Genomic DNA, 57,671 nt, shown 5'->3' with positions numbered 1-57,671 from the left:
ATTGTATATTTTTTATAGCTCTTTTGATTAAGATCTATACGCATAACCCCTTCTTCCCCTAAGGCAAGCCAAAGATTATGCATTTCATCCTCCTTAATATCATAAACACTCGACAGCGGAGGAACTTCTGCGCAATGAAGCCACTCAGAAAGAGTATAAAGTTCGTTAGTTGTATCAAAAATATAAAGCCCATTACGAGTTCCTATCCAAAGATTATTATCAGAATCTTCCAACAATACATAAACACAATTATCACCTAATTTCTCATTAACTAATTGGTTGAGCATCGTTACTTTATGTTTGTCTTCATCGTAAAAAAAGACACCGGCACACCAAGTTCCAAAACATATTTCATTTTTATTTCTGCGCTTGATAATACTATTAACTGTAGATGGATAAGGAAGATGGTTAAGTTCGGGAACATCTACATAATTCACTCCTGTCTGACTTCGCTGATTATATTTTACAAGCCCCCTACCCATAATCCCCATCCATAATTCGTTTTTTCCCACCTGACAAATACTTCGTACAGAATTGGTCTTGTATTTTTTCTTGATATAATCTAAACGGTCCACCTCATATTTTACCTGTGAACTTTGCACCTTACATATTCCTCCTCCTAACATGCCTATCCACATTAAACCGTCCTTAGTATGAAGAATAGAATTTACTTCATTATAAGGCAGATTACCATAATTACCGTCAGGAGTATAGTTTTCAAATTTATTTCCATCTAATGAAAGGATACTCAGCCCACTACGTCCTCCTATCCAAAGCTGGGATAATTCATCCTCGTTTATGTCGTAGATTATATCATCAACTAACGAGGTTACCATGCTCTCATTATGCAAAAATTGTGTATACTCCATAGAATGAACCGTATAAGGAACGGATAATTTTAGAAGTCCCCTTCCCCATGTCCCCACCCAAAAGGTATGACGACTATCTTCATACACTACATAAGCAGTTTTTAATATTGGATCAATATAAGAAAAAAGTTGTCCGGTTTTTGTATCGTATCTATATAGCCCTTGTTCCCAGGCCGTAATCCAAAGATTGTGATTCGAATCTTCCATAATGGAATTAATGTGCAAAATCTCATTACCCACAGAATCCCGCAATTTCAACTGCTCAAAATCACCTCCTCTTTTTTTTCGGAAAAGCCCCTTGTTACCTCCCACCCAAAGTGTTTTATTACTATCAAAAACAATGGCTACAGCATTTAAGTTTTTCAAGGTACTATCAGTATGGCTAAAAACTTCCCCCGTCATCTTATTCAGTTTGAACACCCCATTCTCTGCTGCAATCCAAAGTCCTTTTTCATCATCTTCCACCACTGCATTTAAATATGAATTGAATGATTTGTTTGTGACATTATTAAAACCATAGTTTACCACATTATGACCATCATAACGAGCTAAGCCATTATAGGTTGGAATCCAAATATATCCTTCTGAATCTTGATATAATTTTCTCACTTCATTAGAAGGTAACTGCCTGTTTGGAAAAGGAGTAAACCGTAAATTAGCTTGCATCATACATGTAAATAATAACAAATATATGATACAGATATAAAATCGAATAAGCATCATATGTTCATAGTATTTATTGCAAATAAATAAAACATTGTAAATTTAATAATAAATACATCTAAAAAAGTACAAATTATTCACATAAATTAACTCATTGCAATATAATAATTTATTTTTTTTAATCTAATTTTATCCATTTATTCTTTTGTATTAAAAAAATACAAAAAGGAAATATCACTAATATAAAATTATCCTCCTTCAATTTTGTAGAAACATAATTTAAAACAAGATGATATTTTTATTTTCTTCTTAACTTGCAAAAAGTTATAAACAAATTTACCTTTTAGCGACTTTAAAGACACCACATCATTAAGATGTTACAATATAACAAGACATATCTACAACTTTTCATAGGATTAAGGAAGACGAGGAACACCGTCTCAATAAAAAAGAGATTACCACCTAATTTGAAGAAAAACCTTTTATATTTTATGGTTCAGGACATGAAAACTACACATATATAATATTCTACACATCAATTAATTAGGTAAGGGAAGCATTGCTCTACGAGTATGATTTAATTTCAAACCTTTTTCATAGGCCTCGGCACCATACAATTCCTTGATATCCATTTCGCCTAGATTTACAAGTATACCACGTGCCATAAATCCTGCATCTTCATTCTCAACATGTGGTAGAGTTTCCGCCGCTTCTTTTAGCTCCGGTATGAAAGGACGAATATATTCACGCATTTCTGGATCCAAAGACAGACATTCCAACGACGAATAACCTATTTTTCGGTTCTTTTCTAAAGTAGGAGTAAGCAGACGGGTAATACCTTCCTGATATCTTCCCAAATAAGATATGGCATAAGCAGCCTCCGAAGCTATATATGGGTTAGTATCATAAATTAATGCCAACAAAGCTTGAGGACAAGTTCTAATTCGTTTTTCTTTGGCTAGTTTGGCATACCCTACTATGCCCCAAAATCGCATTTCTGGCAAAGAACTAGTAATTGCTTCTTCTAATACAGGAAGCAGGTCTATTGTTGCAGTACCAACCATCTCAACAAGGGCATACAGTTCAGCTAACGGGTAGCGTTCTTGACGTACTTTTTCATAAAGTATATGCCCTATACGTGAATCAGGTAAAAAAAAGCCTAAATCAGTAGTAACACGAATATGAGCAGATAATGCTTGCCGCATTTTACAGAGAACACCTTCATATTCAGAAACACCAGAAAGATCATGAAGTTCGTCTGGATCTTTTTCAAGATCAAATAGCATTTCAGCCGGATGACTTTGAAAAGGTTGGCTCCACTCCGGATTTCCTCCCCCTTTTAATATTAACTCATCCCATACTTGATTTGAAGGCATGCCCCATTGATAATAATTGCGTAAAGCAAACTGACGATATGGAATATAACTTCGGATATATTTAAAACGCCCGTCTGTAACTGCACGTACAGGCATAAAATGATGTAATTGATTAGATGCTAACGCAAACTGCATTTCACGCTTACCCTTATTTACAAATTTGCCATATAACGCATTACCTTGCATATGCCTGGGTGGTCTGACTCCTGCAAGACTAAGTACAGTGGGAGCTAAATCAGTAAAATTAATAAGACCATATTCCTTACCTGAAGAAACCTTTGCCAAGTGCCTCCATTTAGGTGGAAAGTATATTATTAAAGGAACCTTTAAACCACTTTCATACAAATATCCTTTACCACGTGGAAGACACCCTCCATGATCACTAAAAAAAAATATGATTGTATTCTTATCTAGCCCTCTATCTTTCAAGTCTTTCAAAAAGAATCCAAGCCATGTATCCACATCTTGTACCGACTCCAAATGAGCAGCATAATCAGAACGAATTTCTGGGAGATCTGGAAGATAAGAAGGAAGTGACAATAAGCTCGGATAAATCCCCTCCCTAGTGTAATCTCTTCGGCCCTCGGTATGAAAGGTACGAATACGCCCCATGTGAGAAGCAACAGTATTAAACACAGCAAAAAATGGCTGATGCTTTTTCCGTCTACTACTATTGTATGACGCATATTTATTACATTCGTCCCAGCAGATCTTATTATTTGTAGTAGAATTATAATGGGTCTTATTATTATTTGTACAATAATACCCCACCTCACGTAATTTTTGAGGAAAGAAAATATCTACGGGAGTATCATAAGGTATCGGATGAACATCCATCCCATATGTGGTAGCATAACATCCAGTGATTAAGGAAGAACGGGCCGCAGAACTTTGTGGAGCTACCGACCAAGCATTCATAAACTGTATACCACGGAGAGCAAGGCTATCTATATTTGGAGTATGCACATCCTTGTTCCCATAACAACCAAATTCACGTGCACTAGTATCCTCAAAAGTAAGCCATAAGATATTGGGTCTTTCATGATTAATCGCTCCTACAGATATGGAAGACAGTCCGTAGAAAGAACAGCACAGCAATAAAGATAAGTGTTTCATAAGATATTAAAGTTATTTATCCAGGTCAAAGATAAAAAGTTTACATTTCGGCAATATTCGTTTTCGTTTAAAAAAATATCAAAATTGTTTCACTCGGTATCTTTCAACAATTTTAATATAAAAATCGACATGTTTTATATAACAAAAACAGAAGTGCTAAAATCGTAAAAGAGAATGAAATATATGTAACAAACAAATATTTATCTTTGAGCAATCATTAAATTTAATATTAAAATGAAATACGCATTATGTAATAATCACATCATAGGCGATAATTCTTGGAAACATGGACCGCCTACACAATATTCTGCAAAAGTGCGATTATTTAATATATTTATCGGAACATACAAAATTACTGATTAATATTTGTTATATCAATATATAGTCTAAAATAAAAAGAATATTATCAACCGGTAAGTCATCTTCATAACATGAATCTTTATCTAATACATACTACCAGATTACAGAGAATGTAAAAGATGGAATTGTAGGATGAATCAAAAGCAACAGTAATTTATTAATTTAAAACAGACTGAAGTCATGAAATTCATACATTTCTTATTAATGTTTTTAGGAGAATTACCTCTCGAAACATTGGATATTGATATCACCCAAAAACATTTCTATTCACCACATAACACACTTTTTTCCATAAAACAAAATCAAAAGGGAAAATGGCAAATGACAGCATACTCCGCTCGCCACAGATTTACAACCTTTATTTATCAATTAAAAAGATATAATGTTGCAAAATATAAGGAAAACCATTCCACTCTAATTATCTATCCTGATTACATACAGGAGTATGCTTCCTACCACCAAATAAATAATAATAATTTTATCATGAAGAGTATTCGTTGTTTACGTTTGGGGTATCATGGCAAGTATATACCCCTTCTTACTATTTTTTTACTTTTATCATTGGTGCTAAGCTCTATATGGCTTTTTCCATTATACAAAAGTTACAAACTAAAGAACATACGAAAAAAGAAAGAAAAAGAAATATACCAAATGAATATCAACATGTTATATGAACAACTACATAACCAACTAACCCTAATTATTTCACCATTACAAGAACTAATGAGGCACATTTACGGAGATTGGGAATATAAGCAATTGCTACACATCCAAGACAGTGCCAATAAATTATCATACATTATTAGTCAAACAAAAATTCTTAGTGACATCAATTTAGGTTTACTCAAGCTCAATATAATACACTCTAACGCATATAAACGAGTACTAGATTGTTTCATGAGCTATAAATACTTATCCAGGAAGAAACATATTGAATATAATTTCTATACAAAATTACAAGATGAAGATCTTTTTTTTGATGAAAACGTTCTAATTCTAATTACAAATAAATTACTTGCAAATGCATTTAAATATACAGAATCTGGAAAAAGCATTACAATACGACTATATAAGGAGGACAAAAACCTTGTCCTACAAGTGTCAGATACAGGGATCGGTATTCCAGTAGAAAAACAACAAAAAATATTCGATCGTTTCTATCAAATAGAAAATAGCTACATAGAAAACGGCTTAGGGCTCTCTATGGTTCAACAATTAGTTGAATTACATCATGGAAAAATTATATTGCAAAGCGAAATAAGAAAAGGGAGCACTTTTTCTATTCATTTTCCACAGGACAAGTCTTCATACAACAAAGATGAGTTTCTTAACGACAACATGGAAGAGAAACAAGATATAATACCTTCTATATATTCAAACAATATTTGTATGAAAGATGAGCGTGAACCCACTAATACACAAGTGATAAAAACAAAAAACGGAACTATTTTAATAGCAGAAAACAATGAAGAATTACGACAATATATATCCAATAATCTATCCTCTTTGTTTTATCTATTAGAAGCGAAAAACGGAAAAGAAGCACTGGATATTTTAAAAAGACAGGAAGTTAATTTGATCATTACAAATGCAATAATGCCTGTAATAGATGGTATTAAGCTGTGTAAACTAGTAAAAGAAAATCTATCTACTCGTCATATACCTGTTTATATCTTATCTACAAAAACAGATATAGAATCTCAATTGGAAAGTTTTCGAGTAGGTGCTGATGATTATATAATCAAACCATTCTCCATAAATATTTTAAAATTTAAAACATTAAATATGCTACATACATCTCACTATATTTTTGAGCATAGTTCTAACATTATGCCGACAGAACGAATTAATACCACAATGAATAAAGAAATACTAGAAAAAGCCAATATGGTAGTTGAGAAAAATATAGATAATATGAAGTTTTCCATAAAACAGTTCGCATGGGAAATGAATATGAGTTGTTCGAGCCTTCACATGAAATTGAAAGCAATAACAGGAGAATCAACCACTGAATTTATACATAAAATACGGCTTAATCGAGCCTGCCAGTTATTAGAAGAAGGTAAATTTTCCATATCTGAAATCAGCTTTATGGTGGGATATAATACCCCTTCTTACTTTACAACATGTTTTAAAAAATATGTCGGTTGTCTACCAATAGAATATAAAAATAGATTTTTTCCAGTTTAAATCCATTTCATTCTAGTTCGAGTAGAAATTTATTTTTTATGATTGTATGCTAATACACGGTACCGAGTTATTGTATTTAAATGACCATATTTATCATCGGGAGAAAAAGTGGATATCTCCCATCCATATTATAGAAAAGTTGTTTAATCTCTAAACTTGGGGACGGATCTGTTTAATACACAGAAAAGATAGGCATTTTAGTAAAAGACATCTATAAGAAGATATCACACTTTGAGGTCTATTAATTAAAGCGACCTCAAATGAATCAAGACAAATACGTTTGAATTCTTGAACAACGATAAGCTTAGAAAACTTTGTAGAGAAGTACAGTGGTAATCGTTATGTAAAAGCACTTCACTTATTCGAGCCATTTACTTGCAATAATGGTTGGTCAACTTACTAAACGCAAAAAGTCTTCGTAACCTGATTATAGCTTGGAGTTATATCAAAGAAAACGTTATCATTGAGGGATGATTCCCAACCAAAACGACATTTACATCCGCCAATCAGATTTGAGATTATGGAATCTCCGAAAACTTTGATTTCTACAGAATGAAGAAAATATGCGTGTGATTCCACTATGGTTCTTTTATGTCTGACTAAATCCCTTTAGGCGAAGTTCTGTTAGAAGAAAATGGCACCAAAGTTCATGTCCTCTATGATATAGAAGTACAAGTTTTAGCCTTCTATGTAATAACTACAGCATTCAGATATAATTCAACAATAATGTCCATAATTAATTATGAGCCAAATTTTACATATTTGACAGAGTGTAAAAGTTGTTCAAAGAACTTTATCAAATCCATCTTGTAGGTTCTTTGTAGTTAGAGTGAAGTCAAACCTAAAGTTTAAATTCCGTAAATGGGGCACCAACGGAATCACAACTATTTTAAATTTAACCAGATGTCAATCATCTGTATTAAACCATTTATATTGTTTGATTTAGAATAGTAGATAGTTCTGAAGTTCTCATAGGAAAATTAAAATCTATGATAAGCACTTACAATAATATACTTTTCATTATCAATACAAAGGTGGACCGAAAAGGATTACATCAAATAACATCTAAACAAATGTCCTGTATCTTTAATCCAACAGTTATTGCAACTAAACCTTTATCCGAAGAATATTAAACGAGCATACAACTGAACCGAAAATTTAAATTCCTAGTTGAATACTAATATCTTTTATGGAGCCTGGGAATAGAAAATGACTATTCACGAATACATTTTATAGCAATACATTATTAAATAAAACTACTCCCATTGACGCTAATACTGCCTCCAGACAGAGATGGTACACTTCCAAAAATATTGCAGATTCCTCTTCTTTATTATAAATAAAACGTGAAATGACAAATATAGATGCAATCAAATAGCTAAAACTTTATACATACTACTAAAGACATGTCTTAAAATGATATATTTAACAATAGATTAAAATATTTTCACTATTAACCCGGAAACACATTTAAACATTAATCAAGAATCTATTTTATATATTTTTCTTAGGCAGAACAATACTCATTCATAATAAAGGAGAACAAAAATATCCACATAAAAAAAATTATAACATTAATATATGATTATTATATTTTAGACAAAAATGATAGTTGGGAAACAGATTTAATATGATAACAACGTATATAAGTAAGGAAAATAAATAATACTTATATTTTTTCTCATAATTTTCATCGAACTTAGAGGAGTTAATATTTTTAATTAAAACCTTAGATTTATTTATGTACAATTTTAAGAAATTATTACTATTCCTTACAGCCTTTACATGTGTATCTGCATATGCACAGAGCCTGATAGTTACAGGAAAGGTGGTTGACAGTGAAGGATATGAAGTGATCGGCAGTAGCGTTACAGTAAAAGGTCTTACTGGTACTGGGACTGTTACTGACATTAATGGCAATTTTACTTTAAAAATCAATGATGCATCTAAAGACATACTTGTCTTTTCGTATGTAGGAATGATCACACAAGAAGTAAAAGTAAATAAACAGAGAGTTATTAATGTGACACTACAGGCTAACACTGTGATGTTAGATGAAGTTGTTGCTATTGGTTACGCCACAGTAAAGCGTAAAGATCTAACAGGGTCGGTAGCGTCAATAAGCAGTCAAGAGTTAATTAAAATACCGGTTAGTGATGTAACTCAAGCCCTATCTGGACGTATGGCCGGTGTGCTAGTACAGCAAAGTGAAGGGGCCCCAGGGGCATCTGTTTCTATTCGTGTACGTGGTGGAATTTCTATTACTCAAAGTAACGACCCTTTGTATATTATTGATGGATTTCCTAGCGAAGATGGGATGTCAACCATTGATCCTGCTGAGATAGAAACAATTGATGTATTAAAAGATGCTTCTGCCACTGCCATTTACGGTGCACGTGGAGCAAATGGAGTTGTTGTAATCACAACTAAAAATGGTAGTAAATCCAGTGGAAAGGCAACAGTTAATTTCGATGCATATTGGGGAGCTAAAACATTAGCAAAAAAGTTAGATGTTCTTTCTCCTTATGAATTTGTCAAATTAGATTACGAACGGACATTATGGCGCATAGGTAATGGGGATACAAGCTCTGATGGTATGGAAGCATGGAAGAAAAGATATGGCGAATATAGTGATCTTGAATCCAATTATATCAGTCGCAAAGGAATTGATTGGCAAGAAGAAACATTGGGGCGTACCGCCTTGACACAGAACTATCGTATATCTGTTTCTGGAAAGACCGATAAAATGAACTACAGTTTAGCTTATTCCTATTACGATGAAGAAGGAGCTATGGTATATAGTAGTAATAAAAAACACAACATCTCCTTTAACATAAATCATGCGGTAAGCAACTGGTTAACAATAAACTCTCGTATCAGTTACGACCAAATGCGTATAGAAGGAATGGGCACTTCGGAGAATACCGACCGTTTTAACAAAATGCAACATATCATACAATATCGTCCAACAATAGGCATTCAAGGAGCAGATGCCGATCTGCTATTTGGGGAAGATCCTATACTTGCTGATGACAGCGGCAATGTAATGCAAAATCCTTTGATTTCTGCGGCCGAAGAAATAAATAATAGAGAATGGCGTACTTTCCAAGCCAATGGTGGCGCTACAATCAAACTATGGAAAGGATTTTCATTTCGCAGTACAGTAGGCATGCGCTATCAAACCCGTCGTAATGATATTTTCTATGGAGCTGATTCGCAGACAGCCAAACGTTCAAGTATATACGGAAGTATAACAAACATTGAAAGTAGCAGTTTACAGAACTCCAATGTTCTGAGTTATAGTTGGAAAAACAGCTCTCACGACGTCGCCATAATGGCGGGACATGAATTTGTAACGAAATGGACAAGACAGTTTTCAGCCGGTGCCACACAGTTCCCAAACGATGAAATTGGCCTGGCAGACCTTTCATTAGGAACACCAAGCACCCCTACTTCCAACGAAAATTATGACGACAAACTACTTTCTTTCTTTACCCGCGTGAACTATGCCCATATGAATCGTTATCTATTTACAGCCTCTATACGCGCAGACGGCTCATCCAAGTTTGGAAAAAACAATAAGTGGGGATACTTCCCTGCTGTTTCTGCTGCATGGCGTTTGAGTGAAGAAACATTCATCAAAAACATAGGAATCTTTTCCGATTTAAAACTTCGTATTGGTTATGGTTTGGCAGGAAACAATCGTATCAACAACTACCAAAGCTTGGCAATAATGAGTTCTGTTACGGCAGCTAGTGGCAACGGAGCACAGGCAGGATATGCTTCTAATCAAGTTCCTAATCCTGATTTAAAGTGGGAGGCAAACAAAACATTCAATTTAGGAATGGATTTTGGATTTATCAATCAGCGTATAACATTTTCACCCGAATTCTATATTAACCGTAGTAGCAATTTATTACTAGATGCTAAATTACCATATTCATCAGGATATCAAAGTATGATTATCAACGCCGGTGAAACCCAAAATATAGGTATTGACTTGACTCTAAATACGGTGAATATTTCCAACAAGAATTTTACATGGAATACATCGATAACTTTTTCTCATAATAAAAATAAAGTCAATAGACTAACAGGAGAAAGCATACAGTTGTATTTAGCTAACTTCGGATATTCAGGTGCAGGTGCTTCACACCAGATTGGGGTAGGACAACCTTTAGGACAATTTTACGGTTATGTGACAGAAGGATTATATCAGGTCAGTGATTTCGATTACGATCCTACCACTCAAAAGTATACCTTGAAGGAAGGTATACCTTATCATGGGGACAAAGCAAGCATTCAGCCTGGTTACTGGAAGTTTAAGAATGTAGATGGCAGTGAGGACAACCTAATTACTGAAAATGACAAAACTGTCATCGGTAATGCCTCTCCCAATTTCTATGGCGGTATTAACAATACCTTTGCATATAAAAATTTTGATTTAAGTATCTTTCTAACATACAGCTACGGTGGTGAGGTTTTGAATGCGACCAAACTAACTAACACAAAAACCGCATTGACAAATAAAAATGTTTTGGCAATAGCCAGTGAAACAAATCGCTGGGTTACGATAAACAATGACGGTAATATTATAACTGATCCAGAAGAATTAGCAACTGTGAATGCAGGAAAAACTGTAGCCTGCTTTGACGATAATGGTTCAAATAATACTTACATTCATTCATGGGCTATAGAAGATGCTTCTTTCCTAAAATTAAGTAATGTTACCTTAGGGTATACATTCCCTAAACGGATCATCAATAAAATCGGTCTAAGTAAATTACGTGTATATGCTACTGGTAATAATTTGTTCACATGGTCACCCTATACAGGTTTTGACCCTGAAGTTTCTACCATGAGTAGTCCTTTAACACCGGGAGTTGATTTCGGAGCCTATCCGAGAAGCCGTTCCTTCGTGTTTGGTATAAATGTGTCATTTTAAAAAAATATACAATGAAAAACAAAATAATATATACACTCTTTGCACTCATATTAGCTTCTTGTGAGCTAACCGAACAGCCAACCTCGTATTATGAAATGGACAGCTATTTTGTAACGGAAGATAAAGCTAAAATGGCTGTAGTAGGAATTTATGACTGTATAGAAACAATCAACTATTATGGACAGTATATAATGCCCTTCTTTGGAGCAGACGATATGTTTATGGTAAGAGGTACCGGCTCGGATGGTACTCGACGTGATATCTCCCATTATATGTACACTTCATCCAATACATGGATAGCCTCCGTTTGGAAATACGCTTATTTAGGCATCGACCGTGCGAATTTGGCAATCAGCAACATCGAGAAAATGCAAGGATATACAGACAATGTTACTTTACAGGAATTGGTAGCGCAAGCCTGCTTCCTCCGTGCCTTCCTTGCCTTTGATTTAGTAAGATTTTGGGGAGATGTACCTTTTAGCACACAATATACAAGCGGTTATGAAGAGACCTCAAAACCGCGAATGAACCGTGAACTTATTTATGAACAGATTATCAAAGATTTAAATTTTGCAAAGGAGCACTTACCTAAAGGAAGTACCACATCTTCTTCAGAGGTTCCATCTAGCGGTGCTGCACGTGCCTTGTTAATGCGAGTTTACTTACAACGGGCAGGCTATAGTCTGAATCGTGAAACAGTCAAACTTACACGACCAGATGATAATACAAGAAGCGTTTACTTCAATGCTGTTATTGATGAGTGGGAGGCCTTTCAATCAGAAAACTATCATGGATTCTATAATGAGGGGTACGAACAGCTTTTTAAAAATTACTCACAATTGATATTAAACAATCAGGAAAGTTTATGGGAAATAGCATTTGAACCAAACCAAGGAGAAACAGACAATGCTGGAACATGGGCAACTTATAATGGTCCAATAGTAGCTGCTCCAGGGGAGTATCCGGGAACAAGTAACTATATGGGACGAGCTAATGCTTTCTTCCTGGTACTACCTTATTGGAAAACATTCTATGAAACAAACGATGACGGTACCCCAAAAGACCAACGAAGAGATGTGAATTTTGTAGACTATGCTTACGTTTGGAATGCAAGCACTGAAACACAAAATAAAACATACACAAACAGTGCTATCAGAAATAATGCATATAGATATCCAGGAAAATGGCGTAGAGAGTGGATGGCTTTGGGATTTGTAGATCCTAATAATACTGGAGTTAATTATTGTCCATTAAGATATGCAGATGTTGTTTTGATGGCAGCTGAAGCTTACAATGAAACAGGGAATACACCAGAAGCGTGGAAATTACTGAACAACGTACGCGAACGCGCTGGTGCTACTCCTATAACAAATGCTAATTATAACAGCTTATTGAAGGCTCCGAAAGTTTACAATTTAGCTTTTATTTCCGATGCAGATGATACCGGAAAATTCCGTACCGCTCTTTATTGGGAACGCGCTTTTGAGCTTTGCTATGAAGGACAACGCAAATATGACCTTCTTCGTTGGGGTATCTTAGGAGACGCTTTAAGAACTGCACAAGAATATTTGGAATCGTGGCAACCTAATGAAGATGACAATATCAACATGGCTAAATGGAATCCAAAGACATGGGCATCAAGTAATTATGTAGCAGGACATAATTTTGTGGATGGCAAACACGAACTATACCCAATCCCATTGGCTGAAATGCAATCTAATGCAGCCCTGAACGGACAGAATAATCCCGGCTTTGAATAGTTTTAGTAAAAATGAATAATAGAGAAGGTTTAAAAGATTTTAATACCCTTCTCTATTATTCATCTAATATCATTAAATGCGAAGGATGGCCCTATTCGAAAAAATCAAGTCCCCACATGATAATGGAAAGTAGCACAAACTATGGATGTAACATTACATTAAGAAGTTATCAACAAACTTTCGCCCAAATAGAATACAAAGATTGATGCCGAAAAAACATATTAATCCCATAACAGATAACAACGAATAGCACTAGTCATAATATCTTTTGAACGAGGTCATAGTTGTAGATTATGATACAATGAAAAATTGACCTGAGCGGTTCTGTATCATATTTTTCCTCCTGCTTTTGTTGTTTGTCCAGCATGGGTATATGCAAGTTCTTAACACATCTTTGAGAGTGGGAAGTATTTAGCCAAAGTCAAGAAAATCCCCGTAAGATGAAGTCTAAAAAGGATAACTACAAATATCTAACCAGACGTGTAGGACAGACATAAATATAAAGCTAAAGGATTGAGATCGTTGCAACACAAAGCCCGATAACTATCCAAATCCATATAAAGTTAAGGTAACCTTGAAATGAAAGCGTACATTCATATCCAATGAAGTCTCACGAATATGGGTACCAATAGTTGTTGCATACGATTTAAATAAGATTGCCGTGAAAAGTATATCGGTTCATTGTACCAACATGAGAAAATCAGGAAGAATTGAACCTTTTACCGGCAAGTTCCCAAACGTGAGCTTGTTCAATTAGCGACAGAGTAGTACGAAAAAATAGAGTAATTTTTGTTACCTTTGTAACATGAATTTCATTAAACTTTCTAACAGTATGACAAAAGCAGAACTTATAACCCGTATTGCACAGCAGTCCGGAATAGAGAAAACGATCGTGATGACAGTGGTAGAAGCATTCATGGAGAATGTGAAAGAATCAATGGTTGCAGGAAATGATGTGTTCTTGCGGGGATTCGGCAGTTTCGTTATCAAACGGAGAGCGAAAAGGGTCGCCCGGAATATTTCGGAGAATACTACTATCGTGGTCCCTGCTCACTTCTTTCCTGCCTTCAAACCGGCCAAAACTTTCCTGAATGCTGTAAAAGAAGGTAAATGAAAACGGGAGGAAGGTTGCCTTGAGAGCCTAACAGGTAACCATCACTTGACTTTGCATTCCCGGTCAATCGATTATGACTACCGTAACGTTTCCGCTAAAGATGGTTGTGGAATTGGTAAAATAAAACTTTTTAATTAGAAAAAATTGAAACAGTATTGAAACCTATTGACTATTTTAAAGTCAATGGGAAAACAAGACATAAAAAGGATATGTTAAGAAATAGCTTTCTCCATGAAAAATCAATAAAAAGTATAATATTTGCTCTGTGTTGTTTACTCCAACAAGCCGCATGGAGTGTTTCTGTTCATGTCACCGATCTTCGTACCGAACAGTTGACCAATCCGTTAGGACTGGATACCGACACTCCTCGTTTTAGCTGGCGTATTCTGAGTAGCCAAAGAAACACTAGGCAAACAGCTTACCAACTATTGGTAGCTTCCATACCGGAATATCTGACCCGGGACAGTGCTGATATATGGAATTCCGGCATTGTACAATCCGACACATCTGTCTGGATTGACTATCAAGGTCCTAAACTCGAATCCAACAAACGCTATTACTGGAAAGTACGCATATATACCAACTCCGGTAATAGCAATTGGAGTGAAACGGCTTATTGGGGCATGGGGCTTTTGAGCGAGTCACGCTGGAAAGGACGTTGGATTGGCATAGACCGCTGTATGCCCGGGGATGACGACAGTCGTTGGTCACGTATGGCTGCCCGTTATGTGCGCAAGGAATTTCACTTGCCCAAGCAGATCAGACAAGCTACCATGCACATCTGTGGATTGGGATTATACGAATGTTTTGTGAACGGCCAACGTGTAGGTGACTTGCTTTTGGCACCCGCTCCGACTGATTACCGCAAGACGGTATTATATAACAGCTACGATGTCACACATCTTTTGAATGAGCAAGCGGACAATGCTATCGGTATTACCCTGGGAAATGGGCGTTACCACACCATGCAACAAAACTACCGTACCTATAAAATCCACAATTTCGGTTATCCCAAAGTACGCATGAACCTGATTGTGGAATATGCCGATGGTACCAAAGAGACGATAGCTACCACCCCCGACTGGAAATTGACTGCTGACGGACCTATTCGCAGCAACAATGAATACAACGGTGAAGAATACGACGCCCGTAAAGAACTGGGACCCTGGACTGAACCCGGCTACGACGACAGCCAATGGCAACAAGCCGAACGAGTGGCATTGCCGTCCGGTTTGCCGCGCGGACAAATGATGCCCGGCATAAAAGTAACCGAAAGACTAAAACCACGAAGTATCCGCCAGCAATCTCCCGGAAAATACATCTTAGATATGGGGCAGAACATGGCAGGCTGGATACGCTTCACTGTTCAGGGAGCAGCTGGAGACACCGTAAAACTACGCTTTGCCGAAACTCTGCGTCCTGATGGTGAACTATATACCGACAATCTGCGTGACGCCAAAGCCACAGATCTATACATCCTTAAAGGGAAAGGAACGGAAGAATGGGCACCACGGTTCATATATCATGGTTTCCGTTATGTAGAAGTAAGCGGTTATCCCGGAAAACCCACACTCGATAACTTTACCGGCGAAGTGGTGAATGACGACATGCCGCTTACCGGCAGCTTTGAATCTGATCATCCCGTTCTGAATCAAGTAATGAAAAATGCATGGTGGGGAATCAGGAGCAACTACAAAGGCATGCCTGTTGACTGTCCGCAACGTGATGAACGCCAGCCTTGGCTGGGGGACCATGCTATCGGTGCTTTGGGCGAAAGCTTCCTTATGGAATGTGCCCCACTCTATGCCAAATGGATGGATGACATAGGAGAAGCGCAACGTGCGGATGGTTGCATTCCTGATGTAGCACCGGCCTTCTGGTATTATTATACGGACAACGTAACCTGGCCTGCGGCCTTCATGTTGATTGGTGACATGCTCTACGAACAATACGGTAATCTACGCCCCGTCTGCAAACACTATGCAGGGATGAAACTCTGGATGCGGCACATGCAAGAGGAATATATGAACAAAGATCATATCATTACCCGTGATCGATACGGTGACTGGTGTCTTCCTCCCGAGTCTCCCGAACTCATCCATTCCAAAGATTCTTCACGCATTACAGACGGCAAGCTGATAGCCACTGCCTATTATTACAAACTTCTTCTGTTGATGGCAAAGTTTGCCCGCTTGCAGGGAATAGACGCTGATGCTCGCAATTATGAACAACTATCCGTACATGTCAAGGAAGGTTTCAACCGGAATTTCTGGAATGCAGAAAAGAAACAATATGGCAATAATACCGTGACGGCCAATCTACTACCGTTGGCTTTCGGTATGACGGATGCAGAACAACAAGAAACCGCCGCTTGTAATATCATTGACCAGACAGTGGATTATTACAATGCCACTATCCGGTGTGGAGTAATCGGTATACAATGGTTGATGCGTGAATTGTATAACATGGGGCGCAGTGATGTAGCCTATGTTCTCGCCACTCACACCCAATATCCCGGTTGGGGCTATATGGTAGCCAAAGGTGCCACCACCATTTGGGAGTTATGGAACGGAAATACAGCTGCCCCAGCTATGAATAGTGGTAACCATGTCATGTTACTGGGTGACTTATTGCCCTTTTGCTACCAACATCTAGCAGGTATCCGTGCGGCTACTCCCGGCTTCAAGGAAATCAAAATGAAACCAGCTTTTGAGTTGGAAGAAATCGGATACATCAAGGCAAGCCACATCACCCCCTATGGAAAGGTTAGTAGTCACTGGTTACAGACTCCCGTTGCCTATGAATGGCAAATCACTATCCCGGCCAACAGTATAGCAGAAGTATGGTTACCTAATGAATGCGAAAAACAAATTACCGAAAACAATAAGGCACTAAAGCATACAGAAGGAATTATCGGGCTCCGCCATGAGAAAGGATATACCATCTGCCGGATCGGTTCAGGCAATTACAGCTTTCATATTCCGAAACATTTGGATGCCGAAAACGGACGTCAAGGATTCATCACTGACGAATTCATCTGTAATTATCCTCCTTTCCCCGAAAGCCATGCTTCTAGCATTGCCGAAACAAAAGAAGGACTTGTAGCTGCCTGGTTCGGCGGCACTAAAGAGAAAAATCCGGATTGCTGTATCTGGGTAAGCCGCCATACGCCCCAAGGATGGAGCAAGCCGCAAAAGGTAGCAGATGGCATACTGGACGGTACCAAATATGCGTGCTGGAACCCTGTGCTTACAGTCACTCCTTCAGGAGAACTACAACTCTATTACAAAATCGGTATAAATGTAAGCGGATGGAGCGGACACGTAATCCGTTCACATGACTGCGGCAAAAGCTGGAGTCGTCCGGAATCCCTGCCGGAAGGTTTTCTGGGTCCTATAAAGAATAAACCTGTCTGGATAGGAAAACGTATGATATGCCCCAGCAGCACTGAAGGAGAAAACGGTTGGCAGGTCCACTTCGAGATCAGTGACGACGAGGGACATACGTGGAAAAAAACGAACCCTATAGATGCACAGGAAATTATCGAGACAGAAACCATAAAACGAAGCAATGCACAAAAGAGCACTATACAAGCTATCCAACCTACTATCCTAGTACATCGAGACGGGAAACTACAAGCTTTATGCCGAACCCAAAACAACGGCTCAATAGCTTCTACCTGGAGTTATGACCAAGGAGAAACATGGACACCTTTGGAATTCACAGAATTGCCCAACAATAATTCAGGCATTGATGGAGTAACACTGAAAGACGGACGTTTCCTGTTGGTTTACAACCATTACCGTTATATAAGAGGGAAAAAGAAAAAGCGCACCCCTATCAATGTAGCCATCAGCAATGATGGCATACATTGGCAAGCCGGAGTTGTATTGGAAGATTCCCCCATCAACCAGTATTCCTATCCGTCAGTGATACAAGGCAAAGACGGGAAAGTACATATTGTATATACCTGGAGAAGACAACGTATCAAATATGCCTGCCTCGACCCGGACAAGATAAAAACAAGCTCCTTTGAAGAAGCAAGTTGGAGGGAATAAGCCACAAAGCAGATAGTCAGAACATCAAAAAGGACGGACCGGCTCTCGGAGAATTACCTTAATTTGCCAATAGAAACAAAAGATTATCAATAACCCGCCATTAATCTTTATCCATTAATGGCGGGCGTTTTTTAAGACATATAAGTCTATCTAATTTTCATTTTACAACACATGTATACCCTACCCTTGTTACAGTAGAGGTTTGAGCTAAAAACTGATGCTACTTACTCTATCGTAAAAGAGTTCAGCAGCAAATCTTCTGTCTGTGAACTGCTACCTACCATGATGTCATAATCACCAGGACAAACCCTCACCGTATTGGATGTTACATCCCACCATTCCAGTTCTCTATCCTTCAACTCAAAATCAACATTTACAGTCTCTCCCGCAGGGATATTTACACGTTCGAAAGCACGTAAAGTTTTTTGGGGTCCATCCGTATCACCATGTTTCCTCAGATAAACCTGAACGACTTCTTCTCCATCTCGCTTTCCAGTATTGGTTATAGGGACTGTCAGTTTCAACACCTCTCCGGCATTGATTTTATTTTTGTCCAATGTCATCTCGCCATATTCAAATGTAGTATAACTTAATCCATAACCAAACGGGAAAAGCGGTTCCTGCGTCATAAACCGATAAGTTCGTCCTGACATGTCATAATCTTCAAAATCAGGAAGTTGAGACACATTCCGATAGAATGTTACAGGCAGTCTCCCCGCCGGATTATACTTACCGAACAAGACTTCAGCAACTGCCGTTCCACCTGCCTGGCCGGGATACCATGCTTGCAAGATAGCCTCGCATTTCTTTGTCTCCGGTTCCAGACCGATGGGGGAACCTGAACAGTTAACCAATATCACCTTCTTACCGGAATGATGTAAAGCGGCAATTAGTTCCCGCTGTACTGCAGGCAGCTCTATATCCGTGCGGTCTCCCCTTTTGAACCCGGGAAGATTTACACCCATTTCTTCTCCTTCAAGACTTGGAGAAATGCCACCTACGAAAATCACGACATCAGCCCCCTTCACTTTCTCAACCGATTTTCTTATATCGACTTCTTTCTTGAAACCGAGATCAAAGTTCAATTGAGCATCGCTTCTAAGATACTCGAAATCAAGCTCAATATTATACGGCTTTCCAGCCTGTACCTTCAAATTGTAAGTTGACTTTCGTCCTCCATGTTTATTGGAGAAGCCTTTCACTTCTTCTCCATTGATACGCAAACGTCCGGAACCATAAGCATAAATCTCGAATACCACTTCCCCCGACTGCTCTGGAGTAAACACACTGTTATAGGTTGCCGAAAAATCAGTCAGATTTACCCCTGGAGCAAAGACTGTAGCCCCCGATGTACAAAAATGAAAAGGAGTGGTAACCTGTGCAGTAGTCACCGGTTCGCCTTCACGAGTCACATTATTCCAATAACGTGCGCTAAAGCCCGGACCATCTGCAGACTTGCAAAGATTGAAAGCACTTTGAATCAGTGATCTATCCACCCATCCGCAGCCTTGCTCATAAATCAGCTTATCATTAGCATCCAATGCCTTACGTACCCCATCCAAAACTGTTACGGTATGTGACGGCATACCATTGTAATTTCCCCATTGCATGACGGAATCATTGGCGTTCGGCCCCATTACGGCGATAGTAAGACCACCACGTTTCAATGGTAAAATGTCATTCTTATTCATCAGTAATGTCATGGATTTACGCGCAATATCCAATGCCAGTGAATCATGTTTTTCAGAAGCCACTACCGAGAAAGGAATCTTTGTCCAAGATACCTTATCCGGTTCATCCATCTCACCCAACGCAAAACGGGCAGCCAGCAAGCGTTTCACCGCTACATCAACGTCCTTTTCATCTATTTTCCCCAGCTTCACGGCTTCTATCAATGCCTTGTAGCTTGACCCGCATTCCAAATCAGTTCCGCTCAACACCGCAGCCGCAGAGGCAGACTCGGCATCGGGGTGCGTTTTATGACCACGATCGTTGTAAAAATCGGCAATTGCACCACAATCGGAAAGTACAATACCGTCAAAGCCCCATTCATTGCGCAGAATTTGCATCAGCAAACGGTCACTTCCACAGCATGGGTCACCTTCAAAGCGATTATAGGCACACATCACTTCCTTTACTTTTGCTTCCTTGACCAATGCTTCGAAAGGAGGCAAGTACGTTTCGTACAAATCGCGTGGCTTGATATTTTCCACATTGAACTCATGGCGGTTCCATTCCGGTCCGGAGTGTACGGCAAAATGCTTGGCACAAGCATGTAGCTTATCGTACTTGCCGTCATTGCCACCCTGTAATCCTTTTACTACTTCTACTCCCATACGACTGGTCAGATAAGGGTCTTCACCGTAAGTCTCAATCCCCCTTCCCCAACGAGGATCACGATAAACATTTACCGTAGGTGTCCACATAGTCAGCCCTTGATAGCGTTCATAGCTTCCCTGTGAAGCATAATAGGTATTCTTGGCACGAGCCTCATCAGATACGGCATCAAATACACCATACACTGTCTGCGGTGAGAAAGATGCCGCCATGCCTATTGGTTGCGGGAATACAGTTGCCAGACCGGCTCGGGCTACTCCATGCAGTGCTTCATTCCACCAGTTATATGGTTTTATACCCAAACGTTCTACTGCTTTGGAGCCATCCATCATCAAAGAAACTTTCTCTTCCAGTGTTAGTTCTTTTAATAATAATTCCGCTCGTTTTTCAGGTGACAAAGAAATTGTCTTGTAAGTAGGCTGACCGCAACTTGACAGCATCAAGAGCGCCAGCATTCCTGTCGTAATTAATCTCATGTGAATATAGTTTTAAATGTTATTTACTTTTTCAACCAAATCCACCGCATCCCTCAGTCAGGCATAACGGTGTTGCGCCAGTGAGAAACGGCGTCATAATAAAGTTATTTACATACCATATTTTGTTTTCCATTCCGGATACTTTTCCTTGAGTATTTTTTGCGGCCAGTTCCCCAGATATTGATAGCTTCTCCGGTTATCCGCCCTCAAAGACGTGTCTACCATAACGCCATTCTTATCCTTAACAGGTTCCGTATCTTCATAATTGTACAGGAAACGATAGAAGAGAAAAGCATAGTTATTGTCATAAATGCCATAGACCGGCTGGTAGGCTTTCTCCGGGCTGTAGGATTCTTCCGCATTCTCCTTATAATAATAAGTGATTGGGTCGCCTTTCGCCGTTACATAATCCCTTTTCCCACTATTCAGAAAATTATTGAACAGATTACTGTAAACTCTTTCAGCTACTGTTCCACCCAACTGGATGAAACGTCCCCACAAATTTTCTCCCGCGGAGTCTTCTACTTTACGGTCGATTGTATTACCGAAAGCGTCCTTTACGTCCACCACTCTCTTATTGGGAATTTTATGTTTATTCAACCAGTCGACAGCCGCTACGACAGCCTGTTTCACTTCGTCAGAAGGACTTTCTATTGTCATCAGGAATTCCAAAATTTTCGCACCTTCACTTCCAGAGAAAGAAGGCAATTCATGCGGACGACCTACAGCAGGATCCAACGTAACAGGGTCATGCTGGGCGCACCACAATGTCTTGATGCCTTCATCCACTATCTGACAATTCAATATACACTTCACCCCTTTGTCGAAAGTGTCCTTCGCCTTCTGTTTCATGGCATCCTCTACAATGGCGGTAAAGTCGCCATTACCCTCATATACGTCTCTCAAAAGTTTCAGAAGGTTTACCGCCAAATCGTCATTGAAGGTAATGAAATCACTGTAACCACCCCGAAGCGGGAAATATTGAGGCCATCCACCACTGGAATATTGAGCTCTGATGATATAATCCAAACCTTTGACGAATGCGTCACGATAACGGTTGTCGGAAACCTCCTTGTACATTTTAGCAAGGAAGCGCATTTCCATAGTGGTCGCACTATTGTCAAAACATCCCTTATCGGATCTATCAGCCTTCACTACCGCCTTTTCCGAATCCGTCAGAATATGGTGCATTTCAATGTTCTTATGCCAGCCTCCACAATCACGCTGGTAAAGAAGCACGTTATCCGCTACCTCTTTCGCCTCATTCGTCTTGAACCAAGAATCCGCTACCTTGGAAAGCAACTTCGACCAGGCAATATCCGAAACGTTTGAACTGAATACATTTTGGGTTACCTTTACCGTTTTGCTATTTGCCTTACCTTTTTCCTTGAATAGCAAGTTCGCATTCCTTTCCTGCCCATTGTTGTTCAACTTAGCGACAAAAACCGCCTTTTCATCACTTTTCTCCTTCAATGAAAGCCAAGTCCTGTCAGATGCCGGGACTTCCGTTTCCCATTGTAGTCCGTTGCTTGTCACATTGACGGTAAATTCTTCGCCCGACGGATCCAATGTCTTTTGGATGAAATCAACCTGAAAGGTTAAGGCTACCCCCGACTGAATGACATCAATTCCTATCTCCTTGCTTATTCCTTTAACAAATACTTTGGTTTGCCGTTCCTCTTTATTAGAATTGGAATAAACGGTAAAGGTTACATCTCTGTTGCCGCTTCCAGAAGTAAGAGAAGGCTTCAACCAATCTTCTGTACAAATGATTCTCCACTCATGCGTTGCTGTTATCGATATGGTTTCGGATATTTCTTTCTCGCTGACATTCAGCAACACCTTTGAAACCATCAACGTTTCTTCCTGTTCCTTGCTTTCAGAGCAACTCGCATTCCCCAGAATCACGCTTAATAGCAAACAAATTCTATAAACGATCTTATTCAAATCTCTTCTTGTGCAAATACGCCGAATCAGAAGATTCTGAATTTTCTTTCCATAAGGTTGTTGTTTCATAGAAGTACTTAGTTAAACATTCAATCATTAGTTTATTGAGTAATCAAACACTCTTGAAATAATAAGGATAAAAGTGAAATGCTTTACATACCGATTATCATTATTAATCAACCTCAAAGGTATGATTTCAAATTATTGTGCCTAAAAATAATATAAAATAGACTATAATTTCAATTATTGCAAAGTACTATTTATCCACTTTAATGGGATAGTAGTGATGTTCTTTTGTCTTTCAACCAGTCCCACCGCTTACCCCAATCAGCCATAACGCCGTTGCGCCAGCGCGAAACGGTACGGGTTCCTTGCACTTTATTTTCAAATAGGGAAAGGTCGGGGTTGTCGGTGTACATGCGCCTAGCGGATAATCGGTACGACAGAGAGTTCCCGGATACATATTATCTACTGTAATTTCGCTTTTCCAAACAGGAAAGCCAGGTATGTCAGAAGTAATCGTGTAGGGTAACGTACCCGTATAGTAAGTAGAATGGCGCACCGCATATATTCCATTCAAATGGATATGAGTTTTATTTTTCGGAATGATAACCTGCTCCTTATATGAACCATTCTTCACAAATATGCACCAAGACTCGTTCCGGTTTTCCGGTACGGCATTTACCGCCGCCTGAACATTCGTGTAATTACCGCTTCCATCTTGCGCCACTATCGCATGATAAGGTGATGAAGTGTTTTGAGCATATACCAAAGAAAATACTCCGGACAATACCATTGATAAAATTCCTATTCTCATACACAATGACTTTTTGAATTAATATATGACTATTTTTTCTACCAGACTATTCAGATATACTTCCAAATTTGTATATCCTTCTTTGCTCAGTGTAGTCCGTACTCCATCCGAAGCATCCTGAGCATTCAATCCGTGAAGTGCCTCCCAGGCATTCGGCATTCCATCGCCATCCGTATCCTTTAAATCAGCGGCGGTAATACCTCCATCGCAGAGTTCCGGCCAGGCGGAGGCAGCTCCTTCCGGCTTCACATCCACCGGCAGGTCTATCAGTCCGGGAACATTTTTGGCACCAGGTGTGACGCTGCCTGTATAAGTTGCGGTTCCGTTACGGGTTTCGGAAACAATACGTTCGTCAATACTATCCCGCCACTTGGAACACCCTGCATCCTCCAATACTAGTCGATATGCCATTTTTGCCGTATGCGTAGTGACTGCACCTGTCTCCAAAGGAGCAGACAAGCGTATCTCTTTCTTTACCTGTATTGTAAATGTATTATCACAGGAAGCATTGTTAATTTGCTCATAGATACCTTTCGTCCAGTTATCCCTGGTCACATCGGGGTGACCTTCCATTACATTACCGTCCACATAGAATCGTCCCCAAACATGTTCCATCGGTTGCCAAACGTTGGGAGCACCGTCTGCATTGTAACAATACCGGGTAGTACGGATACCAATCGCAGCAATTCTATAACCGACAGTCTTTTTTTTAGGAGTAGCCGGACCCGGCTTATAATAGTTATTGACAATATTGACTTTCATACCTTCACCGCCGTAGCATCCACCGCCTGCCCAATTATATATCACGTTGTTACGCATATCTACGTGCTCGCGGTCTTGTGTACTCGGACGAGGGCCAAGACGAGGAGCACGGCTTTCATGATGTGCCAACAGATTATGATGGAACGACGCTTTTGCTCCTCCCCATATAGCTCCGAAACCATGCTTCCCTTTGGAATGTCCGGCAGTGCGGAGACTTTCGGAAACAATACACCATTGTACTGTCAAATTCTCTCCACCATATACGGAGCATGTCTCATCCACCGACCAGCTAACAGAACAATGGTCGATAATCACATTCTTACTGTCCATGCATGTAAGTCCGTCCGGTTCGCCACCTCCCTCATTACCGACACGGAAGCGCAAATAACGGACAATCACATTTTCCGCAGTAATCGTAACCGGGCAGCGCGCAATACAAATGCCTTGTCCGGGTGCAGTCTGTCCGGCGATAGTCAAATTACCATTTGAAATGCGCAATGCACGGTCAAGAAAGATTGTGCCGGCTACATCAAAGACAATGGTACGTGCTCCCTTCTGCATCACAGCATAGCGCAAGGTTCCTGCCTGCGTACCATCTTTTAATGTTGTTACGTGATAAACTTTACCACCACGCCCACCGGTAGTATAACGTCCGAAACCTTCGGCACCCGGGAAGGCTGGCAAATCACGTGCCATCACGTTACCTATGTTTCCTATTCCTACCCATAAAAGGAATACCCACACAAAGCATTTACTCGGAAACCGGGACATAAATAAAATCCTTTGTTTCATCATAATGTTTCAATTTGTTGAAGCAAAATTACTTACTCAATTCTATACATCCCATTATAAAAGGGCCTGTAGCTTTTGGGTCGTTTTCCCGCACCGGTTCATTTACATAATATTCGAAGCTACCATCGCGATAGGGATTTCCACCCAGACCTGCCACTGCACAGCAATTTGTGATGTTAACTGTTCCGTCGGCATCGATACGGATTAGTTTATTCACTATACCATCATAAGCATCGGTAGCAATCTCCATGTATTTCCGGTCAATGTATCCCCGGTTCACAGCTTTGGCTATGGAGTACATGAACATGGCAGTAGCGGTAGCTTCCTGATAATTTCCTTCACGATTTTCCAGATTTACAATCTGATACCAAAGCCCGTCATGTTGAAACCGGGGAAGCGACTCTGCCAACCCCTTAGCAATGGCAAGCAAGTTTCCACGCAACGGATGATTTTCAGGAACAAAATCCAATACATCGACCAATGCCATAAACCACCAACCGATACTACGACCCCAGAAATGATGAGACAAGCCCGTTTGGGAATCGCACCACCTCTGTACTTTCTTTTCATCCCAGGCATGGAAGTATAATCCCGTAACAGGATCATGCATAAATTTTTCTACGATCATAAATTGCATGATGACGTCATTCAGCAATTCGGGCTTATCATTAACAACCGCATACTGCGCCAAATAAGGGGAACCCATGTACAAACCGTCAAGCCACATCTGCCAAGGATATACCTCTTTGTGCCAAAAGCCACCCAACGAGTTGCGGGGATGCTTCATCATAGCATTATAAAGCATGTCCATAGCCTTTTTATATTTAGGATTTCCCGTTTGTTCGTACACATCGAACAATATTTTTCCGGCATTTATCATGTCGATGTTATGTCTGCCATTGATATAATCGTAATTCAGAATTTTTCCATCATCATCCACCATCATATCTGCATATTTTTCTACATACTTATAATACTTGTCGTCATTCGTCTGCTTCCATACTTTCAGCATGGCAAGAGTTACGACTCCCTGACAATACCCGAAAGCGGGACGCTTCGCCCAATCTATTTGCCACGCTTCGGGAAAACGTTTCATTTCAGAATCAGCCATTCGTGTATACATTTTATGTTTCAGCCAATTCCAACGTTCAGCCCAATCCGTTAGTACATCTTTTCTCCATCTTAGAACCGTCCTACTCCCTTGCCATTTTCCTTCAAACAGATGTACGTCCCGTTTATCAGTAAACCAATTCTTGCCAAGTTTGTAACCATTTTTAGTAGTATTTCCGGGCCATAATTCGCTAACAACAAATGCCCCCTTCATTCCGTTCAACTCTTTTATATCAGATGTTATTTTATAATGCAACACAGCCGATGCCTTGGGAGCATATTTTATTCCATAAACTCCATTGCCGAGGTATACACCCGTCCAGTCTTGGTTGTCTATACGAAAAGTAAAACAAGGTGTCCCTATCGCTTTGTCAGACTTAGGCCCTTTAAAATGAAATTCTACTACAGAATAAACCGCTACAGTATCTTTCAACGTTGAATTTCTGTTAAAGATACTTCTCGGACTTTCAAAAATGGGTTCAAAACTGCCGCCCCATGATTCACCCTCAGGATCATCAGGATTACCATTCATCATATAAAGTAATGAAGGAGTATCCCCCATCTTGATGTTACCATCATAATAAGACTTAAAATCTTTACCCAAATTACCAGCTCCTTTTATAGAACATTCATAGTAAGACTCATTGAGTTTATTATTAGGCTCTTTACCTCGGCCAAAGCTACGGTAGTCTTCTATATATTCTAACTTGTTATTCACCTCTTCGCCCCCAATAAATCCACGGTAAGACGCATTGTTCTCAATCATCCACAAGTTAGGAAAACTTTCCGCTATATATGTATAACTATTCACTCCCCATTTCTTATTAGGACCGCCAATCCAGTAGACTCTTATATTTTTTTCTATCTCAGGAGCGTCATGCAGAGCTTGAGCCACATCATCAAGCCCTCCCCAAACTAGTATCCAAAGAGGACGATCGCTTTTTTTCTTGGCACATTTCACAATCCAGTCCGATCCTTCAGTAGAATTCTCATAACCCTTAAATGGCGTCCCTCCCCTTCTACCTTGCTTGCATAAAGCACGCAATTCTTCAGGCATCATCATTCCATTAGCATGTTTCTTCAATTTGAGATAATCTTTTTCATACAAATCAATCATTCTCAGAAGTTCCTCTTTGGATCCGCTCCCTCCAAAGGGAGAAGATACCAGACCTTCCAATTCGAAACAATCGTTATACATAAGGAAGTGTGCCATCGACTGATTGTCATCGGGATCTGTCCCACCTATATCCGTACTTATTAAAATACGATGTTTTAGTAGTTCACCCGCATACATACAGGTATTACAAAGCAAAATAAACAAACAATACCATAAGGTTATTCTCTTCATCGCTCAATATTTAAACCATTATATCATGAATTAGTTAGAAAAGGTGATCAGGACTAGCCCCACAACAAACATCATAAACATAGTTACAATCATAGGTATGGTACCCTTGGGAGCACCTTTGAATCCTTTCCATACGAAGAATCCCCAAATCATAGCAACCACCAATGTGCCCAGCTTTCGCTTCATAGACAACCTCTATTAATCGTCTTCTTCTATTTTTCTCTGATTGAAGAGTTAATTCTTTCATTTCCATAATCTTATTTACTTTCGTTTCTTAACAAACTTATTTCATATTTTACAAGAGGAAAATACCAACAAACAGACCTCACTCTCCGTAAAGAATAGTAGCTTCCTTCCACTGCTCATACATCTTTATCACTTTCAGCCCTTGGCTGCTGTACCAACTGTAGCCGTTGCGACGTTCATAGCTGATTTCGGAGACATTATATTTCTTTACTCCGTCACGGTCGCAGAAGAAGGGGCGGTTGTCTTCTAGCGAATAGAAACGTGCCCAAAGCGGAGGACAATCGAAATCGCGCCGGGAACAAGGAACCATGCGATAATCCCTTTTGCCTTCACTGTTTGTGAAACTCTCACGCATGATGCCGGTGATTTTGTTTTCCTTGAACCATTCTACGGCAGCGTCAACAGAAGCTATGATTCTTGGTGAAGGGTTGGGAATTGACATCAATAACAAAACGATATTCCCTGATTCGGGAGCACTTAATGAGGGCAGTTCGTAGGCACGTGCTGCAGCGGGCGCAAGAGTGTATTCATCGTGCTGGGCACACCACACTGTAAGTTTTCCGTTCTGGCGAACTTGCGTATTCAGAATACAATTTACTCCCTTGTCGAAAGCTGCACGGGCTTGTTCGCAAATACTGTCTGGCACGAAAGTATAAGGAGTTTTCCCTTCATAAACTTCACGCAACAACTTCATGACGTTTACCATTGCATTATCATTGTAAGTGATGTGAGTGTAATAGCCATTGGAACGAGGCCAAAATTGCGGGAAACCACCGTTAGCATACTGCGATTTCAAGATATAGCGGATGCCTTCAATGGCGGCATCCTTGTATTTCCCAGTATGGGTGGCAAGATAAATACGGGCCAGATACCGGATTTCTGTACTTGTTGCACTGTTGTCGATGGTGCTTGCATTGACATCATTCTTGGACTGAAACACGTCTTCCAGTTCTTGCGGTGTCAGTTCAGCCGGCATATAGATGTTCTTCGGCCAACCTCCGGTGGTTTGCTGGTATAGCAGTACATTGTTTGCAATGCGAATGGCTTCGGGAGTTTTGAAAAAGGCGTCATCCAGTTTCGGAGCCATTTTCACCCATTCTTTATACGATTGATTTTCCTTGTAATCTGTCATATCCTGTGCCTTTGTTCCTGCCAGGGTAACAAACAACAGACCGAGTAACATAATTCGTTTCATAATATTCTTTAATCTTTATGTTTCTAAACTTGCAGGCAAATTAACGAAGGACTAAAAAGGAGAGGCGGATTATTTGACTTTATAGGCGGATAAATCATTTTTGTGCATTTATTTGTCACTCTATCACTCAAATCAGTTATTAAAGACTGGAATTCAAGATATTAATAAATAAAATAATCCATATCCGCCCATCCTCCGTCGTTAATATCGATAGCTGAACGTACACTGAAGTTTCATAGATTTATTTCTTCTTGCTACTTCACCAGTTCCCCATTGATATACAAATTCTTGAAAGTAAAGTCTTTCGCTCCTTTAATATCATTTCTTCCTTTGGCAACATTGTTAAAATGAGAATCTTCTATACTGATGTTAGAGACATGTTTGTCGTCCTCCAATCCAATTATAAGCACGCCAAGTTCACTCTTCTCACAAGTTACATTTTTCAGATGCACGTTACGAACAATAGGCTCAAAGCCTCTCTTGCATTTTTCCCGGTTCTCATATTGCAGATTAATACGAAGTACTGCTTCACGACATTGCCCTACCGTCACATTGCGTACAAATATATTTTCAATAAGACCTCCTCGGCAAGTGCTGGTCTTAATACGAATGACACGATCTAAATTCGGACTGTCCATCTGGCAATCTTCAACAAACAAATTGCGATAACCACCCGAAATCTCACTACCGATTACGACACCTCCATGTCCATTCTTCATCATACAACCACGTACGATAATATTCTCACTGGGAATATTCCATTTACGTCCGTCTTCATTACGCCCTGATTTAATAGCAATGCAATCATCACCCGTATCAAATGTACAATTCTCTATTAATACATTCTTACAAGATTCAGGATCACAGCCATCTCCGTTAGGTCCACGATTGAAGACTGTCACTCCACTGACAATCAGGCTCTCGCAAAAAAGAGGATGAATCACCCAAAACGGGGAATTAAGCAAAGTGACCCCTTCGATCAGAATCGTGTGACAAGAATGTAAATTCAATAGCTGCGGACGCATCCCGTCTTCCGGTTTCATCAGACGCTTATAAACAGGAGTAGATGTTTCGCCATACATCTGCAAACGCTCGCGACCTCCATTGCGTTGAGCTACCATGCCTTCCTTCCAGCCATATTTTGCGCTTCCACACATTGGCCACCAAGCATCTATACTGCCTTGGCCGTCAATTATTCCTTTTCCTGTAATAGCAATGTTACTTTCACCATAGGCATAAATTAAAGGACGTGCATTATAACAATCGATCCCCTCCCAACGAGTCAGCACAGCCGGGAAGTATAAACTTTGATCTGTAGAGAACTTAAGTACAGCCCCTTCTTCAAGATGAAAATTAACATCACTCTTTAGTGTAATAGGACCAGTATAAAAAGTGCCTTTAGGCACTAATACCGTGCCACCACCCGCAAGACTGCACTGTAAAATAGCTTGATTGATGGCCTCGTGGCAAAGATTGCTTTCATCGTCCACTTTCGCTCCGAAATCTGTTATACGATATGTTCGTTTAGGAAAAGAGGTCCGTTTGATCTGTTTTTCAATACGGGCACTTTCTTTGAATACCTTGTCGAAATCAACGGTATTTGCATTCGTAACTCCTGTCATCAACAGTAGCATAAATAGTAAATTGATAGTCTTATTCGTCATTTTTCTTATTTTTTAGTTTCATTCAATACTGCATGATTTTGGGGGATGATATTGCTACTTAAGCCAACCCATCTTTTTCCCCAGTCCTCCATAACTTCATTACGCCACTTCTGTACGGTCATAGCTCCCTGACAATTACCCCAATAGAGTTCCGACAATTGCTTGTCAGTGTACCAATTACTTCCCAATCGATAGTCTGTGGAATATGCTTTACCGGGCCAAAGATTATCGATTGTTATCTCTCCATTCTGGGGCTGGAATCCGGAAACTTTCGATGAGGTGATGGTGTAAGGTATCGTACCGGTTTTATAAGTGGAATATTTGACTACATATTTGCCTTCACCCAAATAATAACCATCCCACGACTGCCTGTCAATTGTCAAAGTGATGCAGGGAGTACCTACAGTCATCCCCTTTACAACAGGGCCACTCACATGAAACTCCATAATGGAATAGATAGGTACAGTGTCGCGAGCAGTTGTAAGCTTGTTGAATACAACTCTTGTGCTACGAGTAAAGGGCACAAAACTACCACCCCATGACTCACGCAAGGGATTGGCGGGGTCGCCATCCATCATATAGAGAAGCGAAGGGGTATCTCCCAATTTGGGATTACCTTTGTAGTAAGCGGTAAAATCAGCCCCCAACAATCCGGCTCCCTTGATGTAATTTTCGTAATATCCCAAGTTATACTTATCGTGATTTTTAGGTTCACAAATGAAACCGCGATATGAAGCATTGTTCTCAATGAACCATACATGAGGGAAATGTTCTACAATATACGCATAACTATTAGTACTCCATTTCTTGTTGGGTCCACCAATCCAGTACACGCGGATTTTATCGGCAATATCTGGCGCATCATGCAGGGCTTGTGCTAAATCATCCAATCCTCCCCACACCAACACCCACAAGGGACGTTCATCGGCACGACGGGCACACTCCACTATCCATTCAGATCCTTCTGTAGCCGTAGAGTAACCGCAATAAGGGGCTGAACCTTTTCTGCCCTGCTTGGTGATAGAACGAAGGTAATCCGGTTCTGGCCACCTTGTAGCATGTTTCTTCAATTTAGGAAGATCTTGCTCATAAAGATCTATCATACGCAAAATTTCCTCCTGACTTCCAGATCCGTATGAAGGAGAAGATATGAACCCTTCCGTATCAAATTCATTACAATACATCAGAAAATGTGCCATTGATTGATTGTCATCAGGGTCAGTACCACCAATATCCGTACTAATCAAAATACGAGGACGTTGAAGGAACAGCTGCTGTCTTTCCTCTATCATCAATCCCAGATAATGCCCCCCATTTGCACCAATTTCCGATTCGCCCGTCTCGTCCACGATTATACCCGTAGCCTGGTGCCCTTGTGAAAAAGCAATCAAACAAAACATACTCAATGAGAGAGTAGCTAATGCCATTTGGATGAGTTTATGACTTTTGCAAGTTTTTAACATAATGATAAACAGATTATTTCCCGATTTACAAAAATCCAATAAATAAAGTTCCTAAAGGTGGATTTATTATCATAATAGGTGGAAAAATAAATATCTCGCAATGATTAATACCAGCTTCCAACTAAAATAAAAAATATATACATAATTAATTATATATAGCGAGGGCCACATTTCAGTTGAACAGAAAGGGCTTAATTAAAGGTCCCCTACATTATCAACAAGTTCATTTTGATGGTTCCCTATTTTTCATCAATGCCCGGGGATTCCATCCGTCATTTCCCCGGATAATATATTCATAGGTCAATTTATCCGCTTCCTCTTTAGTAATGACAGCACGACAGGAACCTTTTCCCGCTTCCTTGCCACGGCCTTCATATTCTGTTTTACGTTGGCTCAAATCCAGTACATTCCCATCAATGTCACGACTATCATATTCGGCGAAAAGCCCCGGAATGGTTCCCATATTTGTCCAGCCTTCGGGAGCTATGGGAATACGCATAGTAGTGTGGATATACACTGCAACAGGAGAATTATGCCACGGACGTCCTAGTTTCTGTTTTCCATCGGAAGCAACCTCATTGCCATCTACTACACAGTTACGGAATACATACCCGAATTTTGCGTCTTTATGACACGGTGCCACAATAACCGAACCGCTACGCACATTATATAATATACAGTTTTCAAGCAACGCATCACCACCACCATAAAAATAGTCAACAGCACCTTCAATCCAGCAATCCTTGACATAAAGACGGTAAGAGTCATTCTTTGCTGTCATCCAAGTATCTTGAAAAGAGCGGAAAATACAATTGTAAAAAGCGACACAATCAGCTTGCGTATTCATTGCCAAAGCCTGGGGCCCCTTCTGGCTTTCCACTCCCCAATCGTTGATATAGGAGATATTTTCAGAGTAAAAGTGATCACCTTCTATTTTGACCACAGCTCCTTCGAAACCCGCAACTTCTGAAGAAGGATTGTGAACAGAATACTGCCAATAGAGTGTTTTAGAAACTTCTTCACTCTCTCTGGGCTTGCCGCCTACATTCAGTTTGTGATGAATAATCGTTTTGTCTTTATTCTGGCCTATCAGATGAACATACGTTTTATTCTTCGGAACAATAACCTGCTCTCTATATGAGCCATTTTTCACAAATATGCGCCAAGGCCGATTCCGGTTTTCTGGCGCAGCATTCACTGCATCCTGAATACTTGTATAATTACCACTCCCATCTTGTGCAACTATTGAATGATAAGGAGATAAAGCATCTTGAGCATACCCCAAAGCAAAGCTCCCGGCTAACGCCATAGCTAAAATTACCTTTTTCATATATACAAAATTTTAATTAATATCCGACTTATTTATGTGATTGAGGAAACATGAAGTACCGGAACAGAAGTCTAGTACCATCTCATTGAATGCCTCGGGTTGTTCCATGTTCAGCATGTGACCGCAATCGGGGAGCACTATGGCATGGCCATTCGGTAAATAATCCAGTTCACGAGGGTGGTAAGGTTTGTTTTCCTTTCTGCCCTCTCCGCCCGTAATCATCAAAACAGGTACCTCGGGGCGTTTGGCTTTTAGGGAGCGCCATGCGTCCTTGCCCCAAATGAGGCGTACTTCCTTATGAAGGGGTTGCCATGCCGACCAATCTCCTATCATCCGGCGGAGCGGTTCACGGATGCTTTCCCGGCGGGAACCTCCTCCTGCTACCAAGCCGTCCAACCATTCACGTTTCATCACGTCTACCCCCTTGGCTTTCAGTGCAGTAATCTCTATATCGCGCTGTGCGCTCTCTGTAGAGTCCATCGGTTCGCTGGGTCCTTTGCTCAAGCGAATACCTCCACTTGCCATAACACACGACAAGATACGTTCGGGATGTATTGCTAATAAATCTCCGGCAATAAAGGAGCCCATGGAAAGTCCCACAATATGCGCTTTACCGATGTGCAGGCTATCCATCAGTGTAAGTAAGTCATCCATGTGCGTGAACTGAAAACACTCCGTCTGTTCAGATGACTTGCCGTAACCTCTGAAGTCGAAACGGATAGTACGGTAATATCTGGCAAACTCATCGAACTGGAAGTCCCACATACGGGTATCCAGGGAGTGTCCGTGCAACAATATTAAGGGCGTACCCGAGCCTTTCTCTTCGTAATATAAAGAAGCCCCACCACTCACGGAGATCCTTCCGGTAATACACTTCTGTGTACAACTTACCAAGGTTACGATGGCGGCCAACAACAAGTATAAGTTCTTCTTCATGATGTCAAAATTTAATTTTTATAGGAACACCCTCTTTCAAGAAGACATCTTTAATACTTACATATTTTTACCTTTTGTAGTCTTAGATTCCCGCTTGTGTCTATCTTCCTTTGGAGTACAGGCTATATGGGGCTTTACTGTAAGCGGTATTGGTTACTAACTTAAAGGCATATAAACTTATTCAATTTGTAAAAGAAAGGCTATTCATCACGAACCGCCTTTCACTGCAAAGAATGTCTTTCAAAACATCTGTTTTTGAAAGATGTTTACTTTAAAATTTCCATTATTGTTTCCAACGCGGATCACCAATTCCTAAGCGATAGATAGCGGAATTGCGTACCTTGTCGGTATTGTTATAATACAGGTTGTTGAGATCAATGCCGCGATGCATCAACTTATCCGGATCGCGATGAGGTGGATTCGGATTCTTCATTAACTCTGTAGGAGAAATTCCTTCAGGATCCTGCTCATCTCCCAAATGAACAGCCAGTTCCTCAACACCACTGACATTGAAATTATAACCAGCATTATTCTTCGAAGCATTAAAACCACTAGAGAAAATAGAACCATTGGTCAAATAGGCATTAGTAGAATAATTGTCCTTGAAATCGTAGGTAATAACACCATCACCATTTACTGTACGAAGATCAATAGCCTGTGACTTCATTGTACGATTATCAGATTCATCCTTAGCCAAAATGAACAAGTTCTTCTGGAAGATAATTTCCGTGCCACTTGGTACATTACGCATATCAAAGATCTTAGAACCACCACGAGTTTCAAAGTTTATGAACGTATTATTCTCAATAGTAAACTTATAACGAACGTTTGCCGGCCAGTCAAAATTATCCTTATTATTAGTAATAAAGGCACCATGCGGTGAATCATAAATGGTATTGTTGCGGAAAATAAAGTCATTGAATACATTACATTTTGCCGTTGAGCCATCACCATGGAACCAATTATATCCACCACCATTATTCTGATAATACCCTGAATTATAGAAAACACAATTTTCTATTTGAATTCGCTCAAACGTCTTACGATTAGAGCCTTGCGTACGTAGGAAACCACGAATCTGTCCCTGGAAGGTACAATCATAGATTTCAAACGACTGGAATGAAATAGCCATACCCATAGAGTACATATTTATAAAGTAGTTACCGGTAGTATTACCATTATAAAGCCCATAGTGAACAGCTTTCGGACAATCAAAGTCAAGATTTTTAAATATTACCGACTTCACATTGATACCACCCAACTCACCAGTTTGCGGATTACGCCCGAACATGAAGTTCATCGCATTACCACAAGCACCATTATCCTGACTCCATGTACCTCCCATTAGTACTTTGGCATTACCCCTAGAAAGGGTTTCAGGGTCTGTCTGCAAAGTAAAACCTTTACAGATAGATACATTTTGAGCAAAATAGTAAGTTTTTCCGCCTTCCAAATAGAAAATCTGACCTTCAGCCATGCTACCATCTGCAGTAAAGTTATCAATGATAGTGTCAAGACGGGATGCATTATACTCGTAAGCACCACGAATGGTATCGTTCGGGTCAGCAAAGTGCTCGATTAAAATAGGGTCACCCGCTACACCATCCATACGAATCACACAAGTATTATAAATAGCATCCCAATGTACAGCCACATTATCGTTCTGCACGTTTACCAAATACACACAGTTAGTCTCCAAACCATCAATATCTACATAACCACGCTCAAAATCTTCCTGAGTCAATTGGTAGTTCTTCCACTTGTCGGGACAAGCGGCATTAGGATTAGTAGGTGAAGGCTCCACTGTTAGAGTCTGCATTACAAAATTACCTTCTACGACCTCAAAGTAATTCATGTATTTTTGCTGTTGATCAGCACTACCCGAAGTTGCCAATTGACGGTCTATGTTTACCCGGAAAGTAGTTTCAGTCACATCGTTAACGACAATAACCTCCGGAGTATCATAACGAGGTTCGGTAGTAAAACTACAATACTCAGACCACTGACGACCGCTACCATAACCATACCACTTAGAATGGTGCCCCTCACCTTTCTTAGAGAGAGTACGGATGGCAAAATGATAGGGAGTAGAATATTGGAGATCCTCAACCAAATATTCCAGTTCATCAGGTCCCAAAATTACCGAACCTACAATATTATCAGGGTTTTCCCAATCTTCTGCCAAACCGGAAGCCACGTTACCTTGCAATCCCCATTTCAATTCATAGCCGGCACAACCGTCCACACCATACCAACGAAGCTGCACATCGTTAATATTCACCACCTGACAACGATAGGGGTCGGTATCACCCTTATTTGAATTATTGTCTACACGAAACATGGTCATAAGCTCCCTGTCAGCGTCCAATTCGCTCTTCCCGGGAATATAGTCATCATCACTACAAGCCACAAACGAGAATGAACAGAGAGCCGTCATGATATATAAGAATTTCTTTTTCATATTGTTGTTTCTTATTTATTGATTACTACTTTGTATAACCGTAATAGTTCTTATAGGCACCGGCAGAACGTTGAATTGCTTCATTCGGATATGGCAAAATATATCGAACCGGCGGCAAACTGGCATTTGCACTCGGAGCATGAGTACTATATTTGCCATTAGTATTCAGATAAACCAAACCTGATATCTGATCGCAATAAATGTATCCATAGAATGAGTACAAACATTGTGCATTCACTACACCTGCATCAGAAGCCCAGGCGTAAGGATACTGAACTGTCGATGCTCTATATTCACCAGGAACTGTATTCACAACTACATCATCATATGGATTGTAAATATCAATAATACGCAATGATGTATTGGGAAATACATCCGGAGTTTGAGGATTTGCACCAATCATATAATATACGGTTGATGGCAATTTATCTAAATATCCAGGCATTCCGTCATACTCTTCCACCATTTCTTGGTATTCAGATTGTCCCGCACCGTTTTCACCGCAAACCAAATAGCGTAAGAAGTTATAATAAGTATTTTCTGCCAAAAGGTTATTACGAACCAAATCTTTCCAACGCATGTTTTCACCAGCAAACTCAAACTTACGTTCATCAAGCACAGCCTTCAGAAAATCCTCCTTTGACCCACTCATACTTTCGATATACGGATCAATCTTTTCCGAGTTAGTGAATGCACGTTGGCGTACCTGACGAAGAGCGGCCTTAGCTGCATCTGTAGGTCCATCACTCAGTTCGTTGGCAGCCTCAGCATACATCAACAATACATCTGTATAGCGCATATAGGGGAAATTAATACCTGTATTACCTGCACTTTCCGGATTACCACTTGTTGACCACAGTTTGGACCACTTGTTATTGTACACCGTATAAGAAACACTGATTGTAGGTTCGCCATTATAAAGGTATCCCCACAAGCCATTGAGATAATCGCGACGAGCATCTTCCGAATCAAACATAAAGCGATAGAATGCACTCAATGCAGCGCTACTCTTAGCTTCACCCCAAATATTATCGCCACTCGTAGAACCTTCATAGAGTTCGCTTTTCGGTCCATGTACATAACCAACATTACCGGAAGTCTCTTTTGCAAAAGGAATTTCAAAAATAGGATCATCATTACTGTTCACCACATAGTTACATTCATCTACAAATACCCGATAATAAGGCAAAGACAATGTGTGAGTATTCGAAGAAATCACTGAGTCACAATATGTTAAAGCCGTTTTATAAAGATCTTTGTAGTCGGCAGGCCGCTCCATTTTACCAAAATTAGCCGGATTATCAGTATCCGGACGTAAAGAGTAACCACCCGCATGCATTGCCATACGTGCAATCATAGACCAACAAAACTCCTTAGAAGCACGTTCCACGCCATTCGACAAATCAGCAGCAAACTTCATGTAGGGGGCAATACTCTTCAAGTCCTCGATCAAAGTCTTGTAAACTTCATCACGGCTGACAATAGGCATTACATAATTCTCTACCACAAAAGCGGGCTCAAATGTGAAAGGAATATCACCAAAATAAGTCACCAAATCATGAAAGAACATGGCACGTATCACTTTAGCTTCACCCATCATCTGCATGATTTCTTCATCAGCGGTGTTATAAAGCGGGCTTCTCTCCAAATTGTATATAAAATTATTAGCATATTCGGCACCTGCGTATCCAGCATTCCAGAACTTCTCTACATCACTGGCTGTACTGTTTCCGTCAAAACGACGAAAACTGTTGTTTGTAGCCACATCACTGGTATTCGTCGTAAACTCCACATCGCTGTTGAAAACAAACTTAGTAAAATAAGCATCACCGTAAAAATTGCCGTCCATCATTTTGGCATATACCCCATTGAGGGCACGGTTGATTTCCGTCTTTTCATTGAAAACAGCTTCACCGTCGTACTTCGATACAGAGTCAACATCCAGAAAGTCACTGCAAGCTGTGAGACCCAACGAAGTCAAAGCAGCGAAAAACAAATATTTTAAATTCATATTTCTCATTTTTAATTTTAGAATGTAATGTTGGTACCAAACACGAAACTACGGCTACGCGGGTAACGATTGTAGTCCATAGAAGGAGTCAAACCGGATTGCACATCCACTTCAGGGTCGTAACCAGAATAACCAGTCAGGATAAAGAGATTGGAAGCACTGGCATAGAAACGAACCTTCGACATACCCCACTTCTTAGTCAGGTTGCTGGGCAATGTATAACCGATTGTTACGTCTTGCAAACGGAGGAATGATCCGTCTTCTACAAAATAAGAGTGAGTTACCTTATCTTCCACATCTGCCGGATTCCACAAAGACTTACCGGCATTCATCGTGATGTATTCGTCGACCGATCCGTCAAAATATGTATTCTTATACATACATTCACCATCCGCACGTACATAGGTCCAACGATTATCCTGTGAAAAGTCTGCCAGTACATTGTAAAAATTATTAGTATTACTGATAGATGAAGAAAGCATGTAATTAGTAGCATTATAGACATCGAAGTCAACCATGTAGTTAAAGTTGGCAGTAAAGTCAAAATTCTTCCATTGACCACTCAGACCGAAACCACCCTGGAACTTTGGAGTTGTGTTACCAATCACAGTACGGTCGTTTTCTGTTATCTGACCGTCCCCATCCAGATCTTTGAACTTAATCTTGCCCGGCAATGTTGCTGCACCCGAATTAGAATCCTGATAGATAGTGTTGATAACAGTACCTTCATTTGGAACAGCCAAGAAGTTCTGGGTAGGATCGAAATAGAATTCATCCGGACTATAGAGACCATCATAAACAAAACCGTAAATCAGACCAACCTGATCGCCCACTTTCAAACAATAGTTGTCATAATTAGGTTTCCAGCGGTCATCCAAAATCCATAATATATCATCGGTGTCATTCAGTTTGTCAATCTTCATTTTGTTCATACCGAATGTAAAGTTAGCGCTCAACACATAATCCTTACCACGAAGAACATCTCCATTAATACTTAATTCAATACCCTTATTCGTCACCTGACCGATGTTCTGCATCTGCTTAGTGAATCCCATGGTCGACGGTATAACTGACTCATAAAGCAAATCTTTTGTCGTGTTCCAATAGAACTCCGGAGTAATGGTCAGACGATCACCAAAGAGGCTGATATCCAATGCCACGTTGCGAGTCAAGGTCGTTTCCCACTTAATTTCTGTATTGGGGAAAGTCTTTCCATCGCTTACACTGAACCATTGTTCGCCATATTGAGTCGCTTCGCCAAAGCCCGGACCACCGGTTGCATTTACCGAATACAAGAAACGCCATTGGTCATCGTCAATGCGATTATTTCCAGCCAAACCAATAGCAGCACGCAGTTTCAAATTGCTGATTAGTTCGTTCTTTTCCAGAAAGCCCTCCTTGGAAAGTACCCATGCACCCGAAACAGAGGGGAAATAACCCCATTGATTACCCGGAGCAAACTTGGTGGAACCATCGGCACGCATTGTTGCACTAAGTAAATATTTGTGGTCATAATTGTAGTTTATCTGACCGAAGAAAGAAGCCGTACGGTTTGGTGTAGAAAGTGAAGAGGTTGATTCCCACGGTGTACCCAGAGCCATATTGTTCAAAGCACGATCAGCTTCAATGTTTTGAGGGAAATAACGGTTCTTCTGATAATTCTCTTTAGTCTGTGTATGATGAATTTCCGATCCCAGCAATGCAGACCAGTTGTGAAGTTGTCCTGTTTTGAACGAGTAATTAGCAGTATTAATCCAAGTATAAGACTCTTTACGCCTGTCTTTAATTTCGGCAACCGGCATCTTCGAATTATTCTGTCCTGTATTAGTCAGACGACCGTAGAAATTGTTTTCATCAGAAAATTGGATAGAATGGGCTGCTTCGGTACGAAGTGTTAAACCTTCGATAGGTTTCCAATCCAAAGAAAATTGATTTGTATAGCTATAAGCATGCTTCAACTTTACATTCTGACCGATATCGCTCTTCGGGTTAGTGTAAGCAAAGATTGCTTCATCGTCCGGGTCAACTGTTTCCGGATCCCAAGTCGCGAATTCACGTAAACCATTTGAAGGACGATAGCGTAATACATCAATGATACCACCGCTACCGACTTTATCACCGCCGGCTCCTGTGTCACGACGATATGTAAAACGAGGATTCATAGTTAATGTCAAGTTCTTGGTTAACTGAGCATTAATTTTGACGTTCAAGTTAGTACGACGAACACCGGAACCCAAAATAATACCTTTATCCTCCGATTGAGTCAGAGAAGTATTGAAACGGAACTTCTCGGAACCACCACCAACTGTTACATTAGTAGAATAGTTCAACGGAGTTTCTCCCATTACCTGATCTTGCCAGTCATGAGTAGGGGCATACTTATATAAATCCAAGTCATTCGGATTACCAAAGTTAGCGCGGAAATATTTAGCCGGTCCACTACGCATACCACCATTTGAAGCAGCCCAATCATATTGATACTGTACATAGTCATAAGCATCCATCAAATCAAGTTTTTTAGAAAGCTTGCTTACTGACATTTGAGCATTCACACCTACGGTAACCTTACCCTGTTGAGCAGATTTCGTAGTCACGATTACAACACCATTACCACCCTTTGCACCGTAAATAGCAGTCAAAGAAGCATCCTTCAACACATCGATAGAAGCAATGTCCGTCGGCGGGATGTCATTGATATTATCTACCTGAAAACCGTCTACAATATAAAGCGGGTCATTACTTTGCGTCACGGACGTACCTCCACGTACACGGATATTGATATCAGCACCCGGAGCACCATCGACCGTGGTTACCTGTACACCAGCAATCTTACCTTGCAGAGCCACAGCAGCCGAAGTAACAGGTACGGCAGCCAATTTGGTACCTGAAACAGAACCGACGGAACCTGTCAAGTCCTTTCTCGCCTTACTGCCGTAACCAATAACAACCACTTCATCAAGTGCTTGTGAGTCTTCTTTCAGTACAATTTTCAGTTCCTTACCAGCTACTACATCTACCTCTTGAGTTTCGTAACCGACAAAAGATACCACTATTTTTTTTCCTTGTATAGTCAATTTGAAGTGACCTTCCAAATCTGTGATAGCTCCATTGCTTGTTTTCCCTTTTTCTACAACAGAAGCACCAATAATGGTTTCTCCTGTTGAATCCACTACAGTTCCTTTTACAGTAACGTTTTGAGCAAACAACCCTATAGGCACCATTAAAAAAAGCACCATTAAAAGGAAGAGTTTGCCTTTTAAATTAGTTCCTTGCATTTTTTAAAGTATTAAATAAAAATTAAATGTACATGAACATTTTGCCCTGATCAATATGGTTATGGAAACATGTCCACAATTTAATTAAAGAAAAAGCCATTGAAGACTATTATTCTCCATTGTTTTATTTTTTACCATAAATAATCTATGCTTTCAGATTAAAAGTTTATAAAGTGATTTTCCTATTTTAATCACCTCATCTTATAAGGTATATGTCCTCAATATAACTAAATAATACAGTTAGAAATGATGTTAAACGAGCGTCTAACGTAGATATAAATAAAACAGCATTTATAATCGTTTTTTGTGTGGAGGAGATTTACTTTTGCTAAATTTTGTAACAGATCGAACAAGGATATAACTGCGATTATCATAATGAATGAATACATTGTGACTAAATCTTTTCAGGTTCATAATTTAAATGTGTTTTAAATAGTTAAAAAATCAACTGCTTAAGCATTTTGTTGCAAAAGAAACAAATTCAAGATGTAAATAGGTGGAATATTTGGTATAATATGTGTAATAATTGGCATAATAATTAAATTTATGCGAATAATAATTAAATATCGTATTAAATATTACTAAATTCAACGATTTTTAATTACATTTAACCAATTAAATTGCATTTGTCATAACAATAGTATTGCTATTCAAAAAACTCTCTATGTCATAAAAATAATATAGTGTCTTTATACTTCAAATTGCTGAACATTATAAAATTCTTGTATGTGGACTAAAAGATTCTATATTTAACGTTAGTTTGATATAAGAATTTGGAAGCTTGTTTTGTCTTAGCTCAATCTTTAAGAAAAGACTATATAATACAGGAATATTGTAAAAACATATATGATGTCATAAAATAAGTTTTGGATAGAGACTATATATTAAAAAGTGCCCGCCATTGATAAAATGAAGATCAATGGCGAGGCTATTTAAATCCTTTGAAACAAAAAACGAGCACTAAAGGCCTCGTTTAAGAGGTGAAGATCGCTGACCTTTACCAATTGCCCCGATAGGCTTTCGAGGAGGTCAAACGAGGTAATTTTCCGATATCGGAAAATCATATGATAGAGAGCCTGTTTAAAATGGGAACGGGTGACGGTGGGGTATTCGGGAGGCAGCTATAAAAGTTCGGACAGTCTGTTGCCCGACTCTGGCAAACGGGCTGCATTAAAACTGCAAGTGGACAAGGTAAAAATAGAAAAGGAACATCGTGCCAGCTTCGGGGCAACGTGAGATACCGCCCCGACTGGATTTCATCGGGGCGGTATCTACCCGTCAATCATCGGTGGTCAATGCTTTCAAGACACGGAGCGAATGATACACGTGGTTGGGATAAAGTGTCGGTCGTGGTGTCGCTCCACATCGTCCGACAGTTCCTCGCATTCGGTGGCGACCGATTCCAACCAATGTTTTTCCTCCTCCGTATAATAGCATTTGACGACTTTATGCAAAGCGGTTTTCAACGGTCTTCCCGAATATACCTTAATTCATAGGAATGCTCCCGTTCCACGTTTCCAACATTTGCACTTCATCAGCGAAAAGGAAGACGACGGAACAAGGCCCATCGTGCGTTTCCGCTTTTTCTGCAACCACTTCGGTCAGCATATCCACTTTTTCTTCTTTATCCATGTGCTGCCTATTAGAAGAATCCGATGTTTGCTTTTTGGAAGTCCTGCGGGTTATGCTGGTAAAGAAGCGGTAAATTAAGCATAGCCATCGGGTATTCCACGAAGCCTCTCCTGCGCTTGTAGCCGGAATCGGTAGCCAGCCCGTTTGTCTCCAAGAACTCCATTGCTTCCGGATAGTGCTTGACGTCAATAAATGTACGGTCGGGCAAACCGAATGCGTCCATTTCTTCCAAATTGACCGATAACACGATAAACTCCTGTTCATCTTCCACGCTTGCCAATGTGAGTGCCAGCCAACCGTTTCCGTAAAATCGTGGCACGAGGTAGTACCGCTCTCCATTGAACTTATACTCTTTCCGCGTAAATGAACTGTCGGGATTGACGATTTCAAAGACATCATCACCTGCGGTAAAGACAATCATGGGATTGCTGACATCTACATACGCCTCACCTGCTTTGTAACACAAATACTCTCTGTTTTCCAAGCGAACGATAGCGAATTGAATTTCCATTTTCCTTAATATTTAGTAGTTGGACATATTTTTTATTTTCCCTAATTTTCGGAAGCCTTCAGGCTTCTTCCGTCGGGATTTGATTTTTACGTGCATCAAAGATTGCCTTAAAGGAAATAACAAACAAGGAATTTGGGCAGAATTTTACAGTTGCAGTATTGAGCGTAAGCGAAATATGAACGATTGGAAATCGGGAAAGCTGCTAGGAAATTGTGTTCAAATAGCGTCAGCAGTACTTGGGTGTGCTTCCAAGACAATACCTTTGCAGCGGAAAAAGCCAGTCCCGGACGGGTAGCCGGACGTTATCGGAATTATTCCGGATATAACAGTGGGTATGAAATGGTAGAAAGGAAGTATTCATGGAGATAGAAAAGGGGTATCTTCCACACGAGATTTTATTTCCGTGTGGCAAGGTATAAAGGAAGTGGCGGCCGGTATCGGCTATGCCCGTCCTACAAAGCGAAGGACTGTGTAGAAAAACAAAGGACGGAAAAATCCATCCCTTGTCCTATTGTTTGATGTCATGCGGCGACTTCTTCCGTCTGAAGCTCCACTTCGGGCTGTGGCTGTTCTTCGGGTTGTATTTTCAATTCGGATTGTTGTTCTTCGGATTGTTCCGCTCCCTGCCTTGCCTGTTCCTGCACGAGTAACACGGCTTTCTTTTCCTCGATGCGTTGGTGGCGTTTCTCATAAACTTCATTGTGTCCGTTCTTGATGTCAGCCAACTGTTCGGGCATGTGCTTTCCTGCAAAGTCAAGCAAGAGGGTTGCAGTGGCATTACCGCCCGATGCGTTTTTAAAGTTGGCTATCAGAAAGTCCCTGCGGATAATGGATTTCTGCTTGCCCGTGAGGTTGGCGATGATGTTCATCTTTTCCTCGTCATTGAGATTGTGGTAGGGTTCTTTTTCCTTGATGCCTACCGCCTCGAAATTTTCCCTGCGCAGGAATGACAACAGGAAGAAATAAACCATCTTATCCTCGTCCTGCCCGAATTTGCGTTCGGACATATCGACCTCTAAAATCTGCTTCTTGGTGTCCTCTATGGTCTTTTCAAGGGCAATTTCCTTGTTGCGTTTGTCCTGCTTTTCCAACTTCTCCACCGGTGAAAGCGGTTGCTCCCGTTCCGTGGTGTTTGCGACATAGGTGATGTTCGGGACATAACAACGCACGATGTCTTTGTCCTCGATACGGAAGTAGAGAGTGATTTCGCCTGCTTCGCTTCGGGTGCGGATTTCCTCGCATTCCTCCGTGTAATCGTTCAACTCCTGCTCGTACTCGCTTTGTGCCTGCTCGTATTCCTCGACTGTGTCGTATTCGTCCTTTTCGGGTGCTATAGGAACTTCGGGGTATGCCTTTGCGTAACCTTTAAGACTTTCCACCTCGTAGCCCATAGCAGTAAGGCGTTCGACTACGGTTGCGTTGTAACCGCAAATATCGTGGCAAAGGGATATTTCGGGGCGTTCTTCCATGAGGCGCACGGCTTTCTCCGTGAGGTACGATGCGTTCATCTCTGCAAGGCAGGTACGGTTGGCGCAGTTTCCGCAACCGCCCTCGCAGAACAACATCATGTTGTTGGTGTTGTGGGGACATGACAAGCAGAGGGTCTTGTCGAATGCGTATCGGTCGAGGTCGGTGGTATACTGGCGTTCGATGTTCCGTGCGACATCAGAGGCTTTCATACCTCGCCAACTGTTATACGGTATGCCGTCTTTCAGATGTTTGTCGTACACCTCATGCTGAATGTCTTCCCCATAACGGCAGATTTCGGTCGCTACGCTGATTGTGATTTCGTCCTGCTCCAGAAGTTGTGCGATTTCGGGTATCAATGACACGAATTTAAGGCGTGTGTAGATATAGTTTTCATTTTTGCCGAACTGCACCGCCAAGGATTGTACATCGTGGCGACCGCTGTCCAAGAGCCTTTGGTAGGCGTTGGCTTCCTCTATCGGGGTAACGTCCTTGCGCTGCAAGTTTTCCGTCACCGCCATTTCTTCGGCTGTCTCGTCCGAAATTTCCATGACAATAGCCGGAATTTCTTCTAATCCTGCCATGAGGGAGGCACGGTATCGGCGTTCGCCGAAAACAATCTCAAAGTGCTTGTCTTCCACGGGACGCACCCCGATAGGCTGTAACACACCCTGCTGACGGATGCTCTCGGAGAGTTCCGCAAGGCTCGCCTCGTCAAAGTTCTTGCGTGGGTTGTAGTTACTCGGTTGCACGTTTACCAATGCTACCAACGTGATGTTCTTCTCTGTTGATTGAATTGCTGTTGTTTCCATAATCATAAAATTTTAATAGGTTTATATTTAATTTATTTGGGGTTCTTTGTGAGGTTCAGCGGGTCGGGTCAAACTCGTACTCCTGCGGATTATCGTACCCGTCGAATGCTACCCGAAAGGTATCAAAGTCCTTTTTACTCGCCAGTCTGACGGTATCTCTTTTCCCGATGAAATAGGGTTCGTTCATTGTCCGAAACGGTGCACCGAGCGTTACCCTGTCTGCCAACGTGCATACTTTGTCAGGGAGTTCGGGCATGATATAGCCCAATGCGTATTCGTTGTACACTACCAATTTGATTTTCTCCATTGTCTTTTATATTTTGTTTTTTTTATTTTCCCTTTGTTCGGTTCTTTTTCTGCCTGAACCGCTTGGGATTTACAGATGCTTTAGGGGACTGCCGAACAAGCTATTTCCGACGCTTTTTCCGGAAAATTACTCTTTCGAAGAAAGGAAGAATTTTACAGGAAATGCACTTCAAAGCGGCGGAATCAAGCGCGGCAGTCCAAATTTGCGTCTGGAAAACCAACCGGTGATGGCAGGAATGAGACGGATAGGAAGTAATGGGAATAGATAAAAAAGAATACCCTCACTGGGGTATAAACGGCCGGAAACGGAAGAGGAATAGAAAAGGGGCGGGGCATACCAGGCGAAGTTCATTGAGTCATTTTGCGGAATATATCCGTGTCAATACCTGTTTTACCGAAAAATTGCATTATTTTTGCAGTATCGAAACCGCTGTTTCGGAAACCGCTGTTTCGGAACGCACAATAAAAAAGATAATGATATGAGATTTTTTGACAGGACAGAAGAGATTGCCTCCTTGCGCGAGATTCGCCGGATGGCCCAAGCCAACGCCCAGTTCACGGTGGTAACGGGACGTCGCCGTATCGGTAAGACCTCGCTCGTATGGAAGGCATACGAGGACGAGCCGATTCTCTACTTCTTTGTCGCCCGGAAAGCCGAGAGCGATTTGTGCGAGGATTACCGGCTTGAAATAGAGAGCAAGTTAGGTGTCCCGACCATGGGGCGAGCGGAACGCTTCACCGATGTGTTCGAGTATCTGATGAAACTCTCGGCAGGGCGTCCCATCACGCTCTTTATCGACGAGTTTCAGGAATTTTTCCGTGTGAACAAATCGGTATTCAGCGATATGCAGCGTATCTGGGACCTATACAGTCCGGAGTCGCGCATCAACCTAATTGTCTGCGGTTCGATATACTCCATGATGACAAAGATATTCAAGGACAAGAAAGAGCCGTTGTATAACCGACAGTCGCGCTTTATGACCGTACGCCCGTTTACCCCGACCGTCTTGAAGGAGATCCTCTCGGAATACAACCCGGACTACACGGCGGAAGACCTGCTGGCCTTGTACGCCTTCACGGGAGGCGTGGCGAAGTACGTGCAATTACTCGTGGATGCTGGGGCAACGACCAAATCGGCCATGCTCAATCAAATTATCAAGGCCGACTCTATCTTTCTGGGAGAAGGTAAAGCGATTCTTATAGAAGAGTTCGGCAAGGATTACGGAACCTATTTCTCCATACTATCAGCCATCGCACGGGGAAAAACCTCCCGTTCGGAAATCGAGAACGTGGTAGGCAAGGAAATCGGCGGTTACCTTACCAAGTTGGAGAAAGAATACGAAATCATATCGAAGAAACAACCGCTGTTTGAGAGAAGTTCCGCGAAGAATGTGCGCTATATAATAGAGGATAATTTCTTCACATTCTGGTTTCGCTTCATCTACAAGTACAGCTATATGCTGGAAATAGAGAATTACGGGAGCGTTAAGACAATTATAGACCGGGATTATGAAACCTTCAGCGGACTGATGCTTGAACGCTGGTTCAGGCGCGTGCTGATAGAACAACAAGCCTATACGCGCATCGGTGGCTGGTGGGATCGCAAGGGGGAAAATGAAATCGACATCGTGGCCGAAAACGAGCTGGACGACACGGCGACATTTTTCGAAGTCAAGCGTAAAGCCGAAAACGTCTCCATGGAAATACTGGAAGCAAAAGCTGCCGTTTTCCTGCGCGCAACGGGAGAATTCAAAGGCTATTCGCTTTCATACAAAGGACTGTCAATGGCCGATATGTAGTATATTAATTACATTGTCGTAATATCTCCGTCGGCACGTTACGGGCATAAAAACGGGAAGTGAGGTTACTTCCCGTTTTTTTCCAGATACTCCGTCATGGCTTCGTTCACAATATCTTTCAGGGACATCCCCTTTTCAATAGAAAGAAGCCTCATGCGCGTGTGAATGCTCTTGTTGATGACGAAATTGCAATGTACCGCCGGTTCTTTTTCCGTTTTGACCGGCACAGGCTCCTTTTTTGACGGGGATTTCCTTGTGGATGACAGCAGCCCGTCCAACCCGCTTTTCATGCCGTCTTTCAATGAATCGCTCTTGCTCATATCGTCTTATTTTAATTTCAACACTTCTTGCGCTAAGGCCATGTAGTCTTTGGCACCGTTACAGTTCTTGTTATACTCGAAGATATTCTTTCCTTTTATAGGAGCTTCGGCCAGCGTCACGTTGTCCCGGATAATCGTCTTGAACACTTTGTCGCAGAAAGAATCGTTGATAAGTTCGGCCACGCTCTTGTTGAGCGTCTTGCGTTTGTCAAACTGGGTAATGACAATGCCACCGATATTCAAGTTCGGGTTCAGGCGTTCCCTGACAATCTCGATCACGTTCGTAATTTTTGCCATTCCGCGCATGGCGAGGAACTGTGCCTGTACCGGGATAATCAGATAGTCCGCCGCGGTAAGGGCGTTGAGCGTCAGCAGGCCCAACGAGGGTGGGCAGTCAATCAGGATGTAGTCGAATTTCCGGCTGTCAAGCAGCTTTGCAATCAGCCCTTTCAGTATCAGCTCTCGTCCCGGCTCGTTGATAAGCTCGGATTCTGCCGCCGACAGGTCAAGGCAGGACGGAACGACGGCAAGACCGTTCCCGAGCTCAACAATCGGCAATGGATATTCGCCTCTCATAGCCCCGTACACCGTCCGTTCCTCTTCAATGGAGAGACCGCAGGATTCTGTAAGGTTTGCCTGACCGTCCATGTCGATAGCCAGTACACGTTTTTTCTTCTGCTGTAAGGCGGAAGCGAGGTTAATGGTGGTAGTCGTCTTGCCGACCCCTCCCTTGTGGTTCAGAACCGCTATAATTTTTGCCATAACTATATATCTTTATATCTGGTACAAAAGTAATACTTTTTTTAGTATTTACTACAATTAGTATCTACTATTTTACTACAAAAAGTATTTTAGTGTTATAGTATTTACTACTTTACTAATACTAACCGGCTAAATGCAGTACTTACTATCTTTCGTAACGTGGTATCTACTATTTTACTACAATTAGTAAATACTACATTTAGTATCGGCTTGCTATCAGCGATGTATGCACTTTGTCAGAAAGGCAGGTCGTCCTTGTCGTCCTGCGGTGCATCAGCCGGAGGTGTCGGAACCTCGTCTGCAGCATCCGTCGGGCCGCCCGCTTCAGAAGATGCGCCTTCCCGTTTTCCGGCATTAACGAACTCCAACGCGTCCGCCGTAATGGAGAGCTGGATCTGGTAGTTTTCGCTCTTATCCTTCCATAGTGAAGCCGAGAGCGTTCCTTCGATGAGTAACAGTCTTCCCTTGGTCAGGTACTCGGCCAGACGTATGTGGTTTTCTTTCTTACTCCGTACCCTTACCCATGTGGTAACGCTGTTTCCGTGAGAATAATCGTCTACCGCAATATCAAAAGCGATGAATGAGCCGTGTGCTCCTGTGATAACTTGGCAATCTTTTCCGATTCTGCCGATGGTGTGAACGTATAACATAACTTAAAATGCTTTGCGGCAAGGTGGTTAGTCTTACCATTACCTAAAATTAAATTGTTTTTATTTTTTTGTTCCCCTTTGTTCGGTTCTTTTTCTGCCTGAACCGCTTGGGATTTACAGATGCTTTAGGGGACTGCCGAACAAGCTATTTCCGACGCTTTTTCCGGAAAATTACTCTTTCGCGGAAAGGAAGAATTTTACAGGAAATGCACTTCAAAGCGACGGAATCAAGCGCGACAGTCCAAATTTGCGTCTGGAAAGCCAACCGGCGAGGGCAGGAATAAGCCAGATAAGCGATAAGAGGGAGAAGATAGAAAAGGAAGTGCAGAATTGCTATAAATGTAAAGAATGATATAAAAGGCAAATGCAGGCTGTCAAGAGGGTCTTGCAAGGGAGACTCGTACCGTTTTCAAAGCCGCTTGTCGCCCAGCGGTGGATGCCGTAAACATATTGGTTATTCCCGATGGCGAAGCGACTCATGAAGACCTTACTATTGTATGAATAAGATGATCGACAAGTGGAAGCCGATAGTTAAGACATGGGTGACAAGGCGAATAAAGAATAGAATATTTTTTAAATAATTAACATTTTGTTTTCTACTGATTTTCAACTATTTGCATTTAGATATACTATAAAATGGCAGTAACAGTTTTGTTGTTTTTTTATTATCTTTGAAACGGCAAAAGCCCCAGTCATGCAAGGGACGGACTCATTACCTTGCTAATCAATTAACAAAAGAATATGTCAAAAACGAACGAAATGTATTTGGACAAGGCACGGGCCTTGACCAAAGGATTGAGAGAACATTTGGAAACGGTGAAAAACTACGGAGTAAGCGCGAATGACTTGTCAAAACTGGAAGCCGCTATCCTCGAAGGTGAGAAACTGAATGCGGAAGTGGACCGTCGGCGTGCTGAATTGAATGGAATTGTCCCTACCGCTAACCGCAAACTGGCAGAGATTCGCAATTTGACTGTATACTTGAAGAGTTTGGTCAAGCCTCGTGTAGATTCTAGTCATTGGCCGGAATATGGAATTGCCGACAAGCGATGATGCCCTGTCCTAATGCGTAGAAGCCCCTGCAAGCCATCGAAAGTTTACAGGGGCTTTTCCATGAAATGATCCTATACACGGATACGGATATACTTCACAGATCTAAGGTTTTATCATACTTTGGGAAGAATATGACAAAAGCTGCAAAAGTGTTTACTGCCTTGCCGTTACATTGCAGATTTCTAATATGACACATATAACTCAATAGTTAAAATATTTAAAAATACAGGCTATATAAAGTCGCATCCTATTCCTTTTTTTCCTTACTTTGCACGTCAAAATACGACATAGGAAGTATAACATGGAAATGTATATAATTTGTTACAGGAATAAAATTCATAATTTTCATTCATGGGGTGTAGAGGCTTTAATATAACCTTTGCTTTTCTTCCCCCAAAAACTATATTCATTCGATAACTATAAAATAATCAGTTAGTTTATGAGCAAAAAGAAAGGGCTCATAGGGCTGTTTTACATCGCAGCCCTATGTAGTCAGAGTTTATGTGCCCAGACCCGATGGATGGGCATAGAGGAATTATTCCGTCTTGCTGACGAACAAAGCAAAAGTATTCAAACTTACCGGACTGGAACGGAAGCCGCGAATGAAGCTCTCAAGGCGGCCAAAGCACAAAGGCTTCCGGATGTGGACATATCTCTTTCTGCAAGCTATTTAGGTAATGGGAAGATATGGGACAGGGATTTCGGGAATGCTATGACGGTGGATATGCCGCATTTCAGTAACAACTTCGCACTGGAAGCACGACAGGTCATCTATGCAGGCGGAGCAATAGGCAGCGGAATCAAGCAAGCGGAACTGGGAAAGTTGCTGGCCGAACTTGACTTACAGAAGAATGTCCAGGAGATACGTTTCTTGCTTGTAGGGCATTACTTGAACATTTACAAGCTGGACAACCACATCCGGGTGCTGAAAAAAAACATGGAACTTACCGAAGAAGTCATAGCCAATATGCAAGCCCGCAGGGAACAAGGCACAGTCCTCAAAAATGACATTACACGCTATGAATTGCAAAAGGAGCAACTGAACCTGCAATTGTCAAGGGTTAAGGACACGCGTAAAATCGCTAACCATCAGCTGGTAACTATTTTACATTTGCCGGAAAATACAGAAATAAGGCCTGACACATCTTTGTTGGAACAGCAGGTTATCACTCTCACGGAAGAAGAATGGCAGGAAATGGCAAAGGGCAATAACCTGTTATTGAGACAAACGCAGACGGCTATCCAAATGAACGAGCAAAAGGTAAAACAGGAACGTTCGGAACGACTCCCACATATTTCCATTGTCGCTGCCGACCATCTGGAGGGCCCGATCACCATAGAAGTGCCCGTGTTGGATAACAATTTCAATTATTGGCATATAGGAATAGGAGTAAAATACAATCTTTCCTCACTTTTCAAGAACAACAAGAAGTTAAAACAGGCACGTTTGAATGTGCGGCAGGCGGAGGAACGCCACCAATTGGCACAGGAGCAAGTAGAGAATACCGTACAAGAAGGATATGTGAACTTCCTGACGGCCTTTACCGATTTGCGGACGCAAGAGAACAGTGTAAAACTGGCGAACGAGAACTACGATGTCACCAACAACCGCTATAAAAACGAGATGGCGTTGCTGACCGACATGCTGGATGCCAGCAATATGAAACTCCGTGCCGACTTGGGGTTGGTAGATGCCCGCATCAACATCCTATATAACTATTATAAAATGAAATACAGTACACATACATTATAATTTATAAACTAAAAAACAGAATATGGTCATGATTACACGGAAAATAAAGAAACTTATTTATAATACGATTGTCATAGCATTGCTGATAATCGGTATGGCATACGTCTGCTCACGTTTCATCCACTTGGGCAACGTGGAATATACGGACAACGCCCAGGTGAAACAGCATATCACTCCCGTCAATACACGGGTACAGGGATTTATCAAAAAGATCTATTTCGAGGAATACAAGCCGGTGCATAAAGGCGATACGCTGCTTGTAATTGAAGATTCGGAGTTCAAATTACGTTTGGCACAAGCCGAAGCGGATTTGGCGAATGCACAGGCCGGACAACAGATAACCCATGCAGGGATAGCCACCACGCAAAACAACATAGCAGTCAACGATGCCGGTATCGAGGAAGTCCGTGTACAGAGAGCCAACGCGGAACGCGAGTTGCAACGGTACAAGAAACTGCTGGATAAGGATGCTGTTACCCGGCAACAATATGATAAAGTAAAGACTACCTATGATGCCATCAATGCCCGATATGAACAGGTCCTCCGTATGAAACATTCAACCTCGTTGACAAAAGACGAACAGACGCATCGGTTGGGGCAGAATGAAGCGGCTATCCGTCTGGCACAGGCCACCGTGGACCTGGCCCGGCTGAATCTGTCATATACGGTTGTCATTGCCACCTGTGACGGAATGACCGGACATAAAGGCATCCACGAGGCCCAATTGGTACAGCCGGGTCAAACTATGGTTGATATTGTGGACAACAGCGACCTCTGGGTCATCGCCAATTACCGAGAGACGCAACTGCCCAACATCAAGGAAGGCGCCGATGTCACCTTTACGGCTGATGCCGTCCCGGGCGTGGTCTACAAGGGGGTAGTCGAGTCCATTTCCGATGCTACAGGAGCAGCTTTTTCCCTGATACCGCAGGATAATGCCACGGGCAATTTTGTAAAGGTGGAGCAAAGGATTCCCGTCCGTATCCGTCTGCAGGGCAATGAAGCGGATGAGGTGCACCGTTTGAGGACCGGGTTCAATGTGGAATGTAAAGTGAGATACTGAAAATGAGCGGAAGTACACACCCCATACCATTCTCCATGCCCATGTTCAGGGGATTTGTCCCTGAACGAATACGACCATGGATTTACGTGTTTTTCGCTATTACCTTCCAGTTTTCCGGCGGACTTTACCTCGGGACATTGAACCAGATGATGGGAGAAACGACTCTCATGCGGGAAGACCTTCTGATGTGTCTTTACGCGAACTTGGCAGGGATGGCCATATATTTTCCTTTGTTGTTCCGTATGAAGTTCCGTTTCACGAACAAGACGCTGCTGTGTGCCTCTGCCACGGGTGTCCTGCTTTGTAACCTGCTTGCCCCGCACATCACGTTTCTGCCCCTACTTTGGCTCGTTCGTTTCATCGAAGGGATGTGCAAAATTCAAGGAACTTTTGAGTGTATGTCCAATATCCAATTGTGGATGAGTCCCACACGTGATTTTACCGTTTTTTTCCCGGTGTTGCATATTGTCATTTTAGGGAGCATGCAGCTGTCGGATTTGCTTGCGACCTACCTGATGTATTACTACCATTGGGATTACATGCAGCTGTTCATTAGTGGTATAATGATGATCGATTTGCTGGTCCTTACCGTATGTACACGTCATTTCCGCATGTTCAAGAAACTTCCTTTATTCGGCATAGACTGGTTGGGAGCGATACTTTGGGCCATGCTTTTGCTGGAGACTGCATATTTGTTCAATTACGGTGACTGGTACGATTGGTGGAACAGTCCGGTTATCCGTCAGTTAAGTGTCGTCATATTCGTCACATTTTTCTTCTGTGTCTGGCGTATGTTTACAATCCGCCACCCGTATTATGAACCGAAGATGTGGACATACCGCCATCTGCTGCCTGTATTTATCTTGATTACTTTAGTCGAAATGTTTTTCGCAGCCGAGCACGTATTGGAGGAAGTCTACCTGGAAGAAGTAATGCATTATGGCGCAATGACAAGCGTACAACTGGACTGGCCTGCGCTTGCCGGCGTTTTGACCGGATGCATATTCGCTTATTGGTGGATGCACATCAGGCATTTCAACTATCTTCGGCTGATAATCGTCGGCTTGGGTGGGATCGTATGCTATTTGTCGGGAAGCTATCTCTTAATCTCTACCGACATCCATATATCCCAACTCTATCTGCCGATATTTTGTCGCAGCTTTGCTTATGCCGTGCTTAGTGCCACTTTTATGACTTGCCTGGAAGAGATTATGAGCTTCCAGCATTTCTTCCAAGCATTGTCCGTGTTCAATATGTTGCACATGGTCATGGGCGGCGTAGTCGGGGCGGCAATCTATACACGGGGATTGGCTTATTATATTCCTGACAACATAGCGCATTACGGAGCTGCCATAGACAACGTGGTTTCAAGCAGGATGTCTGTCCCGATACAACATTCTATGGAAACTTTCATGTCGCAAATGATGGAAATAAGCGTCAAGCAGATCTATGGCTGGACGGCGTATGCCTGCATTTTCCTGTGCTTGTTGTTTTTGCTCTATGACGCACCTATAAGAAAAGAGCTTAAACAGATACCGAATTGGCAAAAGATCAGAAAAATGATTGCAGAATCCTTTGCCTATAAAAAAGAATGAAGCCGTCGGCAGACCGGAACGTAAAAATCCCCTTGCCCGAGTCATCACGCCCGTGCAAGGGGAACGGTTTAAATATGATTATGGTTATCAAGCAGCTTTTGGTTCAGGTTCGTATTCGGAGGCTTGCGGTTCTTCGGCGCGCGAATGTTCGGCATCTTTCAAATCCTCGTCAATCTTGCGCTGCAACTCCTTGCACTCCAGTTTGAGCCTTGACAACTCGTCGGCTTTGCTCCACTGTCGGTTTGCTATTTCCTGCAGAACGGGGATTTCGCTTTCAAGTTTGGCGGCTAACTTGTGCTCCTTGTCTATCAAGCCGGGCAGCTTGTCGAGCGCGGCTTGCGGGTAGTGTGCCGAGTCCGCATAGCCAAGCGGTAATGCACCGGACACTCCACAGCAGTATTTCAGTCCGCTTATGCCCTCGACAAAGAACGTGTTGCGGTCGAAGCCTCCCATGTTGTACTCGCTACGTACCAGCAGATTCAGCCCTGCATACGTACCTATAGTGCTATACGCTCCGATCCGGTGGAACTTGGCTATACGGTGCAGTTCGCGCCCGATTTCTTCGGCAGTGGCCTGTGGCAGGTTTAGCAACAAGGTTGCCTTTTCTCCAGTGTATGAGGTGATGTATTTCCAATCCTTTGCCAGACTTGCCGCCGTGGTTTTCGATTTCTTTATGCCCTCCCGCTTGTCCGCAATCTGGCGTTCTGCGTAAACGCGTTCCCTCTTGAAAACACCCTGTTCCTTTTCCAACAGTGCAATCTTGTTGTCGAGCTTTGCCTTTTCGAGCAGGTCGGTATTGCCGGAAAGGATAGCCACAAACTCGGCGAAATTCATGCCGCTCTCCTCGTCCATGCCGCCCTCGTCGATACGGCGCACGGCGATTGTGCCGTTGTTGATCTGGTCGATGAACATCTGCTTGTTCTTCAGCAGGTTGAACTTGTAGGCATCGAGCGTCTTTTCCGTGCCGTAAATGACGACATCAACCACGTTACCGCCCCATAGTTTCACGGTGTTGCCCTTGCGTACCGCCCTGCCGTTGCGTTGTTCCATATCAGCCGGCCTATCGGGTAGGTCAAGGGCATTACTGCCCTCTTCCCCCCTCAGAACCGTACGTGAGGGTTTCCCCTCATACGGCTCAAGCTTTTCAAAGTCTCTGTTCGTGTGCAGAGACCGGCTCATCCTACTTCTTGTTTCCATTGTTTTTACGGGATAATTTGAAACATTCATCATGAACCAACAGATTGCATTTCCGTCCGTCTTGTACGGTCGGCATTACATTCCATGCCTTATGCGTGTCAATCGGTTCACCACATATCGGACATTTCCG

At 41.5% G+C, this 57,671-nt stretch carries 36 protein-coding genes (1 of these 36 cut by a window edge); 11 read left to right on the top strand and 25 right to left on the bottom strand.

The window, feature by feature from the left end; translation table 11 throughout:
* Nucleotides 1-1,538, bottom strand: partial view of a hybrid sensor histidine kinase/response regulator transcription factor gene (locus HMPREF0106_RS18925; protein WP_198138544.1) — the 5' end (the start) only. It extends 2,482 nt beyond the left edge of the window; only the first 1,538 of its 4,020 coding nucleotides appear in the window; the start codon lies at nt 1,536-1,538; its stop codon lies off the left edge, out of view.
* A gap of 533 nt (nt 1,539-2,071) precedes the next feature.
* Nucleotides 2,072-4,024, bottom strand: a complete 1,953-nt coding sequence (locus HMPREF0106_RS18930) for a sulfatase (RefSeq protein ID WP_009039214.1) — start codon at nt 4,022-4,024, stop codon at nt 2,072-2,074.
* 540 nt (nt 4,025-4,564) lie between these two features.
* Here HMPREF0106_RS18930 and HMPREF0106_RS18935 point away from each other — a divergent pair.
* The 5 genes from HMPREF0106_RS18935 to HMPREF0106_RS18955 all read left to right on the top strand — a co-directional run bounded on the left by HMPREF0106_RS18935 (nt 4,565) and on the right by HMPREF0106_RS18955 (nt 18,451).
* Nucleotides 4,565-6,574, top strand: a complete 2,010-nt coding sequence (locus HMPREF0106_RS18935; protein ID WP_009039213.1) for an ATP-binding protein — start codon at nt 4,565-4,567, stop codon at nt 6,572-6,574.
* A gap of 1,741 nt (nt 6,575-8,315) precedes the next feature.
* A complete protein-coding gene (locus HMPREF0106_RS18940) occupies nt 8,316-11,519 on the top strand; it encodes a SusC/RagA family TonB-linked outer membrane protein (RefSeq protein WP_009039212.1) in 3,204 nt (1,067 codons plus the stop codon).
* A gap of 11 nt (nt 11,520-11,530) precedes the next feature.
* Nucleotides 11,531-13,279, top strand: a complete 1,749-nt coding sequence (locus tag HMPREF0106_RS18945) for a RagB/SusD family nutrient uptake outer membrane protein (RefSeq protein WP_008760217.1) — start codon at nt 11,531-11,533, stop codon at nt 13,277-13,279.
* An 832-nt stretch (nt 13,280-14,111) separates the two neighbouring features.
* Nucleotides 14,112-14,393, top strand: a complete 282-nt coding sequence (locus tag HMPREF0106_RS18950; protein WP_009039211.1) for an HU family DNA-binding protein — start codon at nt 14,112-14,114, stop codon at nt 14,391-14,393.
* Between the two features lie 209 nt (nt 14,394-14,602).
* On the top strand, nt 14,603-18,451 hold the full coding sequence (locus tag HMPREF0106_RS18955) for a family 78 glycoside hydrolase catalytic domain (protein WP_083787887.1): 3,849 nt from the start codon (nt 14,603-14,605) through the stop codon (nt 18,449-18,451).
* A gap of 224 nt (nt 18,452-18,675) precedes the next feature.
* Here the strand turns inward: HMPREF0106_RS18955 and xyl3A are convergent, their stop codons facing one another.
* From xyl3A to HMPREF0106_RS19020, 14 genes are all read right to left on the bottom strand, one after another.
* Nucleotides 18,676-21,264, bottom strand: coding sequence for a xylan 1,4-beta-xylosidase (gene xyl3A / locus HMPREF0106_RS18960; RefSeq protein ID WP_009039209.1), 2,589 nt, complete (start codon nt 21,262-21,264; stop codon nt 18,676-18,678).
* Nucleotides 21,265-21,372: 108 nt separating this feature from the next.
* Nucleotides 21,373-23,280 (bottom strand): pectate lyase, encoded by a 1,908-nt coding sequence (gene pelA / locus HMPREF0106_RS25375; RefSeq protein ID WP_009039208.1) that lies wholly within the window; start codon nt 23,278-23,280, stop codon nt 21,373-21,375.
* A 232-nt stretch (nt 23,281-23,512) separates the two neighbouring features.
* Nucleotides 23,513-24,028, bottom strand: coding sequence for a pectinesterase family protein (locus HMPREF0106_RS18965; RefSeq protein WP_009039207.1), 516 nt, complete (start codon nt 24,026-24,028; stop codon nt 23,513-23,515).
* Between the two features lie 18 nt (nt 24,029-24,046).
* The gene (locus HMPREF0106_RS18970) at nt 24,047-25,585 is read right to left on the bottom strand and encodes a polysaccharide lyase family 1 protein (protein ID WP_410491990.1); all 1,539 of its coding nucleotides are present in this window, start codon (nt 25,583-25,585) and stop codon (nt 24,047-24,049) included.
* A gap of 25 nt (nt 25,586-25,610) precedes the next feature.
* Nucleotides 25,611-28,040 carry a glycoside hydrolase family 88 protein gene (locus HMPREF0106_RS27355; protein ID WP_083787884.1) on the bottom strand — a complete coding sequence of 810 codons (2,430 nt, stop codon included), beginning with the start codon at nt 28,038-28,040 and terminating at the stop codon, nt 25,611-25,613.
* A gap of 30 nt (nt 28,041-28,070) precedes the next feature.
* Nucleotides 28,071-28,226 carry a hypothetical protein gene (locus HMPREF0106_RS26955; RefSeq protein WP_009039203.1) on the bottom strand — a complete coding sequence of 52 codons (156 nt, stop codon included), beginning with the start codon at nt 28,224-28,226 and terminating at the stop codon, nt 28,071-28,073.
* Nucleotides 28,227-28,365: 139 nt separating this feature from the next.
* Entirely contained in the window at nt 28,366-29,481 is a 1,116-nt protein-coding gene (gene pelA, locus HMPREF0106_RS18985; RefSeq protein WP_009039202.1) for a pectate lyase, read from the bottom strand.
* A gap of 254 nt (nt 29,482-29,735) precedes the next feature.
* Nucleotides 29,736-31,145: a glycoside hydrolase family 28 protein gene (locus tag HMPREF0106_RS18990; RefSeq protein WP_009039201.1), complete on the bottom strand. Its 1,410-nt coding sequence runs from the start codon at nt 31,143-31,145 to the stop codon at nt 29,736-29,738.
* Between the two features lie 5 nt (nt 31,146-31,150).
* Nucleotides 31,151-32,572, bottom strand: a complete 1,422-nt coding sequence (locus HMPREF0106_RS18995) for a nucleoside hydrolase-like domain-containing protein (protein ID WP_009039200.1) — start codon at nt 32,570-32,572, stop codon at nt 31,151-31,153.
* A 259-nt stretch (nt 32,573-32,831) separates the two neighbouring features.
* The gene (locus tag HMPREF0106_RS19000; RefSeq protein ID WP_009039199.1) at nt 32,832-33,938 is read right to left on the bottom strand and encodes a pectinesterase family protein; all 1,107 of its coding nucleotides are present in this window, start codon (nt 33,936-33,938) and stop codon (nt 32,832-32,834) included.
* Nucleotides 33,939-33,950: 12 nt separating this feature from the next.
* Complete coding sequence (locus HMPREF0106_RS19005) at nt 33,951-34,874, bottom strand: alpha/beta fold hydrolase (RefSeq protein ID WP_009039198.1); 924 nt, start codon at nt 34,872-34,874, stop codon at nt 33,951-33,953.
* 283 nt (nt 34,875-35,157) lie between these two features.
* Nucleotides 35,158-37,335 (bottom strand): hypothetical protein, encoded by a 2,178-nt coding sequence (locus tag HMPREF0106_RS19010; protein WP_009039197.1) that lies wholly within the window; start codon nt 37,333-37,335, stop codon nt 35,158-35,160.
* Between the two features lie 25 nt (nt 37,336-37,360).
* Nucleotides 37,361-39,346: a RagB/SusD family nutrient uptake outer membrane protein gene (locus HMPREF0106_RS19015; RefSeq protein WP_009039196.1), complete on the bottom strand. Its 1,986-nt coding sequence runs from the start codon at nt 39,344-39,346 to the stop codon at nt 37,361-37,363.
* Nucleotides 39,347-39,363: 17 nt separating this feature from the next.
* A complete protein-coding gene (locus HMPREF0106_RS19020; protein WP_009039195.1) occupies nt 39,364-42,621 on the bottom strand; it encodes a SusC/RagA family TonB-linked outer membrane protein in 3,258 nt (1,085 codons plus the stop codon).
* A gap of 1,095 nt (nt 42,622-43,716) precedes the next feature.
* Here HMPREF0106_RS19020 and HMPREF0106_RS26945 point away from each other — a divergent pair.
* A complete protein-coding gene (locus tag HMPREF0106_RS26945; RefSeq protein WP_157133787.1) occupies nt 43,717-43,857 on the top strand; it encodes a hypothetical protein in 141 nt (46 codons plus the stop codon).
* 42 nt (nt 43,858-43,899) lie between these two features.
* On the opposite strand, the gene HMPREF0106_RS27705 is transcribed toward HMPREF0106_RS26945, so the two are convergent.
* The 5 genes from HMPREF0106_RS27705 to HMPREF0106_RS19035 all read right to left on the bottom strand — a co-directional run bounded on the left by HMPREF0106_RS27705 (nt 43,900) and on the right by HMPREF0106_RS19035 (nt 47,350).
* Complete coding sequence (locus HMPREF0106_RS27705; RefSeq protein WP_232286754.1) at nt 43,900-44,058, bottom strand: hypothetical protein; 159 nt, start codon at nt 44,056-44,058, stop codon at nt 43,900-43,902.
* Nucleotides 44,059-44,106: 48 nt separating this feature from the next.
* Nucleotides 44,107-44,253 (bottom strand): hypothetical protein, encoded by a 147-nt coding sequence (locus tag HMPREF0106_RS27700; protein ID WP_009039194.1) that lies wholly within the window; start codon nt 44,251-44,253, stop codon nt 44,107-44,109.
* 10 nt (nt 44,254-44,263) lie between these two features.
* Nucleotides 44,264-44,764, bottom strand: a complete 501-nt coding sequence (locus HMPREF0106_RS19025) for a DUF4313 domain-containing protein (protein ID WP_009039193.1) — start codon at nt 44,762-44,764, stop codon at nt 44,264-44,266.
* 521 nt (nt 44,765-45,285) lie between these two features.
* Nucleotides 45,286-47,043 (bottom strand): ParB/RepB/Spo0J family partition protein, encoded by a 1,758-nt coding sequence (locus HMPREF0106_RS19030; protein ID WP_032851081.1) that lies wholly within the window; start codon nt 47,041-47,043, stop codon nt 45,286-45,288.
* A gap of 55 nt (nt 47,044-47,098) precedes the next feature.
* Nucleotides 47,099-47,350 (bottom strand): hypothetical protein, encoded by a 252-nt coding sequence (locus HMPREF0106_RS19035; RefSeq protein WP_009039191.1) that lies wholly within the window; start codon nt 47,348-47,350, stop codon nt 47,099-47,101.
* Nucleotides 47,351-47,828: 478 nt separating this feature from the next.
* Here HMPREF0106_RS19035 and HMPREF0106_RS19040 point away from each other — a divergent pair, with 478 nt between their 5' ends.
* Entirely contained in the window at nt 47,829-49,148 is a 1,320-nt protein-coding gene (locus tag HMPREF0106_RS19040) for an ATP-binding protein (RefSeq protein WP_009039190.1), read from the top strand.
* Nucleotides 49,149-49,213: 65 nt separating this feature from the next.
* Here the strand turns inward: HMPREF0106_RS19040 and HMPREF0106_RS19045 are convergent, their stop codons facing one another.
* The 3 genes from HMPREF0106_RS19045 to HMPREF0106_RS19055 all read right to left on the bottom strand — a co-directional run bounded on the left by HMPREF0106_RS19045 (nt 49,214) and on the right by HMPREF0106_RS19055 (nt 50,880).
* Nucleotides 49,214-49,468 carry a hypothetical protein gene (locus tag HMPREF0106_RS19045; protein WP_009039189.1) on the bottom strand — a complete coding sequence of 85 codons (255 nt, stop codon included), beginning with the start codon at nt 49,466-49,468 and terminating at the stop codon, nt 49,214-49,216.
* Between the two features lie 6 nt (nt 49,469-49,474).
* A complete protein-coding gene (locus HMPREF0106_RS19050) occupies nt 49,475-50,230 on the bottom strand; it encodes a ParA family protein (protein ID WP_009039188.1) in 756 nt (251 codons plus the stop codon).
* Nucleotides 50,231-50,466: 236 nt separating this feature from the next.
* Nucleotides 50,467-50,880, bottom strand: coding sequence for a single-stranded DNA-binding protein (locus HMPREF0106_RS19055; RefSeq protein WP_009039187.1), 414 nt, complete (start codon nt 50,878-50,880; stop codon nt 50,467-50,469).
* Nucleotides 50,881-51,621: 741 nt separating this feature from the next.
* Here HMPREF0106_RS19055 and HMPREF0106_RS19060 point away from each other — a divergent pair.
* The 4 genes from HMPREF0106_RS19060 (at nt 51,622) to HMPREF0106_RS19075 (ending at nt 56,344) form a co-directional block, all read left to right on the top strand.
* Nucleotides 51,622-51,933, top strand: coding sequence for a hypothetical protein (locus HMPREF0106_RS19060; RefSeq protein WP_009039186.1), 312 nt, complete (start codon nt 51,622-51,624; stop codon nt 51,931-51,933).
* 439 nt (nt 51,934-52,372) lie between these two features.
* Nucleotides 52,373-53,686, top strand: a complete 1,314-nt coding sequence (locus HMPREF0106_RS19065) for a TolC family protein (protein ID WP_009039185.1) — start codon at nt 52,373-52,375, stop codon at nt 53,684-53,686.
* Between the two features lie 28 nt (nt 53,687-53,714).
* Nucleotides 53,715-54,749, top strand: a complete 1,035-nt coding sequence (locus HMPREF0106_RS19070) for an HlyD family secretion protein (protein ID WP_083787886.1) — start codon at nt 53,715-53,717, stop codon at nt 54,747-54,749.
* Between the two features lie 2 nt (nt 54,750-54,751).
* The gene (locus tag HMPREF0106_RS19075) at nt 54,752-56,344 is read left to right on the top strand and encodes a hypothetical protein (RefSeq protein ID WP_032851063.1); all 1,593 of its coding nucleotides are present in this window, start codon (nt 54,752-54,754) and stop codon (nt 56,342-56,344) included.
* Nucleotides 56,345-56,431: 87 nt separating this feature from the next.
* On the opposite strand, the gene HMPREF0106_RS19080 is transcribed toward HMPREF0106_RS19075, so the two are convergent.
* A complete protein-coding gene (locus HMPREF0106_RS19080) occupies nt 56,432-57,541 on the bottom strand; it encodes a hypothetical protein (RefSeq protein WP_032851062.1) in 1,110 nt (369 codons plus the stop codon).
* Nucleotides 57,542-57,671 lie beyond the last annotated feature (130 nt).

The organism is Bacteroides sp. D22, assembly GCF_000163675.1.
GTDB classification, from domain to species: Bacteria; Bacteroidota; Bacteroidia; order Bacteroidales; family Bacteroidaceae; genus Bacteroides; species Bacteroides xylanisolvens.
Note: the sequence above shows the minus strand (reverse complement) of the source record. Positions and strands in the feature narration are given on the sequence as shown.

Excerpts from the sequence above, each read along its gene's own strand:
- HMPREF0106_RS18930 (WP_009039214.1), bottom strand. The coding sequence starts at position 4,024 with ATGAAACACTTATCTTTATTGCTGTGCTGTTCTTTCTACGGACTGTCT.
- HMPREF0106_RS18935 (WP_009039213.1), top strand. The coding sequence starts at position 4,565 with ATGAAATTCATACATTTCTTATTAATGTTTTTAGGAGAATTACCTCTC.
- HMPREF0106_RS18940 (WP_009039212.1), top strand. The coding sequence starts at position 8,316 with ATGTACAATTTTAAGAAATTATTACTATTCCTTACAGCCTTTACATGT.
- HMPREF0106_RS18945 (WP_008760217.1), top strand. The coding sequence starts at position 11,531 with ATGAAAAACAAAATAATATATACACTCTTTGCACTCATATTAGCTTCT.
- HMPREF0106_RS18950 (WP_009039211.1), top strand. The coding sequence starts at position 14,112 with ATGACAAAAGCAGAACTTATAACCCGTATTGCACAGCAGTCCGGAATA.
- HMPREF0106_RS18955 (WP_083787887.1), top strand. The coding sequence starts at position 14,603 with ATGTTAAGAAATAGCTTTCTCCATGAAAAATCAATAAAAAGTATAATA.
- xyl3A (WP_009039209.1), bottom strand. The coding sequence starts at position 21,264 with ATGAGATTAATTACGACAGGAATGCTGGCGCTCTTGATGCTGTCAAGT.
- pelA (WP_009039208.1), bottom strand. The coding sequence starts at position 23,280 with ATGAAACAACAACCTTATGGAAAGAAAATTCAGAATCTTCTGATTCGG.
- HMPREF0106_RS18965 (WP_009039207.1), bottom strand. The coding sequence starts at position 24,028 with ATGAGAATAGGAATTTTATCAATGGTATTGTCCGGAGTATTTTCTTTG.
- HMPREF0106_RS18970 (WP_410491990.1), bottom strand. The coding sequence starts at position 25,585 with ATGATGAAACAAAGGATTTTATTTATGTCCCGGTTTCCGAGTAAATGC.
- HMPREF0106_RS27355 (WP_083787884.1), bottom strand. The coding sequence starts at position 28,040 with ATGAAGAGAATAACCTTATGGTATTGTTTGTTTATTTTGCTTTGTAAT.
- HMPREF0106_RS26955 (WP_009039203.1), bottom strand. The coding sequence starts at position 28,226 with ATGAAGCGAAAGCTGGGCACATTGGTGGTTGCTATGATTTGGGGATTC.
- pelA (WP_009039202.1), bottom strand. The coding sequence starts at position 29,481 with ATGAAACGAATTATGTTACTCGGTCTGTTGTTTGTTACCCTGGCAGGA.
- HMPREF0106_RS18990 (WP_009039201.1), bottom strand. The coding sequence starts at position 31,145 with ATGACGAATAAGACTATCAATTTACTATTTATGCTACTGTTGATGACA.
- HMPREF0106_RS18995 (WP_009039200.1), bottom strand. The coding sequence starts at position 32,572 with ATGGCATTAGCTACTCTCTCATTGAGTATGTTTTGTTTGATTGCTTTT.
- HMPREF0106_RS19000 (WP_009039199.1), bottom strand. The coding sequence starts at position 33,938 with ATGAAAAAGGTAATTTTAGCTATGGCGTTAGCCGGGAGCTTTGCTTTG.
- HMPREF0106_RS19005 (WP_009039198.1), bottom strand. The coding sequence starts at position 34,874 with ATGAAGAAGAACTTATACTTGTTGTTGGCCGCCATCGTAACCTTGGTA.
- HMPREF0106_RS19010 (WP_009039197.1), bottom strand. The coding sequence starts at position 37,335 with ATGAAAAAGAAATTCTTATATATCATGACGGCTCTCTGTTCATTCTCG.
- HMPREF0106_RS19015 (WP_009039196.1), bottom strand. The coding sequence starts at position 39,346 with ATGAATTTAAAATATTTGTTTTTCGCTGCTTTGACTTCGTTGGGTCTC.
- HMPREF0106_RS19020 (WP_009039195.1), bottom strand. The coding sequence starts at position 42,621 with ATGCAAGGAACTAATTTAAAAGGCAAACTCTTCCTTTTAATGGTGCTT.
- HMPREF0106_RS27705 (WP_232286754.1), bottom strand. The coding sequence starts at position 44,058 with ATGCTATTATACGGAGGAGGAAAAACATTGGTTGGAATCGGTCGCCAC.
- HMPREF0106_RS27700 (WP_009039194.1), bottom strand. The coding sequence starts at position 44,253 with ATGGATAAAGAAGAAAAAGTGGATATGCTGACCGAAGTGGTTGCAGAA.
- HMPREF0106_RS19025 (WP_009039193.1), bottom strand. The coding sequence starts at position 44,764 with ATGGAAATTCAATTCGCTATCGTTCGCTTGGAAAACAGAGAGTATTTG.
- HMPREF0106_RS19030 (WP_032851081.1), bottom strand. The coding sequence starts at position 47,043 with ATGGAAACAACAGCAATTCAATCAACAGAGAAGAACATCACGTTGGTA.
- HMPREF0106_RS19035 (WP_009039191.1), bottom strand. The coding sequence starts at position 47,350 with ATGGAGAAAATCAAATTGGTAGTGTACAACGAATACGCATTGGGCTAT.
- HMPREF0106_RS19040 (WP_009039190.1), top strand. The coding sequence starts at position 47,829 with ATGAGATTTTTTGACAGGACAGAAGAGATTGCCTCCTTGCGCGAGATT.
- HMPREF0106_RS19045 (WP_009039189.1), bottom strand. The coding sequence starts at position 49,468 with ATGAGCAAGAGCGATTCATTGAAAGACGGCATGAAAAGCGGGTTGGAC.
- HMPREF0106_RS19050 (WP_009039188.1), bottom strand. The coding sequence starts at position 50,230 with ATGGCAAAAATTATAGCGGTTCTGAACCACAAGGGAGGGGTCGGCAAG.
- HMPREF0106_RS19055 (WP_009039187.1), bottom strand. The coding sequence starts at position 50,880 with ATGTTATACGTTCACACCATCGGCAGAATCGGAAAAGATTGCCAAGTT.
- HMPREF0106_RS19060 (WP_009039186.1), top strand. The coding sequence starts at position 51,622 with ATGTCAAAAACGAACGAAATGTATTTGGACAAGGCACGGGCCTTGACC.
- HMPREF0106_RS19065 (WP_009039185.1), top strand. The coding sequence starts at position 52,373 with ATGAGCAAAAAGAAAGGGCTCATAGGGCTGTTTTACATCGCAGCCCTA.
- HMPREF0106_RS19070 (WP_083787886.1), top strand. The coding sequence starts at position 53,715 with ATGATTACACGGAAAATAAAGAAACTTATTTATAATACGATTGTCATA.
- HMPREF0106_RS19075 (WP_032851063.1), top strand. The coding sequence starts at position 54,752 with ATGAGCGGAAGTACACACCCCATACCATTCTCCATGCCCATGTTCAGG.
- HMPREF0106_RS19080 (WP_032851062.1), bottom strand. The coding sequence starts at position 57,541 with ATGGAAACAAGAAGTAGGATGAGCCGGTCTCTGCACACGAACAGAGAC.